This is a genomic window from Billgrantia lactosivorans (genome assembly GCF_003254665.1).
Taxonomy (GTDB): Bacteria; Pseudomonadota; Gammaproteobacteria; order Pseudomonadales; family Halomonadaceae; genus Halomonas; species Halomonas lactosivorans.
Genome location: NZ_QHGY01000008.1, coordinates 57299 through 113054, shown reverse-complemented (window position 1 = coordinate 113054; position 55756 = coordinate 57299). Strand labels below are relative to the sequence as shown.

General features: G+C 67.4%; 54 protein-coding genes, 1 tRNA gene and 1 riboswitch (1 of these 56 only partly in view). Of the genes, 42 read left to right on the top strand and 13 right to left on the bottom strand.

Translation table 11 applies throughout. The annotated features are described in order from the left end of the window. Positions 1–232 precede the first annotated feature (232 nt). The 7 genes from DIS04_RS15550 (at position 233) to DIS04_RS15520 (ending at position 7148) form a co-directional block, all read left to right on the top strand. Positions 233–697 carry an SUF system Fe-S cluster assembly regulator gene (locus DIS04_RS15550; RefSeq protein ID WP_111414695.1) on the top strand — a complete coding sequence of 155 codons (465 nt, stop codon included), beginning with the start codon at positions 233–235 and terminating at the stop codon, positions 695–697. Between the two features lie 70 nt (positions 698–767). Further along, on the top strand, positions 768–2210 hold the full coding sequence (gene sufB / locus DIS04_RS15545) for a Fe-S cluster assembly protein SufB (protein WP_111414694.1): 1443 nt from the start codon (positions 768–770) through the stop codon (positions 2208–2210). A 199-nt stretch (positions 2211–2409) separates the two neighbouring features. Then, on the top strand, positions 2410–3162 hold the full coding sequence (gene sufC / locus DIS04_RS15540; protein WP_111414693.1) for a Fe-S cluster assembly ATPase SufC: 753 nt from the start codon (positions 2410–2412) through the stop codon (positions 3160–3162). Beyond that, positions 3159–4517, top strand: coding sequence for a Fe-S cluster assembly protein SufD (gene sufD / locus DIS04_RS15535; RefSeq protein ID WP_245904581.1), 1359 nt, complete (start codon positions 3159–3161; stop codon positions 4515–4517). Before sufC ends, sufD begins: the two co-directional genes overlap by 4 nt. A gap of 14 nt (positions 4518–4531) precedes the next feature. Then, positions 4532–5791 (top strand): SufS family cysteine desulfurase, encoded by a 1260-nt coding sequence (locus tag DIS04_RS15530; RefSeq protein ID WP_111414692.1) that lies wholly within the window; start codon positions 4532–4534, stop codon positions 5789–5791. Between the two features lies 1 nt (position 5792). After that, complete coding sequence (sufT, locus tag DIS04_RS15525; RefSeq protein WP_111414691.1) at positions 5793–6365, top strand: putative Fe-S cluster assembly protein SufT; 573 nt, start codon at positions 5793–5795, stop codon at positions 6363–6365. Positions 6366–6437: 72 nt separating this feature from the next. Next, on the top strand, positions 6438–7148 hold the full coding sequence (locus tag DIS04_RS15520) for a SanA/YdcF family protein (RefSeq protein WP_111414690.1): 711 nt from the start codon (positions 6438–6440) through the stop codon (positions 7146–7148). A gap of 12 nt (positions 7149–7160) precedes the next feature. On the opposite strand, the gene DIS04_RS15515 is transcribed toward DIS04_RS15520, so the two are convergent. The 4 genes from DIS04_RS15515 to DIS04_RS15500 all read right to left on the bottom strand — a co-directional run bounded on the left by DIS04_RS15515 (position 7161) and on the right by DIS04_RS15500 (position 10161). Beyond that, positions 7161–7604, bottom strand: a complete 444-nt coding sequence (locus tag DIS04_RS15515; protein WP_111414689.1) for a hypothetical protein — start codon at positions 7602–7604, stop codon at positions 7161–7163. Positions 7605–7714: 110 nt separating this feature from the next. Beyond that, positions 7715–8623 (bottom strand): 30S ribosomal protein S6--L-glutamate ligase, encoded by a 909-nt coding sequence (gene rimK, locus DIS04_RS15510; protein ID WP_111414688.1) that lies wholly within the window; start codon positions 8621–8623, stop codon positions 7715–7717. A 31-nt stretch (positions 8624–8654) separates the two neighbouring features. Next, a complete protein-coding gene (locus tag DIS04_RS15505) occupies positions 8655–9092 on the bottom strand; it encodes an ATP-dependent zinc protease family protein (protein ID WP_111414687.1) in 438 nt (145 codons plus the stop codon). Positions 9093–9129: 37 nt separating this feature from the next. Further along, positions 9130–10161: a DUF3549 family protein gene (locus DIS04_RS15500; protein WP_111414686.1), complete on the bottom strand. Its 1032-nt coding sequence runs from the start codon at positions 10159–10161 to the stop codon at positions 9130–9132. A gap of 315 nt (positions 10162–10476) precedes the next feature. On the opposite strand from DIS04_RS15500, the gene DIS04_RS15495 reads away from it, so the two are divergent. The 5 genes from DIS04_RS15495 (at position 10477) to DIS04_RS15475 (ending at position 13601) form a co-directional block, all read left to right on the top strand. Beyond that, entirely contained in the window at positions 10477–11232 is a 756-nt protein-coding gene (locus DIS04_RS15495; protein ID WP_111414685.1) for an amino acid ABC transporter substrate-binding protein, read from the top strand. Positions 11233–11249: 17 nt separating this feature from the next. Continuing rightward, positions 11250–11924: an amino acid ABC transporter permease gene (locus DIS04_RS15490; RefSeq protein ID WP_111414684.1), complete on the top strand. Its 675-nt coding sequence runs from the start codon at positions 11250–11252 to the stop codon at positions 11922–11924. Then, on the top strand, positions 11921–12667 hold the full coding sequence (locus DIS04_RS15485; protein WP_111414683.1) for an amino acid ABC transporter ATP-binding protein: 747 nt from the start codon (positions 11921–11923) through the stop codon (positions 12665–12667). Before DIS04_RS15490 ends, DIS04_RS15485 begins: the two co-directional genes overlap by 4 nt. 69 nt (positions 12668–12736) lie before the next feature. Beyond that, positions 12737–13069: a YqcC family protein gene (locus DIS04_RS15480; RefSeq protein WP_111414682.1), complete on the top strand. Its 333-nt coding sequence runs from the start codon at positions 12737–12739 to the stop codon at positions 13067–13069. A 31-nt stretch (positions 13070–13100) separates the two neighbouring features. Beyond that, positions 13101–13601, top strand: coding sequence for a gamma-glutamylcyclotransferase family protein (locus DIS04_RS15475; RefSeq protein ID WP_111414681.1), 501 nt, complete (start codon positions 13101–13103; stop codon positions 13599–13601). A 75-nt stretch (positions 13602–13676) separates the two neighbouring features. Here the strand turns inward: DIS04_RS15475 and DIS04_RS15470 are convergent, their stop codons facing one another. Next, positions 13677–14309 carry an OmpW/AlkL family protein gene (locus DIS04_RS15470; RefSeq protein WP_111414680.1) on the bottom strand — a complete coding sequence of 211 codons (633 nt, stop codon included), beginning with the start codon at positions 14307–14309 and terminating at the stop codon, positions 13677–13679. Positions 14310–14521: 212 nt separating this feature from the next. Further along, positions 14522–15124 (bottom strand): OmpW/AlkL family protein, encoded by a 603-nt coding sequence (locus DIS04_RS15465; RefSeq protein WP_111414679.1) that lies wholly within the window; start codon positions 15122–15124, stop codon positions 14522–14524. A gap of 270 nt (positions 15125–15394) precedes the next feature. On the opposite strand from DIS04_RS15465, the gene DIS04_RS15460 reads away from it, so the two are divergent. Further along, positions 15395–15691, top strand: coding sequence for a hypothetical protein (locus tag DIS04_RS15460; RefSeq protein ID WP_111414678.1), 297 nt, complete (start codon positions 15395–15397; stop codon positions 15689–15691). A gap of 70 nt (positions 15692–15761) precedes the next feature. Here the strand turns inward: DIS04_RS15460 and putP are convergent, their stop codons facing one another. The 6 genes from putP to DIS04_RS15430 all read right to left on the bottom strand — a co-directional run bounded on the left by putP (position 15762) and on the right by DIS04_RS15430 (position 22819). Beyond that, positions 15762–17240, bottom strand: coding sequence for a sodium/proline symporter PutP (gene putP / locus DIS04_RS15455; protein ID WP_111414677.1), 1479 nt, complete (start codon positions 17238–17240; stop codon positions 15762–15764). A 42-nt stretch (positions 17241–17282) separates the two neighbouring features. Then, positions 17283–20474, bottom strand: coding sequence for a bifunctional proline dehydrogenase/L-glutamate gamma-semialdehyde dehydrogenase PutA (putA, locus tag DIS04_RS15450; RefSeq protein WP_111414676.1), 3192 nt, complete (start codon positions 20472–20474; stop codon positions 17283–17285). 177 nt (positions 20475–20651) lie between these two features. After that, positions 20652–21461: an AraC family transcriptional regulator gene (locus DIS04_RS15445; RefSeq protein ID WP_111414675.1), complete on the bottom strand. Its 810-nt coding sequence runs from the start codon at positions 21459–21461 to the stop codon at positions 20652–20654. Positions 21462–21521: 60 nt separating this feature from the next. Then, entirely contained in the window at positions 21522–21896 is a 375-nt protein-coding gene (locus tag DIS04_RS15440; protein ID WP_111414674.1) for a hypothetical protein, read from the bottom strand. A gap of 73 nt (positions 21897–21969) precedes the next feature. Then, a tRNA-Gly gene (locus DIS04_RS15435) sits at positions 21970–22043 on the bottom strand. Between the two features lie 368 nt (positions 22044–22411). Then, positions 22412–22819: a CBS domain-containing protein gene (locus tag DIS04_RS15430; RefSeq protein ID WP_111414673.1), complete on the bottom strand. Its 408-nt coding sequence runs from the start codon at positions 22817–22819 to the stop codon at positions 22412–22414. 230 nt (positions 22820–23049) lie between these two features. Here DIS04_RS15430 and DIS04_RS15425 point away from each other — a divergent pair, with 230 nt between their 5' ends. The 16 genes from DIS04_RS15425 to DIS04_RS15350 all read left to right on the top strand — a co-directional run bounded on the left by DIS04_RS15425 (position 23050) and on the right by DIS04_RS15350 (position 38940). Continuing rightward, positions 23050–23553: a YqaE/Pmp3 family membrane protein gene (locus tag DIS04_RS15425; RefSeq protein WP_111414672.1), complete on the top strand. Its 504-nt coding sequence runs from the start codon at positions 23050–23052 to the stop codon at positions 23551–23553. A 531-nt stretch (positions 23554–24084) separates the two neighbouring features. Then, positions 24085–25173, top strand: coding sequence for an ABC transporter ATP-binding protein (locus tag DIS04_RS15420; protein ID WP_111414671.1), 1089 nt, complete (start codon positions 24085–24087; stop codon positions 25171–25173). Then, positions 25173–26270, top strand: a complete 1098-nt coding sequence (locus tag DIS04_RS15415) for an ABC transporter ATP-binding protein (RefSeq protein WP_111414670.1) — start codon at positions 25173–25175, stop codon at positions 26268–26270. The genes DIS04_RS15420 and DIS04_RS15415 overlap by 1 nt, the downstream gene beginning before the upstream one ends. Beyond that, positions 26267–27151 (top strand): carbohydrate ABC transporter permease, encoded by an 885-nt coding sequence (locus DIS04_RS15410; protein WP_111414669.1) that lies wholly within the window; start codon positions 26267–26269, stop codon positions 27149–27151. The genes DIS04_RS15415 and DIS04_RS15410 overlap by 4 nt, the downstream gene beginning before the upstream one ends. Position 27152: 1 nt before the next feature. After that, positions 27153–28046, top strand: coding sequence for a carbohydrate ABC transporter permease (locus DIS04_RS15405; RefSeq protein ID WP_179951284.1), 894 nt, complete (start codon positions 27153–27155; stop codon positions 28044–28046). 16 nt (positions 28047–28062) lie between these two features. Beyond that, a complete protein-coding gene (locus DIS04_RS15400) occupies positions 28063–28335 on the top strand; it encodes a DUF2160 domain-containing protein (protein ID WP_111414668.1) in 273 nt (90 codons plus the stop codon). A gap of 62 nt (positions 28336–28397) precedes the next feature. Then, positions 28398–30140 (top strand): ABC transporter substrate-binding protein, encoded by a 1743-nt coding sequence (locus tag DIS04_RS15395; RefSeq protein ID WP_111414667.1) that lies wholly within the window; start codon positions 28398–28400, stop codon positions 30138–30140. A 155-nt stretch (positions 30141–30295) separates the two neighbouring features. Continuing rightward, positions 30296–31996, top strand: a complete 1701-nt coding sequence (locus tag DIS04_RS15390) for a glycerol-3-phosphate dehydrogenase/oxidase (protein WP_111414666.1) — start codon at positions 30296–30298, stop codon at positions 31994–31996. A 58-nt stretch (positions 31997–32054) separates the two neighbouring features. Beyond that, positions 32055–32924 carry a carboxylate/amino acid/amine transporter gene (locus DIS04_RS15385; RefSeq protein WP_111414665.1) on the top strand — a complete coding sequence of 290 codons (870 nt, stop codon included), beginning with the start codon at positions 32055–32057 and terminating at the stop codon, positions 32922–32924. Positions 32925–32988: 64 nt separating this feature from the next. Next, the gene (locus tag DIS04_RS15380; protein ID WP_111414664.1) at positions 32989–33882 is read left to right on the top strand and encodes an NAD(+) kinase; all 894 of its coding nucleotides are present in this window, start codon (positions 32989–32991) and stop codon (positions 33880–33882) included. A 16-nt stretch (positions 33883–33898) separates the two neighbouring features. Beyond that, entirely contained in the window at positions 33899–34885 is a 987-nt protein-coding gene (locus DIS04_RS15375) for a metallophosphoesterase (protein WP_111414733.1), read from the top strand. 209 nt (positions 34886–35094) lie between these two features. Continuing rightward, positions 35095–35943, top strand: coding sequence for a rhomboid family intramembrane serine protease (locus DIS04_RS15370; RefSeq protein ID WP_111414663.1), 849 nt, complete (start codon positions 35095–35097; stop codon positions 35941–35943). 23 nt (positions 35944–35966) lie between these two features. Continuing rightward, positions 35967–36251 carry a YeaC family protein gene (locus tag DIS04_RS15365; protein WP_111414662.1) on the top strand — a complete coding sequence of 95 codons (285 nt, stop codon included), beginning with the start codon at positions 35967–35969 and terminating at the stop codon, positions 36249–36251. Continuing rightward, positions 36244–37098 (top strand): DUF2797 domain-containing protein, encoded by an 855-nt coding sequence (locus DIS04_RS15360; RefSeq protein ID WP_111414661.1) that lies wholly within the window; start codon positions 36244–36246, stop codon positions 37096–37098. The genes DIS04_RS15365 and DIS04_RS15360 overlap by 8 nt, the downstream gene beginning before the upstream one ends. 56 nt (positions 37099–37154) lie before the next feature. Next, positions 37155–38150: a zinc-dependent alcohol dehydrogenase family protein gene (locus tag DIS04_RS15355; RefSeq protein WP_218938174.1), complete on the top strand. Its 996-nt coding sequence runs from the start codon at positions 37155–37157 to the stop codon at positions 38148–38150. Between the two features lie 106 nt (positions 38151–38256). Then, positions 38257–38940, top strand: coding sequence for a glutathione S-transferase family protein (locus DIS04_RS15350; RefSeq protein ID WP_111414660.1), 684 nt, complete (start codon positions 38257–38259; stop codon positions 38938–38940). 37 nt (positions 38941–38977) lie between these two features. On the opposite strand, the gene DIS04_RS15345 is transcribed toward DIS04_RS15350, so the two are convergent. After that, positions 38978–40060 carry a PA0069 family radical SAM protein gene (locus tag DIS04_RS15345; protein WP_111414659.1) on the bottom strand — a complete coding sequence of 361 codons (1083 nt, stop codon included), beginning with the start codon at positions 40058–40060 and terminating at the stop codon, positions 38978–38980. A 100-nt stretch (positions 40061–40160) separates the two neighbouring features. On the opposite strand from DIS04_RS15345, the gene DIS04_RS15340 reads away from it, so the two are divergent. The 13 genes from DIS04_RS15340 to DIS04_RS15280 all read left to right on the top strand — a co-directional run. Next, positions 40161–42437, top strand: a complete 2277-nt coding sequence (locus tag DIS04_RS15340) for a heavy metal translocating P-type ATPase (RefSeq protein WP_111414658.1) — start codon at positions 40161–40163, stop codon at positions 42435–42437. Positions 42438–42491: 54 nt separating this feature from the next. Beyond that, positions 42492–43547: a nicotinate-nucleotide--dimethylbenzimidazole phosphoribosyltransferase gene (gene cobT, locus DIS04_RS15335; protein WP_111414657.1), complete on the top strand. Its 1056-nt coding sequence runs from the start codon at positions 42492–42494 to the stop codon at positions 43545–43547. Beyond that, on the top strand, positions 43544–44524 hold the full coding sequence (gene cbiB / locus DIS04_RS15330) for an adenosylcobinamide-phosphate synthase CbiB (protein WP_111414656.1): 981 nt from the start codon (positions 43544–43546) through the stop codon (positions 44522–44524). Before cobT ends, cbiB begins: the two co-directional genes overlap by 4 nt. A gap of 19 nt (positions 44525–44543) precedes the next feature. Next, a complete protein-coding gene (gene cobD / locus DIS04_RS15325) occupies positions 44544–45665 on the top strand; it encodes a threonine-phosphate decarboxylase CobD (RefSeq protein ID WP_245904580.1) in 1122 nt (373 codons plus the stop codon). Continuing rightward, positions 45662–46222: a bifunctional adenosylcobinamide kinase/adenosylcobinamide-phosphate guanylyltransferase gene (locus DIS04_RS15320; protein WP_111414655.1), complete on the top strand. Its 561-nt coding sequence runs from the start codon at positions 45662–45664 to the stop codon at positions 46220–46222. Before cobD ends, DIS04_RS15320 begins: the two co-directional genes overlap by 4 nt. After that, positions 46219–46977: an adenosylcobinamide-GDP ribazoletransferase gene (cobS, locus tag DIS04_RS15315; RefSeq protein ID WP_111414654.1), complete on the top strand. Its 759-nt coding sequence runs from the start codon at positions 46219–46221 to the stop codon at positions 46975–46977. Before DIS04_RS15320 ends, cobS begins: the two co-directional genes overlap by 4 nt. Then, positions 46929–47570, top strand: a complete 642-nt coding sequence (locus DIS04_RS15310) for a histidine phosphatase family protein (RefSeq protein ID WP_111414653.1) — start codon at positions 46929–46931, stop codon at positions 47568–47570. Before cobS ends, DIS04_RS15310 begins: the two co-directional genes overlap by 49 nt. Next, positions 47522–47953, top strand: a complete 432-nt coding sequence (locus DIS04_RS15305) for a bifunctional adenosylcobinamide kinase/adenosylcobinamide-phosphate guanylyltransferase (protein WP_111414652.1) — start codon at positions 47522–47524, stop codon at positions 47951–47953. Before DIS04_RS15310 ends, DIS04_RS15305 begins: the two co-directional genes overlap by 49 nt. 52 nt (positions 47954–48005) lie before the next feature. Beyond that, positions 48006–48235, top strand: a riboswitch (cobalamin riboswitch). A gap of 152 nt (positions 48236–48387) precedes the next feature. Continuing rightward, a complete protein-coding gene (locus DIS04_RS15300; RefSeq protein ID WP_111414651.1) occupies positions 48388–50214 on the top strand; it encodes a TonB-dependent receptor domain-containing protein in 1827 nt (608 codons plus the stop codon). Between the two features lie 14 nt (positions 50215–50228). Beyond that, positions 50229–54623, top strand: a complete 4395-nt coding sequence (locus DIS04_RS15295) for a cobaltochelatase subunit CobN (protein ID WP_111414650.1) — start codon at positions 50229–50231, stop codon at positions 54621–54623. Next, positions 54620–55072 carry a MotA/TolQ/ExbB proton channel family protein gene (locus DIS04_RS15290; RefSeq protein WP_111414649.1) on the top strand — a complete coding sequence of 151 codons (453 nt, stop codon included), beginning with the start codon at positions 54620–54622 and terminating at the stop codon, positions 55070–55072. Before DIS04_RS15295 ends, DIS04_RS15290 begins: the two co-directional genes overlap by 4 nt. Further along, complete coding sequence (locus tag DIS04_RS15285; protein ID WP_111414648.1) at positions 55069–55353, top strand: DUF2149 domain-containing protein; 285 nt, start codon at positions 55069–55071, stop codon at positions 55351–55353. The genes DIS04_RS15290 and DIS04_RS15285 overlap by 4 nt, the downstream gene beginning before the upstream one ends. An 18-nt stretch (positions 55354–55371) precedes the next feature. Next, positions 55372–55756: the start of a cobalamin-binding protein gene (locus DIS04_RS15280; RefSeq protein ID WP_422668077.1), read on the top strand. The gene runs 527 nt beyond the window's last position; the window shows 385 of its 912 coding nt (coding positions 1–385); it begins with the start codon at positions 55372–55374; its stop codon lies beyond the right edge, outside the window.

The following is a 55756-nucleotide window of genomic DNA, read 5'->3' as shown; positions in this document are numbered from 1 at the left end:
GAGACTCCCTTGTCCTGCTCGTCCCACGAGCCCGTCGCGGGGTCGTCTCGATAGTGCCTGTAAATGAGAATGATTGAGTTTGTTATGTGATCGGCGGCGAACGTGCCGCCATCTTGGCGCTTTGGCGCTTCCCTGCCGCGGGGGGACTTCACATCGAATCCATACAGGACTAAAATGGTCCCAAATGGAGCGCGGGCCTTCGCCACGTGTCCGTGACACTCAGGAGTCAGGCATGCTGAAGCTTTCACGGCTGACAGACTACGCCGCCGTTATCCTGGCGCAGATCGCCAGGCATCCCGAGCAGCCCCATGCGGCGGCGGAGCTGGCCGAGACCGTGCAACTGCCGCATCCCACGGTCAGCAAGACCTTGAAGATGCTGGTCAAGGCCGGGCTTCTGGAGTCGCGTCGCGGCGCCCAGGGTGGCTACTCCCTGGCACGGCCGGCCTCGCGGATCACGGCCATCGACATCATCACCGCGATCGAGGGACCGGTGGCGATGACGGAGTGCAGCCACGCTGAGGGCGACTGCGACCTGCTGGCAACCTGCGGCGTCTCCGACAACTGGCAGCGTGTGTCGCTGGCCGTGCGCACCCTGCTCGACAGCGTGACCCTGGCCCACCTGGCCGACACCGCGCCGATCAAGCTGCCGGTGCAGCTACCCATACAGAGCGTGAGCCTGGCCGCCGACACGGCCTGAGCCAGCGAACCGGATTCATTACCCGAGGCGAGTACGCTCGCCGGCCTAACCGCCCGGGAGGGGAGAGACCATGGCAAGTCAGGAAATGGAACAGCTTGTCCGCCGCGAATACAAAGAGGGGTTCGTGACGGATATCGAGAGCGATACGGTACCGCCGGGGCTCGACGAGAGCGTGATCGCCTTCATTTCCAACAAGAAGGGCGAGCCGGAGTGGATGCTCGAATGGCGTCTCAAGGCCTACCACCAGTGGCTCAAGATGACGCCGCCCTCCTGGGCGCACCTGGAGTATCCGCCGATCGACTACCAGGCGATCTCCTACTACAGCGCGCCCAAGCGCCCCGAGGATCGCCCGCAGAGCCTCGACGAGGTCGACCCCAAGCTGCTCGAGACCTACGAGAAGCTGGGCATCCCGCTGCACGAACGCGCCGCCCTGGCCGGCGTGGCGGTGGATGCGGTGTTCGACTCCGTGTCGGTGACCACCACCTTCAAGGAGAAGCTGCACGAGGCGGGGGTGATCTTCTGCTCGATCTCCGAGGCGATCCGCGACTACCCGGAGCTGATCAAGCAGTACCTGGGCACCGTGGTGCCCCAGGCTGACAACTATTTCGCCGCGCTCAACTCGGCGGTGTTCACCGACGGCTCCTTCGTCTTCGTGCCCAAGGGCGTGACCTGCCCGATGGAACTCTCCACCTATTTCCGCATCAACGCCGCCAACACCGGGCAGTTCGAGCGCACCCTGATCATCTGCGAGGAGGGCGCCCAGGTCTCCTACCTGGAGGGCTGCACCGCGCCGATGCGCGACGAGAACCAGCTCCACGCCGCGGTGGTCGAGCTGGTGGCGCTGGACGACGCCTACATCAAGTACTCCACAGTGCAGAACTGGTATCCCGGTGACGAGGACGGCAAGGGCGGCATCTACAATTTCGTCACCAAGCGTGGCGACTGCCGCGGCGATCGCTCGCGCATCAGCTGGACCCAGGTCGAGACCGGCTCCGCCATCACCTGGAAGTATCCCTCCTGCGTGCTGCGCGGGAAGGACAGCATCGGCGAGTTCTATTCCGTGGCGGTGACCAATGGCCGTCAGCAGGCCGACACCGGCACCAAGATGATCCACATCGGCGAGGGCACCCGCTCCTACATCGTCTCCAAGGGCATCTCCGCCGGTCGCAGCAACCAGTCCTACCGTGGGCTGGTCAAGATCGGGCCGCGGGCCAAGGGGGCGCGCAACTTCACCCAGTGCGACTCGCTGCTGATCGGCGACCAGTGCGGCGCCCACACCTTCCCCTATCAGGAGATCGGCAACAGCACCGCGACCATCGAGCACGAGGCGACCACCTCGAAGATCGGCGAGGACCAGCTGTTCTACTGCCAGAGCCGGGGGATCTCCGAGGAGGATGCGGTGAGCATGATCGTCAACGGCTTCTGCAAGGACGTGTTCCAGGAGCTGCCGATGGAGTTTGCCGTGGAGGCCGAGGCGCTCCTGAACGTCACCCTGGAAGGTGCCGTGGGTTAAAGCGCTTTGGCGAAGGAAACGGCTACGCGACGCCTGTACGGCGTTGAGCGCGGATTCGAGAATGCTCATTTACAGTCGTAAACTCCGCTACTCTCTTCCGCGCTCGCCTTGTCCAGACGCCGCTCGCTCGTTTCGCTGGGCTGGATGAATTATTTTTCGGGTCGCTTTACGGCTCGCCAGAATCGAAAAGGTACTCAAGATGCTCGAAGTCAAGGATCTGCACGTCAAGGTGGAAGGCAAGAACATCCTCAAGGGTCTGAGCCTGACCATCAACGCCGGCGAAGTCCACGCCATCATGGGCCCCAACGGCGCCGGCAAGTCGACCCTGTCGGCCGTGATCGCCGGCAAGGAGGGCTACGAGGTGACCGCCGGTTCGATCACCTTCGAGGGCCAGGACGTGCTGGAGATGGAGGTCGAGGAGCGCGCCCAGGCGGGCCTGCTGCTGGGCTTCCAGTACCCGGTGGAGATCCCCGGCGTGAAGAACATCTACCTGCTCAAGGCGGCGCTCAATGCCCAGCGCGAGGCGCGCGGCGAGGGCGAGATCCCGGCACCGGAGTTCATGAAGCTGGTCAAGGAGAAGCTGGCACAGATGAAGATGGACGCCAGCTTCCTCCAGCGCGCCGTCAACGAGGGCTTCTCGGGCGGCGAGAAGAAGCGCAACGAGATCCTGCAGATGCTGGTGCTGCAGCCGAAGCTCGCCATGCTCGACGAGATCGACTCCGGTCTCGACATCGATGCCATGCGCGTGGTGGCCGACGGCGTCAACTCGCTGCGTGACGAGAAGCGCGCCATCCTGCTGGTGACTCACTATCAACGCCTGCTCGACTATATCGTGCCCGATCGCGTGCACGTGCTGGTTGACGGTCGCATCGCCAAGAGCGGCGACGCCGAGCTGGCCAAGGAGCTGGAATCCCGCGGTTACGACTGGGTGGTGGAGGAAACGGCGGCATGACTGACGTCCAGAGCGAAGTGACGGCCTTTCTCGCGCGCCTCGACGAGCGCAATGCCACGCGCGGCGCCGAGCCAACCTGGATCGCCGCCCGCCGCCAGGCCGGCGCGGCGCGCTTCGAGGCGCTCGGTTTTCCCACTCGCCGCGACGAGGCGTGGAAATACACCGACGTACGCGCCATTGCCAGGGGCGATTTCGCGCTCACCGACAGCGCCGACTTCTCGCCGCCCTCGGCCGCCGCGCTGACCCTTCCGCTGGAGGCTCATCGGCTGACCTTCGTCGACGGCGTCTTCTCCGCGGCGCTCTCCGATTTGGGCGAGCTGCCGCGCGGCGTGGCGGTGCTGCCGCTGTCCCAGGCGCTGGCCGAGAATCACGAGGCCGTGGGCGGCCCGCTGGGGCGGTTGACGGGTGTCGAGTTCTCGCCGTTCTCGGCACTCAACACCGCCTTCATGGAGGAGGGCGCCGTGGTGCGCCTGGCGCCGGGCAGCGTGGTGGAGAAGCCGATCCTGCTGCAGTTCCTGTCGCGGGCCAACGGCAAGCCGGTGATGAGCCACCCGCGCATCCTGGTCGAGGCCGGCTCGCGCAGCCAGGCGACGCTGATCGAGCATCACGTGGGCGAGAGCGAGGCGGCCAACTTCACCAACCTGGTGGCCGAACTGATGCTCGATCGTGGCGCGATCCTGACCCACTACAAGCTGCAGGAAGCCGCGCTCGGCGATCTGCACGTGGCCAGCATCCACGTCGAGCAGGGCCGCGACAGCCGCTACACCTCGTTCAACCTGAACCTGGGTGGCAGCCTGGTGCGCAACGACCTGATCGGCGAACTCAACGGCGAAGGCGCCGAGGCCAATTTCTATGGGCTGTTCTACGGCCAGGGCCGTCAGCATATCGACAACCATACCCTGGCCAACCACAACGCCCCGCGTACCTTCTCCAACGAGAACTACAAGGGCATCCTCGACGACCGCGCCCGCGGCGTGTTCAACGGCAAGGTGGTGGTCAAGCGCGACAGCCAGAAGATCGAGGGCTTCCAGAGCAACGCCAACCTGCTGCTCTCCGACCGTGCCGAGATCGACGCCAAGCCGGAACTCGAGATCTACGCCGACGACGTCAAGTGCTCCCACGGCACCACCACCGGCCAGCTCGACGAGGAGGCGGTCTACGCCCTGCGCACCCGCGGCATCGACGAGCAGACCGCCCGCGGCCTGCTGACCCTGGCCTTCGCCGGCGAGGTGATGGAGCTGGTCGACCTGGACGCCATCTCCGAGCGGGTGGAGCTGGCGGTGGCCGGCAAGCTGCCGGAGCGCTTTAACCTGGCCGGGCTGGTGGAAGCCTCCATGGCCCTGCACGACGAGTGAGCGAGGAGAGAGCGATGAACCACCTGGCCACCGAGCAACCGTTCGACGCACCGGCCCTGGACGTGGCCGGGATTCGCGCTCAGTTCCCGATCCTCGAGCGGCAGGTGCATGGCCGGCCGCTGATCTACTTCGACAACGCGGCGACCAGCCAGACGCCGTTGGCGGTGATCGACTGCTTTCGCGACTACTACAGCCGCTACAACGCCAACATTCATCGCGGCCTGCATACCCTGGCCGACGAGGCGACGGCGGCCTACGAGGCGACCCGCGAGACGGTGCGCGGCTTTCTGAACGCGGCGGATCGGCGCGAGATCGTCTTCACCCGCGGCACCACCGAGGCGATCAACCTGGTGGCCAACAGCTGGGGCCGTGCCAACCTGAAGGCGGGTGACGAGGTGCTGGTCTCGCTGCTGGAGCACCACTCCAACATCGTGCCCTGGCAGCTCCTGGCCAGCCAGCTCGGCATCACGGTCAAGGTGATCCCGGTGGACGAGCGCGGCGTGCTCGACCTCGAGGCCTATCGCGGGCTGTTCACCGAACGTACCCGGCTGGTGGCGGTGAACCACGTCTCCAACGCCTTCGGCACCGTCAATCCGGTGCGCGAGCTGGCGGCCATTGCCCACGAGCGAGGCGCCCTGATCCTGGTCGACGGCGCCCAGGCCACGCCACACCAGCGTGTCGACGTGCGCGCCCTCGACGCCGATTTCTACGCCTTCTCCGGCCACAAGGTCTACGGACCGACGGGGGCCGGGGTGCTCTACGCCAAGGCCGCGCTGCTCGAGGCCATGCCGCCTTGGCAGGGCGGGGGGGAGATGATCAAGAGCGTCTCCTTCGAGGTGCCGACCACCTTCGCCGACTTCCCGCACAAGTTCGAGGCAGGCACGCCGGCCATCGCCGAGGTGATCGCGCTGGGCGTGGCGCTCGACTGGGTCGACGGCGTGGGCATCGAGCGTATCGGCGCCTGGGAGGCAGGTCTGCTGCAGCGGGCCACCGCGGCGGTGTCGCGCATCGACGGCCTGCGAATCCTCGGCACCGCGCCGGACAAGGCCGGCGTGCTCTCCTTCGTCGTCGACGGGGCCCACTCCCAGGACATCGCGCTGCTGATCGACCAGCTCGGGGTGGCGATCCGTACCGGCAACCACTGTGCCCAGCCCCTGCTGGCGCACTTCGGCGTGACGGCCACCTGCCGCGCCTCGTTCGCCGCCTACAACACCCTCGAGGAGGTCGACGCCTTCGCCGACGCCCTCGAGCGGGTCATCGGAATGGTGCGCTGAGATGTCGAGCATCGAGCAGATCGCCGGCCTGCAACGGGGCCAGACGCTGCCGCTGCAGCGCGACGTCGAAGTCATCTCGATTCCCTTCGGCAAGACCGTGACCCTGGCCGAGGACAGCGAGGTCAGCGTGATGCAGGCCAAGGGCAGCTCGGTGAGCGTCGGCTACGAGGGGCGGCTCTATCTCATCGAAGGCAGCAACCTCGATGCCCTGGGGCTCGAGCCGCTGCCGCGACCGACGCTGCCCGAGGATGCCGGCGACGAGGAGATCGAGCAGTTCGTCTGGGATCAGCTGCGCACCTGCTTCGACCCGGAGATCCCGGTCAACATCGTCGACCTGGGCCTGGTCTACGGCTGCCGCATCGAGCGACTGATCAGCGGCGAGCGCATCGTCACCATCCGCATGACCCTCACCGCGCCGGGCTGTGGCATGGGCGACGTGATTGCCGCCGACGCGCGCAACAAGATCCTCGGTGCCCCGCAGATCAGTCGCGTGCACACCGAAATCGTCTTCGATCCGCCCTGGAGCCGTGAGATGATGAGCGACGAGGCGAAGCTGGAGCTCGGCATGTTCTAGCCGCCGGCCCCGGGCCGCTCGCTTGGTGGCGGCGGGAACGGGGCTTCGTTCTACCTTGTCCGGTGACGGTGAATGCAGGCGCTGTTGTGGAAAACCTTCAAGCTTCTTCTGATGACGCTCGGCGCCCTGCTGCTGCTGGCGCTGCTGCTGTTCGTCGGCGCCAACCTGTGGGTACTGGGCCAGACCCACTCGCGTATCGAGCGCGAACTGCCGCTGTGCGGCCCGGACCAGGTCGGCATCGTCTTCGGCACGTCGCACTGGACCCGCAGCGGCGTGCGCAACCCCCACTACGAGGCGCGCATCAACGCCGCTTCCCGCCTGATTCGGTTGGGGCGGGTCGAGCATCTGCTGCTCTCCGGTGACAACCGCACCCGCCAGTACAACGAACCCATTACCATGTGGCGCGACCTGCGCGGCCAGTACGTTCGCGACGAGGACATGACGCTGGACTACGCCGGGTTCAGTACCTTCGATACCCTGGCCCGGGCACGCGACGTGTTCGGCGTCGACCGGGTGCTGCTGGTCACGCAGTCCTGGCACCTGCCGCGGGCGCTGTTCATCGCCGATGCGCTGGGCCTGGAGGCGCGGGGCTGCAGCGCACCGTCACGACCGGTGGCGGGCCTGTGGCGGCTGCAGGCGCGGGAGTGGGTGGCGCGGGCGGCCACCGTGGGGGATCTCTATCTGTGGGGCCGCGAACCCTACTTCCTGGGGCCACTGGAGCCGCTGCAGATCACGCCGCCGGCCTGGCGCCAGCTGCTCGAGGTCGAACGGGATCAGCGCTGACTCGCGCGGCGGTCAGCGGCGGCGTGGCTTCTGCTGACGGTAGAGTTCGCGAATCAGGGCGCGGCAGTCCTTCCAGCACTGCTCGACGATCGGCTCGAGGGGGTTGGGCAGCGGGTGGGTATAAAGCGTGGCCAGGGCCTGCATCAGGACGCGCTCCTGCTCCAGCAGTTCGCCAATCACCACCTGACTCTCGTTGCCGACGAAACTCTTCAGTCGGCTCCACAGCCACATGTAGTCGTCACGCTCGACGTCGGCGTCGCGCGGCAGCAGCTTGAGGTGACGCCGGGCCAGTTCCTGCAGCTTCTGCATCGTCTGGGCGCGGGCCTCGTAGTGAGGCTTGAGCGTCTCGCGCAGGGAAGGGCGCAGGCGCTCGAGATTGTCCTGAAAATAATCGATGCTGTCTGCCAGCGCTTCCAGAACGCTGTCCATCGCCACTTGGCGATTGTCGAGAAACATGAGCGGTCACCTCCTCCGGTGACGCAGATTGTGGCGGGGGAAACACTGTTTTGCTACCCCCGCGGGCAAAATATGTAGCCTTTCTACAAATAGAGGCGCTTTTCTCGCAATTACCCCTTGGGTTTAGGCGGTGCCTTGCGCGGGGCGACGGCATTCTTCTCGATGTGCTCGATGATCAGGCCGGCGATGTCCTTGCCGGTGGCGGTCTCGATGCCCTGCAGCCCCGGCGAGGAGTTGACCTCCATGATCACCGGACCATGGTTGGATCGTAGCAGGTCGACGCCGGCCACCCGCAGCCCCATCGCCTTGGCCGCGCGGATCGCCGTGGAGCGCTCCTCCGGCGTGATGCGGATCAGGCTCGCCGTGCCGCCGCGGTGGAGGTTGGAGCGAAACTCGCCCTCGGCGGCCTGCCGCTTCATCGAGGCGACCACCTTGTCGCCGATCACGAAGCAGCGAATGTCGGCACCGCGGGCCTCCTTGATGTACTCCTGCACCATGATGTTGGCCTTCATGCCCATGAAGGCCTGGATCACCGACTCGGCGGCCTGGTTGGTCTCGGCCAGCACCACGCCGATGCCCTGGGTGCCTTCCAGCAACTTGATCACCAGCGGGGCGCCCTTGACCATGGTGATCAGATCGGGAATGTCGTCCGGCGAGTGGGCGAACCCGGTGATCGGCAGGCCCAGCCCCTTGCGCGACAGCAGCTGCAGGGAGCGCAGCTTGTCGCGCGAGCGGGTGATGGCGACCGAGTCGTTGAGCACGTAGGTGCCCATCATCTCGAACTGGCGCAGCACGGCGCAGCCGTAGAAGGTCACGGAGGCACCGATGCGCGGTATCACCGCATCGAAGCGTTCGATCTCCTCGCCCTTGTAGTGAATCGAGGGGTGGTGGGCGGCGATGCTCATGTAGCAGCGCAGGGTATCGATCACCCGCGCCTTGTGGCCGCGCTGTTCGGCGGCCTCCACCAGGCGTCGCGTGGAGTAGAGATTGCGATTGCGGGACAGCAGCGCGATATGCATCGGGGGCTCCGGGGCGGCAGGGCCGGGTGGTTCAGGGTTCGCCATGCAGGAAGCTGGCACCGGGCGCCACCAGCAGGCGACGCAGGGCACGGCGCCCCAGCAGCATGGGATAGCGCATGTCGCTGCGGTCGGTCAGGGTCAGCTCCACCATGACCTCGAGCTCGCCCAGTTGCATCGGGGTGCGAATCACGTAGCGCCACTCCTTGTGGCCGTTGGAACTCGTCACCCTGCGGCGGTCATGCAGGTGGGTGCGGTAGACGTGCGGCGGCGATTCCAGGCCGCCGCTACGGGTAGTGAAACTGACCCACAGGTGGCCTTCCTCTTCGAAGATCTCGATGTCCTCGGCGTGCAGCGCCGAGGTACGTGCTCCCGTGTCGATCTTGGCGCAGACGGTCATCCCGATGGTCGGCAGGGTGACCATCTCCAGGCGACCGATGACGGCCTTGGGAATATAGGGCAGTTCCTTCATTGCGTCACTTCCCGCTGTCCTTGTTCATGAGCCCCGTTCACTGGCCCAGGCCGGCCAGGCGCCGGCCGATGGCGGAATCCCGCCGGGCTTCACGCAGCGTCATCAGCACCGGCAGGCGCAGCCGCGGTACCAGCGCCAGATCGCGGGCCAGGCTGGCGAAATCCGCCGACGGCTGCTCGGCCAGGCGCTCGAGGAAGCGAGGCAGGCGCTCGCTGTCCTCCAGGAGTTCCCAGCCACGCCCGGCAATCGCAGCCAGCAGATCGGGACCGCAGGCCGCCGGGTCGGACAGCAGCGCATCGTACCAGGCTCCGGCGATGGATTCGTCAGCTCCCGCCACGGCACGTACGCAGGCGCACAGCGTCTCCACTTGCCCCGCGGCCGCTGCCTGCTCGCCCCGGTCACGCAGCGCCAGGCCGAGCGCTGTGGGCACGGCGACATGCTCTAGACAGTAGCACAGCGAATTCAACACTTCGTCGGGCAGGGTGGGGAGTGTCGCGGCCAGCAGGCGGGCGGCCTCGTCGTCCATTCGCACGGTGAAGTCGGCCAGGCCCTGCAGCCCCAGGAACTGCCAGTCCACCTGCTGCTGGCCGCTGAGATAGGCTTCCACCGGTTCCAGGTGCGCGCTTGCCGGCCTGCCGGTGTCGCGCGTGGCCTGGGCGTGCAGCATGGCCTGGAAGGGCAGCGAAGGCGTGAAGGCGAGCGGGTTGTCCTGCATCAGGTTCTCGATCTCGCTGCTCTCGCGAGCCTGGCGGTCCGCACGCTGTGCGTTGTGCCCCAGGATGACCAGCAGCCGCTGCAGGAAGGCGTCGCGCGGCGCGGGAACCAGCTGGCCCTGCTCGTCCAGCGGCAGGGCCAGGAACCAGATCAGCGGATCGACGATATCGCCCAGGCGAAAGACGATGCCCAGCCGCGCCTGCCCCTGCCAGGGGGAGGGCCAGGCGGCGGCGTCCTGCTCGAAGTGAGCAAGGGCGTCCAGCGGGCAGGGTTCGACCCGACGCCCCATGTGGTAGAGATGGACGTCTGCGCCGGTGCGCACGAAGAAGTCGTGAAGTGTGTGAATCGGCTGCATAAGGGCTCCCTTTCGTGCGTGCACTCTACCGTGATGGCCGGGGAGTTGTCAGCCATGTCGCGCGTGGAAGCGCTCACGAGTGGTCAAGAAATGAGCATGCCTGGCGGAGCCCCGGCGTGTCTGCCACCGCGGCGGCTTTCCAGAGCTTATCCACAGCCTCTTTCAGTGAAACTGTGCATGACCCGACGGCACGCGACTACGCTATGGCTGGCATAGCGAAATGCCATGGGCCGACGGTGGTGATTGGGTGCCTGTCTGCTAAAATCGCATAATAAGCGTAAAATTTATTCCAAATTAATATTGAGGAGGTCGATCATGTCATTACGCTCTCTGGTTGCAGCGATCCTTGCGGGTGCCCTCTCCCTGGGTGGCGTGCAGGCCCAGGACGATGTGCTCCGGGTGGGCATGTCGGGGGGCTACTTCCCCTTCACCTTCGTCGAACAGGACACGCTGAAGGGCTTCGAGGTGGATCTCATGCGTGCCGTAGGCGAGGAGCTGGGGGTGGAGGTGGAGTTCGAGACCGCCAACTTTTCCGGTCTGTTCGGCATGCTCGAGTCGGGGCGCATCGACACCATCGCCAACCAGATCACCATCACCGAGGAGCGCGAGGCGAAGTACCTCTTCACCGAGCCGTACGTCTACGATGGCGCGCAAGTGGTCGTCAGGGCCGGCAACGAGGAGATCGAAGGCGTGGAAGATCTCAAGGGCAAGCGGGTTGCGGTCAACCTCGGCTCGAACTACGAACAGCTGCTGCGCGAGCTGCCTTATGCCGACGAGATCGATATCCGGACCTACGACAGCAACATCGAGCAGGACACCGCACTGGGCCGTGTCGATGCCTTCGTCATGGACCGGGTCAGTGCCACCCAGGTGATCCAGGAGCGTTCGCTGCCCCTTCAGCTCGCCGGCGAGCCGTTCTCCACGATCCGCAACGCGCTGCCGTTCCGCGACACCGAGGCCGACCGTGACCTGCGTGACCGGGTCGACCAAGCCCTCGCCGCCCTGCGCGACGACGGCACCCTGGCCGACATCGCCGAGCGCTGGTTCGGCACCGACATCACGCGTCCGTGACCCGCTGAGCGCTCTCCATGCGTGTCCTCGACTTCGACTACATGCTGGGGTTGGTGCCCGTCCTGCTGCGCTATCTGCCGCTCACGCTGCAGATGGCCGCGGCGGGCATGGCCCTGGCCCTGATCCTCTCCTGCGGCCTGGCGGTGATCCGCGTGCTGAAGATCCCGGGGCTGAACGCGGCGACCCTGCTGTTCATCTCCTTCTTCCGCGGCACCCCGCTGCTGGTCCAGCTGTTCCTGTTCTACTACGGCCTGCCGCAGCTGCTGGCCTTCCTGACCCAGATCAACGGCATCACCGCCACGATCATGGGCCTCACGCTGCACTTCTCCGCCTACATGGCGGAGTCGATACGCGCCGCCATCGTGGGGGTCGACCGCAGCCAGACCGAGGCGGCCCTGTCGATCGGCATGACCAATGGTCAGCTGATGCGCCGCATCGTGCTGCCCCAGGCCACCCGCGTGGCCGTGCCCACGCTGATGAACTACTTCATCGACATGATCAAGGCGACCTCGCTGGCCTTCACCCTCGGTGTCACGGAGCTGATGGGGGCGACCCAGAAGGAGGCGGCCGGCAGCTTCCTCTATTTCGAGGCCTTCATCACGGTGGCGATCCTGTACTGGATCATCGTCGAGCTGCTGGCCTGGTTCCAGCGATGGCTGGAGCTGCGACTCAACAGGGCCTACCGCAGATGATCAAGATCGCCAATCTCGTCAAGCGCTTCGGCGACGCAACCGTGCTCGATGGCATCGACCTCGACATCGCGCAGGGGGAAATCATCGTCGTGATCGGCCCCTCGGGGACCGGCAAGTCGACGCTGCTGCGCTGCCTCAACTTTCTCGAGCGCCCCGATGCCGGCCATCTGGTCATCGGCGACCTGAGCGTCGACGTCACCCGGGCCAGTCGGGCCGATATCCTGGCGGCGAGGCGGCGCACGGCGTTCGTGTTCCAGAACTACGCGCTGTTCGCCAACAAGACCGCACTCGAGAACATCGCCGAAGGCTTGATCGTGGTGAACCGCTGGCCCAAGGCCAGGGCGCACGCCCGGGCCCGCGAGATCCTCGAGCGCATCGGACTGGCCGACAAGGCGGACGCCTACCCGGCCTCGCTCTCCGGCGGTCAGCAGCAGCGGGTCGGCATCGGCCGGGCCATGGCCGCTCAGGCCGAAGTGATCCTGTTCGACGAGCCGACCTCCTCGCTCGACCCCGAGTGGGTCGAGGAGGTGCTCGGGTTGATGAAGCAGCTGGCCCGTGAGCGGCAGACCATGCTGGTGGTCACGCACGAGATGGGCTTCGCCCGGGACGTGGCGGATCGCGTGGTATTCATGGAGGGTGGACGCATCGTCGAGCAGGGGCCGCCTTCGCAGCTCTTCAATGCGCCTCGCGATCCGCGTACGCGTGACTTCCTGCGCAAGATCCTGGCCGGCCAGCCCGCCTGAGCGGCCCTCGCGCGGTTGGAGGCCGGCTCAGTTGTGCGATAATGAAGGCACAGTTGCACAGGAGTCTCCATGACCGTACACGACGAGCTCGACGTGGCACTGCGCCGTCTCGAGGCCACCATGAGGGCCACCAACATGTGGCGCATGAGCGCGCCGGCGCCCGACGCCTACCAGAGCGAGCAGCCGTTCTGCATCGATACCATGGCGCTGCCCCAGTGGCTGCGCTTCGTGTTCATCGCCCGGCTCGACGCGCTGGTCGAGGCCAGGGCGCCGATGCCGGCGAAATGCGACGTGGCGCCCGTGGTCGATACCTATCTGGCGCAGCAGGGTGCCCGCGCCAGCGATCGCCTGCTGCTGTGCAAGGCCGTCGAGGAGATCGACCGCCTGGTCACCGAGAACTGACGCTGCGCATCGCCCAAGCCACGGAGACGCCATGCCGTACTACTTCGCCTATGGCAGCAACATGAACGTGGCACGCGTCGAGGCCCGCATCGGCGCGACGCGACGCGCCCTGGCGGGCACGCTGCACCACCATGCCTTGCGCTTCGACAAGGCCTCGCGGGTCGCGGGCGTCGCCCATGCCAACGTGGCGCCAGCAGCGGGCGAGAGCGTCGAGGGCGCGCTGTTCGAGCTGCTCGAGCCGGCCCAGATCGAGCTCATGGATCCCTTCGAGGGTCATCCGCATGAGTACCAGCGCCACCGCCACCCCATCGTCACCGACGAAGGTCCGATCGAGGCCTGGGTCTATGTCGCTGCGCCCGGCACCACCGCCCAGGCCCTCAAGCCGGCGCGGGAGTACCTCGAGCATCTGCTGGCCGGGCGGCCCTTTCTCAGCCACGACTACTATCGCCGGCTGGCCCGGGTCGAGGCGATCCACGGCCTCGAGGATCGCGTGCTATCCCAGCTTGGCCTGTCGCGCCACTCCCCGCGCTGAGCACGCCGACTCGTCGCTCGACCCCGCAACGCACGAGGCCCGCCATGCGGCGGGCCTCGCGACGATAGGGCGGGGTCAGAAGCGGTAGCTGACGCCGGCCATGAAGACCCAGGGGTCGATATTGACCGTGCCCACATCCGTGCCGTTCAGGCTGGCATCGGTATCGATATCGACGTACCAGGCGGCGGCATTGACCCCCCAGCCATCGTCCAGGCGCACGTCGACACCGAGCTGGCCGGCCAGGCCCCAGGAGCTGTCGAGTTCGAGCTCGACGCCAGGGACATCGATCTCTTCGCTGAAAAAGTGGGTGTAGTTGAGGCCGACGCCGGCATAGGGCTGGAGCTGGTTGCCGGTGCCACCCAGCGGGTAGTACTGCAGGGTCAGGGTCGGCGGCAGGTGCTTTGTCGAAGCGGCCTCGACTCCATTGAGTTCGATATCGTGCTTGAACGGCAGGGCCGCCAGCAGCTCGACGCCCAGCTTGTCGTGGAACAGGTACCCCAGGGTAAAGCCCAGGTTGGTGTCGCTATCCACCTCCACATCGAAGGCGCCATCGGCGAGGCTGCCGTTGTCGCCCTTGGGGTCGACATGGGCGACGCCCACGCGAGTGATGAAATCGCCCTGGTTGTAGGCCAGTGCCTGGCCGCTGGCGATGAGGGCGGTGGCTGCCAGGCCGGCGCCGAAGAGCATGGGAAGGGCGGGTTTGCGCATGGTCGACTCCTGTCGTTGGCGAAGGGGGCAGCCCGAGGCTGCTGGCAAACGAAGCCAGTCTACTCAGTGCCTGACGGCAGAATATTGACCCACGGCAATAGTTGCTGCCGGCAACCAAACAGGCACTTCACATGCTTTTTTGGGCGCAAGCGAAAAGCGCCGGGCCAAGGGCCCGGCGCTTGCGCACTGCGGTACTGCCAGCCTGGCGTGGATCAGAAGCGGAAGGTCACGCCGCCGCCGACGGTCAGGGGATCCACCTTGACTTCCGATTCGCTGCCAGCCGCGGAGACGTCCGAGTGAACTTCGGCATAGTTGGCAAAGCCATTCAGCATCAGGTTATCCGTGATGGCGAGATCAATCCCGACCTGACCGGCAGCGCCGTAGCTATTGTCAGCGTTGATGCCATCCGGCTCGCCGGAGAAGCGGGTGTAGTTCACGCCGGCACCCAGGTAGGGCTGCACCTTGGAATCCAGCCCACCCAGCGGGTAGTAGTTGACCAGCAGGTTGACCGGCATGCGGTCGATTGAGCCGGCATCCCCCCCGCCCAGCGCGAGATCGTGCTCGATCTTCTCGGAGCTGTTCAGCTCGACGCCGATCTTGTCGTGGAACAGGTAGCCCGCGCCGAAGGTGAAGCCGTTGGAATCCTCGATGGAAAGGTCTTGGCCGGCCACCTCCCCGTTATCGGAGCTTGGTTCTGACTTGGCGAAGCCGCCACGCACGAAGACATCCCCGGCGCCGTAGGCCAGTGCCGCCTGGCTGACGAAGAGGGTGCTGGCTGCAACGGCAACCACAGGAATCAGACGGATCGGTTTCATAACAGCGTCCTCCTGGTTTCTAACGCCGGAGGTTCCCGGCAGCATTGGACGCTGTCTACTATACGAACACTGTTTCTAAAAGTCCTGTTTAATTTTGTTATCGCCGTTATTGGCCTGATTGATTGCTATAATTGCATGATTGCCTAATTTCAAAGCCTTGAATATGACAAGCCGGGCGCAACGAGCTGTACAATTATTGCTGTCTTGCAGCATGGCGCCGGGATGCGGCAGGGGCTAAGCCTTGAGTAAGCGTACACGGGAGAACGCAAGATGATGAGCGAGGTTCAGGATCGCCCGATGTGGCTGACGCTGGCAGCCATGCTGATCGCCGCCGCCCTGGCGCTGTGGCTGCTGATTCAACCCGAGCTGATCAGCGGGTTGCCGATGTCCCTGCGCATGCCGGCCATCGGGCTGGGTGTCTGGGCGCTGGGCGCGGCCTTCATGCAGCCCCTGGGGCTCGAGTTTCGCCGTCACTGGCTGCGGCGAGCCACTCGCCCGCCGGTGAGCCTGGTGGCGCTGTGCGCCTTTTGCCTGCTGGTGATCGCGCGTGCCCTCTGGCTGGCGTGAGGCCACGAAAAAGCCGCCACGAGGGCGGCTTTTCGTCATCCGGCGGGCCAGTTCCCGCCCCGCCGGGTAATCATGCCTCCTCGAAGGTATCGAAGTCGGCGGTCACGCGCAGGTCCGGCTCTTCCGTGGCGAGGCTTGCCGCCACGATGGCGAGGTAGGCCAGGACCACGCCCGGCACGATCTCGTAGAGATCGAAGATGCCGCCGGACAGCTCGGCCCAGATCACCACGGTGACGCCCCCTACCACGATGCCGGCCAGGGCGCCCCACTTGTTCATGCGCCGCCAGTAGAGCGACATGATCAGCGCCGGGCCGAAGGCGGCACCGAAGCCGGCCCAGGCGTAGGCGACCAGATCGAGCACGGTGGCATCGGGGTTGAGCGCCAGCAGGTAGGCGAGTACGGCGATGGCGATGACCGCCAGGCGGCCGATCCACACCAGCTCGGTCTGGCTGGCGTCCTTGCGGAAGATCGCCTTGTAGAAATCGTCGGTCAGCGCCGAGGAGGAGACCAGCAGCTGGGAGTCGGCGGTGGACATGATCGCGGCGAGGATGGCGGCGAGCAGGATGCCGGCGATGACCGGATGGAAGATCAGGTTGACCATCACCATGAACACGGTCTCGCCGTCGGCCAGGTCCCGCTGCACGAAGCCCACCCCGAGCAGGCCCACGGCGATCGAGCTGATCAGGGCGATGGCGGTCCAGGTCACGGCAATGCGGCGCGCGGCGGGAATGTCGCGATCACTGCGAATGGCGGCGAAGCGCGCCAGGATGTGTGGCTGGCCGAAGTAGCCCAGGCCCCAGGCCAGCGAGCTGACGATGCCGATGACGGTCAGCGCCTCGCCGCTGGAGGCGTCGCGGAACCAGGAAAGCATGTACTCGCTTTCGGCGGCGAGAGCGGCGCCGGCGCCGCTGGTGCCGCCCAGGTCGCCGAAGGCGATGATCGGCACGATGGCGAGCGCCGCGGCCATCATCAGGCCCTGGATCAGGTCGGTCCAGGAGACCGCCAGGAAGCCGCCGATGAAGGTGTAGGAGATGATCGTCAGGGTGCCGATGGTCACGGCGACGGTGTAATCGAGCCCGAACACCGTCTCGAACAGCCGGCCGCCGGCGACCAGCCCGGAGCTGGTGTAGAAGAGGAAGAACATCAGGATGAACACCGCCGATATCACGCGCAGCAGCTGTGACTTGTCACGGAAGCGGTTGGCGAAATACTCGGGCAGGGTCAGGGCATCGCTGACCTTGAAGCTGTAGAGGCGCAGGCGGCGCGCCACGATCAGCCAGTTGAGCCAGGTGCCGATCAGCAGGCCGATGGCGATCCAGCTGGCCGAGATGCCGCTGACATAGGCGGCACCGGGCAGGCCCAGCAGCAGCCAGCCCGACATGTCCGACGCCCCGGCGGAGATCGCCGAGGTCCAGGGGCCGAGCGAGCGGCCGCCGAGGATGTAGTCGGAAAGGTTGGTGGTACGCATGTAGGCCACGATACCGATGCCTAGCATCACGATGAGATACACCGCGAAGGTGAAGCCGATAGCCATGTTGTTCTCTACCATTGGGGGTTCCTTCAATCTTCTTGTGGTCATAGACGAGTCTGGTCACTCGTCTCCCAGCGCAAGCAGCGACGCATTGCCGCCCAGGGCGGCGGTATTGACGGTCACCGTTTTCTCCGTGGCGAAACGCAGCAGGTAGTGCGGTCCGCCCGCCTTGGGGCCGGTGCCGGATAGGCCCTGGCCGCCGAACGGCTGTACGCCCACGACGGCGCCGATGATATTCCGGTTTATATAGACATTGCCAACGCGAATCCTCTGGGCGACGAGCTGTGCAAAGGATTCGTTGCGGCTATGTACCCCGAACGTTAGCCCGTAACCCTTGGCGTTGATCGACTCCAGTACCTCTTCGATCTCGCTGGCCTTGTAGCGCACCACGTGCAGCACCGGGCCGAACTGCTCCCGCTCCAGGGCGTCGATGGCGTCGATGCGGAAGGCCACCGGCGGCACGAAGGTGCCGTGTGCGGTGTGGGCCGGATCCAGGCGGGTCTCCGCCAGCAGGCGCCCCTCGCCCTTGAGCCGTTCGATGTGGGCCAGCAGGTTCCTGCGCGCATCCTCGTCGATCACCGGCCCCACGTCGGTGCCCAGATCGCGCGGGTCGCCGACGTGAAGCTCCTCCATGGCGCCGCGCAGGATCTCGAGGACGCGATCGGCCACGTCGTCCTGCAGGTAGAGTACGCGCAGCGCGCTGCAGCGCTGGCCGGCACTCTGGTAGGCGGACTGGACCACATCGGCCACGACCTGCTCCGGCAGGGCGGTGGAATCGACGATCAGGGCGTTCATGCCGCCGGTCTCGGCGACCAGCGCCGGCAGCGGGGCGTTCTCGCGCGCCGCCAGGGCACGGTTGATGATCTGTGCGGTGTCGGTGCCGCCGGTGAAGACGACCCCGGTGATGCGCGGGTCGGAGGTGAGCACGCTGCCCACGGTGGGGCCGTCGCCCGGCAGCAGCTGAACCACGTCGCGCGGCATGCCGGCTTCGTAGAGCAGCTCCACGACCCGGTGGGCGACGATGGAGGTCTGCTCGGCGGGCTTGGCCAGTACGCTGTTGCCGGCCACGGCGGCGGCGACCATCTGGCCGCAGAAGATTGCCACCGGGAAGTTCCATGGACTGATCGCGGCGAATACGCCCTTGCCGTTCAGCATCAGTTGGTTCGACTCGCCGGTGGGGCCGGGCAGCTCGATCGGCTCACCGAACTGCTCCTCGGCGCGCATGGCATAGTAGCGGCAGAAATCCACCGCTTCGCGGATCTCGTCGACGCCGTCGGTGAGCAGCTTGCCGCCCTCGCGGGAGCACAGCGCCATCAGTTCGGCCATGTTCTCCTCCATCAGGTCGCCCAGGCGGCGAACGATGGCGGCGCGCTCGGCCACCGGCGTGGCTTCCCAGCGCGGGAAGGCGGCCCAGGCGGCGTCCACGGCACGGGCGGCCTGGTCACGGCGGGTCCACTGCACGCTGCCGACCCGCTGGCGACGATCGTAGGGACTGAACACCTCGTGAACGCTGGCGGGATCCCGTTCCACGGCAAAGGCGAGCAGCGGGCCGACCTCGTAGCTGCGCTCCATGAATCCCGCCATGGCCTTCATCAGCGGCTCGTAGTGGCTGCGCACGTTGAGGTTGACGCCCCGCGAGTTCCTGCGCTTGGCCCCGTAGATGTCCCGGGGCAGGGGGATTCTCGGATTGGCCAAGGTCTTGTACTGGGCCAGCGCCTCCACCGGATGCTCGCAGAGCGACTCCACCGGCACCTTGGGGTCGACCAGCTGGTGCACGAACGAGGAGTTGGCGCCGTTCTCGAGCAGGCGGCGCACCAGGTAGGGCAGCAGGTCCTTGTGCGCGCCCACCGGGGCATAGATGCGGCAGTAGGTGCCCCGGGGGGCGCGCTTCAGCGCCGCATCGTAGAGCGCTTCGCCCATGCCGTGAAGGCGCTGGAACTCGAACGGGCGTGTGGCCTCGTTGCCCATCTCGAGGATGGTGCTGATGGTGTGGGCGTTATGGGTGGCGAACTGCGGAAAGATGCGGGCGCGGGTCTGATCGGAAAGCAGGAAGCGTGCGCACACCAGGTAGGCGACGTCGGTGCACGCCTTGCGCGTGTAGACCGGGTAGCCGTCGACGCCGAGCTGCTGGGACTCCTTGATCTCGCTGTCCCAGTAGGCGCCCTTGACCAGGCGCACGGGGATCTCGTCGCCCTGGCGCTCGGCCAGGCGGTTGAGGTAGTGCAGCACCGGCAGGGCGCGCTTGGAGTAGGCCTGCACCACCAGGCCGAAATGGCCCCAGCCCCGGCAGTCGTCGCTCTCGTAGACGGCGCGGAACACCTCCAGCGACAGCTCCAGGCGGTCGACCTCCTCGGCGTCGATGGTCAGCGCCACGCTGCGCTGGCGTGCCATGGCGACCAGTTCCCGGACGCTGCCGACCAGTTCGCGCAGGACCTGTTCGCGGCGACCGAACTCGTAGCGCGGATGCAGCGCCGACAGCTTGATCGACACCGAGGGCGCTGGCGTATGCTCGGCGAGCTTGGCGCCGGTCAGGCCGACCCGCTCGATGGCAAGCGCGTAGTCGTCGAAATAGCGCTTGGCATCGGCTCGGGTGCGCGCTGCCTCGCCCAGCATGTCGTAGGAGTAGGTGTAGCCCTTGTCGAACAGCGGCCGCGAGCGCTTCAGCGCCTCGTCGATGTCACGGCCGAGCACGAACTGCTTGCCCATGATCTTCATCGCCTCGTACATCGCGCGGCGGATCACGGGCTCGCCCATGCGATTGACCATGCGGTTGATGAAGCCCGAGGGCTTGCCGTCGCGCGGCTTGTCGAGGGTGACCACGCGGCCGGTCATCAGCAGGCCCCAGGTGGAGGCGTTGACCAGCCAGGAGTCGCTCTTCCCGACGTGTGCCTTCCAGTCGGCGGGGCCCAGCTTGTCCTCGATCAGCGCGTCGGCCGTGGCCGTGTCGGGGATGCGCAGCATGGCCTCGGCCAGGCACATCAGCATCAGCCCCTCGTGGGTATCGAGGCTGTACTGCTGGAGCAGCTCGTCGATGGTGTCCACCGCGGTGTCCATCTCGCGCACTTCACGGACCAGCTCGGCGGTCTTGCTCGCGATGCGTCGGAAGTCCTCGGGATCGGCACTCAGCACGTCGACCAGCTCCTGGACGAAGGCTTCCTCGTCCACGATGTAATGGTCACTGATGCGCGAGAACAGGGTATCGAGATCCTGCTGCCAGGAGGCAGCCTCCAGCATTGTGTTGGCGTTGAGCATAGGTATTCCCCGGATGTCACCCGTCCTGTAACGGCAAGGACCATGCGCCGGACGTAGCGCCGGAGCATGGGTGTTCTTCCTTGACTGTAGGGGGCGAACGGCGTGCCTGCTTGTCAAAACCCCGGAAGGATTTGCCGATTTCGCGGGACTCGCGGGAAGGGGGATTGAAATTGCGACTTAAGTCGTATGTGGTAGTCGGTTTGCGGTGACGCCCGGGGAGCGCTCCAGCCGGGCGCGTCGAAGCTGGCTGGGAGGATGGCCGTAGGCGCTGCGAAACGCGTGCGACAGGGCGCTCTGGTGGGCAAAGCCGGTGTTGAGGGCGATCTGGGACAGCGGCATGCGGCTCTCCTCGAGCAGGCGGCGAGCCGCTTCCAGGCGGCGGCGGCGTACGTACTGCCACGGGGAGAGGCCGGTCTGCTCACGGAAGCGGCTGCGGAAATGCGCTTCGCTGAGGCACGCCTGGGCGGCCAGGTCGGCCACCGAGATCGACGAGGCCAGGTGGCGGTCGATGAAGCGGTCGAGCTTGACCAGGTCGAGGCGTCGCATCGGCGGGGTTGGCGTAGTGGCGCCAAGCCTGGCGTGCAGGCAGCCGAGGAAGGTGGCGGCCAGGCGATCGCTCTGGGCGGTGTTCAGGTGCCGGCTGGCGGCCTGCTCGAGCAGCAGGAAGTCCAGGAAGTGCTTGAGCGGCGTGTCCAGGGCGAAGAAGCGCGGGGCGTCGAACAGCCGTGACAGCTCGTGGTGATAGCCGGTGAGGGAGGGCGCGTCGGCGGGCAGGTCGAGGATGAGCTGGCGGTTCTCACCCTGGCCCATGTAGTGGTGCACGTGGTTGGCAGGCACGATGCAGCCGGAGAGGGCGGAAATGGCGCCGCCCAGACCCTCGATCTCGAATTCCGCGCGGCCGTGCAGGCCGATGACGATCTGATGGAAGTCGTGGGCGTGATGCTGGGTAGCGGTGTCGAGCGGTATCTGGCGTATGACGCTGGACATGAGGGCCTCCCGCCTGTGGCTATCGCATCGAAGCATACCACAGGCAGTGACCGGCCGGTGCTATGAGCCGTCGCGCTGACGCGTGCGCAGGCGATGGTGGGCGGCGAGGTGGTTGCGCAGCGCGGTCAGCTCCGCGTGGCCGGTCTTGTCGAGCAGGGGCTTGCCCTGGGCGACCTGCCAGTGGCGGCCATGCTCCTGCATCAGGAGGCGGGCGCGGCGGCGCACGCCGTCGAGGTAATCGTCGTGACGGATCGGGTAGTTGATAACGAGGTTCCACTCGTTTTCGCCGACCTGGCTGGCCAGCGCCTTGTCGAACAGCTCGAGGAGTTGCTCCGGCTCGGTGCGATAGCGCGGCGTGCGCGAGAACAGCAGGATCAGTACCACACCACCGATGACGAACAGGCAGACGGCGAAGATGAGCAGGAAGAGTGCCATGGAAGTGCCACGCTGGGGAAAGGACGGCCAGGCCTACGCTCTGCCGCCTGGTGCAGCGACCTGCTGCCGGTTCTGGAGCGGGTGAAGGGAATCGAACCCTCGTCTTAAGCTTGGGAAGCTTCTGCTCTACCATTGAGCTACACCCGCGAGGCGTTTCGATAGTAAAACCAAGGGCTTGGGCATTGCAAGCGGGGGCGTGAAATTCACCTTTGCCGGACGCTAAGTGCTTGTTTTTCGTTGGGCCGCAAAAAAATTACCGAACACTGGCGAACTTTTTTGCTTGCTGCTGTCATATCTGGTACAGGCAACAGCGCGATGGCAGTCGCTAACACTGTTGCTCTGGCTCGCAGTTTCGATCTTGCCGCCCATGACTACCGTCATGGGCGGTTTTTTATGGGTGGCGTGCTGATGGTGGCGTGCAGCAAGTGGCCGTGACGAGGTGCGGGCCCCGCCACAGTGTCGTTCGTCTCGCCCGGGGAGGTTGCCGTGCCCCGGCCTGCCGCCGGGGCCAAGGTCTAGCTGTATCGCATGCGCAGGATGGCGGTCAGCACGTCACGACGGGTCACGATGCCGCACAGGCGGCCCTGCTCGGTTACCGGGTAGACCTTGGGCTTCTGGCCAAGCATCTCCTGGGCCAGGTCGGTGATGCTCTTGGTGGGCGAGACGGACAGGACCTCATTGCGCATCAGCTCCTTCACCAGGGGGGCTTCGTCATTGAGGTAGGCGCTCTGGAGCAGCTTGCCCATCACGTCCTGCTCGGAGATGAAGCCGATCAGCTGGTCGTGATCGTCGACGACCGGTACGCCAGGCAGGCGGTGCAGGGCGAGGCCTTCGGCCAGGGTCGTGATCGAGGTGTTGCCGGTGACCCGGTAGCAATCCCGGGACATGATCTCGCGAACGATGGTGGGGGCCCTGTTGGGCATGGCGCATCTCCTTGTTCCGAACGCTCTCGGCGGGACACCTTCAGCATAGCCGAGACGACCCGGGCATAAGGAAGCTCTTCAACATCTGGCCAACGCTCGTGCCCTTGACGACAGGGGCACGGGGGGCCGCGGAACATGGCCGGGACGGAATGGCTCCAAGAGGTGAAACCTGGGCTAGCTTGTCAGGAGGCCCAGCGGAACTGGCGCCACGATCACAGCGGGAGGCGGTTATGGACGCGCGCGAATACCTGGCCAGAAAAGGGCTCGATGGCCGCCGGGACGAGGAGCGCCCCAACACCCTGGAAGAGAAGGCGTGGGAGCGGGCCCGTGAAGCGGGAGGGCATCGGCCACGGGCCGGCACGCCCTATGACTGGGAGGACTGGGAGCGCTACCACGAGGAACTGGCCGAGGGGGCGGAGGGCATCGACCCGAAGATCGACCACGAGGCGCATCGGCCGGGGCGCGAGGTGGACGATGCGGTTCAGGAGTATGTGCCTTCCTCGTCTACCGGGCCGGGCAGGGCCGAGGCGGTGGCGCCTTCGTCGCCAGCCTGGCAGGCGTCGCCCGCTTTGCGCTTTGCCTACCAGGCGCTCGCCGTGCTGCTGCCTCCCTTGGCCGTCGGCCTGGCCCAGGGAGGAGGCCGACGGGTGGTCATCTGCCTGCTTCTCACGCTGTTGGGGTGGGTGCCAGGTTGCCTCTACGCCTGGGCCTGGCTGCGGCGCCGGCAGGACTGAGCCAGGTGGCACACGGCGTCGCCAGGTGTGCAGCCTGGGGCGGGTCCGCTTCCGCCAACCGACATCTTCGTAACCGAACAATGCTGGCGCCAGCGGAAGGCGGGCGAAGCCGGTGGAAAGCGCCAGGCCCTGACGGAGCCTGGCTAGATTAGACCATGGTATAAGTGTTGATTCGAACATGGGCGTTGCCGCCCATCGCTCTCTGGGCTAGTCTCGCTATCGTAATTCGAACATTTGAGGTTCGTTTTCGATCACAATCGAATGCGTGACGCCGATAGCTGTTCGTTTGTCACGGCCTCAATGACGACGACTCGACAAGAACAACAGGCGAGCCCATGTCCTATCCACTCCCCTGCAACCGAGGCAAGAGCGGGCGATCCGGTGCCCCCTCTGCGCTGCCCGTGAGGCGAGCGTCTCCAGCGAAACTTGCCGTGTCTGGCCATCGCCCTGGCGGGCTGCGGCAAGCGATGCCGTGCGCGCGAGGTGCCCCGCTTCATACAACGACTCGATAACGACGACAAAGAGTTCAGCATGTCTCTGATACTGGAAAACATCGACCATGTGGTGAATGGCGCCACGCACATCGAGGGGATGCATCTCGAGCTGGCTCCCGGTTCCTTCAACGTCCTGCTGGGGCGAACCCTGGCCGGCAAGACGACGCTGATGCGGATCATGGCCGGCCTCGAGACCCCGACACGCGGCCGTGTGCTGATGCATGGCGAGGACGTGACGCGCCGTTCGGTGCGCAAGCGCAACGTCTCGATGGTCTACCAGCAGTTCATCAACTATCCGGGTCTCACCGTCTTCGACAATATTGCCTCGCCGCTCAAGCTGGCGCGGGTGCCGGCCGAGGAGATTCGCCGTCGGGTTCATGAAACTGCCGCCATGCTGCACATCGAGCACCTGCTCGAGCGTTACCCGGCGGAGCTCTCCGGCGGTCAGCAGCAGCGCACCGCCATGGGCCGCGCGCTGGTCAAGGACGCCGACCTGATCCTGTTCGACGAGCCGCTGGTCAACCTCGACTACAAGCTGCGCGAGGAGTTTCGCGAGGAGCTGCGCGAGCTGTTCAAGGCGCGCAACTGCATCGCCGTCTACGCCACCACCGAGCCCAACGAGGCGCTGGCGCTGGGCGGCCACACCGCGGTACTGCACGAGGGGCGGCTGCTGCAGTACGGCCCCACCGAGGATGTCTACCATCGGCCGCGCGACGTACTGACCGCCGAGATGTTCTCCGAGCCGCCCATCAACGTGGTGCCGGCGATGGTGTCGGGGGCGGAGGTCACCTTCGATCGCGACGTGCACTTCCCGCTCAACCGGGAGCTGGCGAAGCTGGCTCCGGGCCAGTACCAGTTCGGCGTGCGTGCCTCGCACATCGGCCTCGCGCCCCAGGCGGAAGACGACCTTGAGCTGAAGATGAAGGTCGACATTGCCGAGATCAGCGGCTCGGAGACCTTCCTGCACGTGCACAACGACCTGTTCCATCTGGTACTGCACCTGACCGGCATCCATCCGTTCGCCGTCGACCAGGAGATCAAGGTCTATTTTCCGACCCACAAGATCTACGCCTTCGACCGACATGGCGACGTGGTGCACATTCCCGCCCGTCCAGGAGCGCACTGATGGCCCAGATCACACTCAAGTCGCTGGCGCACAGCTATGCGGCCCAGCCCGCCGGCCCCGAGGACTATGCCATCCGCCAGATGGAGCACGTCTGGCAGCAGGGTGGCGCCTATGCGCTGCTGGGGCCCTCCGGCTGCGGCAAGTCGACCCTGCTCAACATCATCTCGGGGCTGCTAACGCCTTCGGACGGCCAGGTGCTGTTCGACGACCAGGTGATGAACGAGCTGCCGCCCGAGGAGCGCAACATCGCCCAGGTGTTCCAGTTCCCGGTGGTCTACGACACCATGACGGTGTACGACAACCTGGCCTTCCCGCTGCGCAACGTGGGCACGCCCGAGGCCAAGGTGCGCGAGCGCGTGGCCGAGGTGGCCGATGTGCTCGACCTCACCTCGCTGCTGCGGCGCAAGGCGCGCAACCTCACCGCCGACGAGAAGCAGAAGGTCTCCATGGGCCGCGGCCTGGTACGCGACGACGTCTCGGCGATCCTCTTCGACGAGCCGCTCACGGTGATCGACCCGCAGCTCAAGTGGAAGCTCCGGCGCAAGCTCAAGGAGATCCACGAGCGCTTCAACATCACCATGATCTACGTGACCCACGATCAGCTCGAGGCCTCGACCTTCGCCGACAAGATTGCGGTGATGTACGAGGGGCAGGTGGTGCAGTTCGGCACCCCGCGCGAGCTGTTCGAAGCCCCCGCCCACACCTTCGTCGGCTACTTCATCGGCAGCCCCGGCATGAACTTCGTCGAGATCGTGCGCACCGAGTCCGGGGCGCGAGCCGGCACCGTCGATCTGAGCCTGCCACCGGCCATGCTCGAGGCGATCCGCCAGGCCCGCTCACGCAATCTCAAGCTCGGCATTCGCCCCGAGTTCGTCGAGATCTCGGACGTGCCCGCCGACGATACCCATGAGGTCGAGATCGTCATGCTGCAGGACCTCGGCACCTATCGAATCGTGTCGTTCACCTTTGCCGGCGAGACCTTTCGCGCCCGCCTCGCGGAGGACCGGCCGCTGCCGGGGCGCACCGCCCACGTTCGCTTTCCCGCGGCGTGGCTGAACCTGTACATCGACGAGTTCCGCGTGGAGGTGGGGCAATGAACAAGGTGCAGAACAACCGGGCCTGGTTCCTGATCCTGCCCATGCTGCTGCTGGTGGCCTTCTCGGCCATCGTGCCGCTGATGACGGTGGTCAACTACTCCGTGCAGGACGTGTTCGACGCCAATACCCGCTTCTTCACCGGCACCGAGTGGTTCGAGGCCATCCTCAACGATCGCTCCCTGCAGGCGGCGCTGCTGCGCCAGTTCGCCTTCTCGTTCACCATCCTGGCGATCGAGGTGCCGCTGGGGATCGGCATCGCCCTGCTGATGCCCAAGCGCGGCTGGCAGGCCTCCGCGGTGCTGATCCTGATCACGCTGCCGCTGCTGATCCCGTGGAACGTGGTGGGCAGCATCTGGCAGCTCTTCACCCGCGGCGACATCGGCCTGATGGGCGTGGGCATTCGTGAACTGGGCTATGCCTACAACATCACCCGCAACCCCACCGATGCCTGGGCCACGATCATCCTGATGGACGTATGGCACTGGACGCCGCTGATCGCGCTGCTGTGCTACAGCGGCCTGCGCTCGATCCCGGACGCCTACTACCAGGCGGCGCGCATCGATCGCGCCTCGCGGTGGGCGGTGTTCCGCTACATCCAGCTGCCCAAGCTGACCAACGTGCTGGTGATCGGCGTGCTGCTGCGCTTCATGCACTCCTTCATGATCTACGCCGAGCCGTTCGTCCTGACCGGAGGCGGGCCGGGCAGTTCCACCACCTTCCTCAGCCAGTCGCTGACGACCATGGCCATCGCCCAGCAGGACCTGGGCCCCTCGGCGGCCTTTTCGCTGATCTACTTCCTCATCATCCTGCTGGTCTGCTGGGTCTTCTACACCGCGATCATGAACAGCCAGAAGGACAACACTGCACAGGGAGGCGCCTGACATGACCAGCACCGTGCCGACCACACCCGAAAGCGTCCGCCGCCAGGCCGCCGAGACTGCCGCCAAGCGCCGCAGGCAGGCGCGCCCCGCCACCACCCGCTGGCGTCGCCGCACGCTGCTCGGGGTCTATCTCGTCTTCGTGCTGCTGCCCATCTACTGGCTGCTCAACCTGTCGTTCCAGACCAACAGCGAGATCCTCGGCAGCTTCTCGTTCTGGCCGCAGCAGTTCACCCTGGGCAACTACATCGGCATCTTCACCGACTCGAACTGGTACATGGGCTACGTCAACTCGCTGGCCTACGTGCTGATGAACATGCTGATCAGCATCTCCGTGGCACTGCCCGCCGCCTATGCCTTCAGCCGCTTCCAGTTCATCGGCGACAAGCACCTGTTCTTCTGGCTGCTGACCAACCTGATGGCACCGCCGGCGGTGTTCCTGCTGCCCTATTTCCAGCTCTACTACTCGGTGGGGCTGTTCGACACCCACATCGCCGTGGCGCTGGCTCACTGCCTGTTCAACATCCCGCTGGCGGTGTGGATCCTCGAGGGGTTCATGAGCAGCGTGCCCAAGGAGGTCGACGAGACCGCCTATATCGACGGCTACAGCTTCCCGGCGTTCTTCGTGAAGATCTTCCTGCCCATGATCCGCTCGGGCATCGGGGTGACCCTGTTCTTCCTGTTCATGTTCTCCTGGGTCGAGCTGCTGCTCTCCCGCACCCTCACCGCGACCAACGCCCAGCCGATCGCCTCGATCATGACACGCACCTCGACCGCGTCGGGGATCGACTGGGGCACCCTGGCCGCCGCCGGCGTGCTGACCATCGTGCCGGGCATCGTGGTGGTCTACTTCGTGCGCAACCACATCGCCAAGGGCTTTGCCCTGGGCCGGACCTGAAGGGGAGGAAGGCGACATGGAATGGATGGTCTGGACCCTGCCCACGGCAATCTTCTTCTCCGTCATCGCCGTCATTCTGCTCGGCATGACGGCCTGGGAGCTGGTCTCCCCGACGGTGGAGCGGCGCGGCTTCCTGCCGATCGCCACGACCCGCGGCGACCGCCTCTTCATCGGACTGCTCTCCGCCGCCTACATCCACCTGGCGACGGTCGGCTTCACCGATCTCTCGATTTGGTTGGCCCTGGGGATTTCTGTCCTCTGGTTGCTGGTGCTGATGCGCTGGGGCTGAACCAAGGCTGTACGGACGATAACCGCGTCAAGGATGACGACCACACGCAGAACGAGGTCAACATGAAGAACAACAGATTCAAACTCACGGCGCTGGCGGGCAGTCTGCTGCTCGCCTCCGGCGCCCTGCATGCCGACTCCCACGATGCGCGCGCGATCGCCGAACGGCTGGTCGACGAGCACTTCCAGAATTCGACGCTCTCCCGCGAGGAGCAGATCGAGGAGTTGCTGTGGTTCGCCGAGGCCGCCGAGCCGTTCCGCGACATGGAGATCAATACCGTCGCCGAGGGCCTCACCACCCACGTGTGGGAGCGCGACGTGCTGGTTCCCGCCTTCGAGGAACTGACCGGCATTCGGGTCACCCACAACATCATCGGCGAGGGCGATGTGGTGGACAACATGCAGACCCAGATGCAGACCGGGCGCAACATCTACGACGCCTACGTCAACGACTCCGACGCCATCGGCACCCACATCCGCTACGGGGTCACCGTCAACCTGACCGAGGCGATGGAGAACGAGTGGAAGGACTTCACCCTGCCGACGCTGGACCTCGACGACTTCATCGGCCTGCAGTACGGCACCGGCCCCGACGGCAATCTCTACCAGCTGCCTGACCAGCAGTTCGCCAACCTCTACTGGTTCCGCTATGACTGGTTCCAGCGCGAGGACCTGCAGGAGCAGTTCCGCGAGATCTACGGCTACGACCTCGGCGTGCCCACCAACTGGACCGCCTACGAGGACATCGCCGAGTTCTTCACCGAGCATGTCGGCGAGATCGACGGCGAGCAGGTCTACGGGCACATGGACTACGGCCGCCGCGACCCGTCGCTGGGCTGGCGCTTCCACGACTCCTGGCTCTCCATGGCCGGCATGGGCAGCCCCGGCGTGCCGTTCGGCAACCCGGTCGACGACTGGGGCATTCGCGTCGACGAGGAGAGCCGCCCGGTCGGTGCCAGCGTCAGCCGCGGCGGGGCGACCAACTCGCCGGCCTCGGTATTCGCCGTCACCAAGATGGTCGAGTGGCTCGACAAGTACGCGCCGGACGAGGCCCAGGGCATGACCTTCGGCGAGGCCGGGCCGGTGCCCGCCCAGGGCAACATCGCCCAGCAGATCTTCTGGTACACCGCCTTCACCGCCGACATGACCGACCCGGGGCTGCCGGTGACCGACGACGAGGGCAACCCCAAGTGGCGCATGGCGCCGTCGCCCACCGGGCCGTACTGGGAGGAGGGCATGAAGGTCGGCTACCAGGACGTGGGCTCCTGGACCTTCTTCGATTCCACCCCCGAGGATCGGCGCACCGCGGCCTGGCTGTTCGCCCAGTTCACCGTGTCCAAGAGCGTGTCGCTGGAGAAGCTGATGGCCGGCCTCACGCCGATTCGCGAGTCCGACATCTTCTCCGACCAGATGAGCGAGATGGCGCCGAAGCTGGGCGGGCTGGTGGAGTTCTACCGCAGCCCCAACGAGTCCAACTGGACGCCGTCCTCGACCAACGTGCCCGACTACCCGCGCATGGCGCCGCTGTGGTGGCAGAACCTGGCCCCTGCGGTCAGCGGCGAGATCGAGCCGCAAGAGGCCCTGGACAACCTGGCCGGCGCGCTCGACAACATCATGGCACGCCTGGCACGGGCCAACGTGTTCGAGGCCTATGCGCCGGTGCTGAACGAGGAGCGTGACCCCGAGGAGTGGCTGTCGCAGGAGGGCTCGCCCAAGGCCAAGCTGGACGACGAGATGCCGCAGGGCACCACCGTGCCCTACGACGAGATGATGGAGGAGTGGATGGCTGCCGGTACACGTCAATAGGGAGCCGGCGCCGGAGCTGGTGTCCGGCGCGGCAAGGCCCGGCACGCACGTGCCGGGCCGACAGCGAACCACGTGTTTCCGGTAGCCCGTCCGGGTCATCCCAGGCCCCGTTCGGGCTCGCCGAGCGGGGCCTTTGCTTGCAAAAAGGTCCGCACATGGAACTGCGTAGCAGCAACATCGAGAAACTCGGCGGCGAGGTGTTCGACGTCCTGATCGTGGGCGGCGGCATCAACGGTGCGGCCTCGGCCGCCGCCCTGGCCGGCAAGGGCGTGCGCGTCGCCCTGATCGACCGCGGCGACTTTGCCGGCAGTACCAGCATGCACTCATCCAACCTGGTATGGGGCGGCATCAAGTACATGGAGAGCCGCGACTTCGCGCTGGTGCGCAAGCTCTGCATGAGCCGCAACCACCTGATCAGGAGCTACCCCGCCACGGTCCAGGAAATTCGCTTCCTGACCACCATCACTCGCGGCTTCCGCTATCACCCGCGCTACCTCTGGGCGGGCGCCTGGCTCTACTGGCTGATCGGCAACGGCTTCACCCGCATACCGCGCTTCCTCTCGCCCCGGGCGATCCGCCAGAGCGAGCCGATCGTCGACGTTCGCGACGCCGTGGGTGGCTTCGAATACTCCGATGCCTACCTGCACGACAATGATGCACGCTTCGTCTTCAACTTCGTGCGTGGCGCGCTCAACTATGGCGCCGTGGCGGTGAACTACGTCGAATCGCTGGGAGCCCAGCGCCAGGGCGGCCTCTGGATCACCCGGGCGCGCGACGTGATCGGCGGTGGCGAGAGAGAGATCCGCGCCAGGGTACTGATCAACGCCGCCGGTCCCTGGGTCGACGAGCACAATGCACTCACCGGCCAGGCCACGAGCCATCGCCACCTCTATTCGAAGGGCATCCACCTGATCGTGCCGCGGCTCACCGACAACCGCCGGGTGCTGGCGTTCTTCGCCGACGACGGCCGCCTGTTCTTCGTCATCCCGATGGGACCGAGAACCTGCATCGGGACCACCGATACCCGGGTCGAACGGCCCGACGTGGTGGCGAGCGAGGACGACATCCGCTTCGTCCTCGACAACATCAACAAGCGCCTCGAACTCGACCGGCCGCTGGGCAAGGAGGACATCATCTCCATCCGCTGCGGCGTGCGGCCCCTGGCCATCCGCGCCGAGGGCGGCGGCGAGCGCGACTTCCTGCAGCTGTCGCGCAAGCACGCCATCGACGTCAACCCACAAGATGCCCACCTGAGCATCTTCGGCGGCAAGCTGACCGACTGCCTCAACGTGGGCGAGGAGATCGTCGCCGAGGTCGGCCGGATGGGGGTCGGCGTGCCCTACCCGAAGTACCGCTGGTACGGCGAACCGCCGGATCAGGTACGCCGCCAGTTCCTGCACCAGGCCAGCCTGATGCGTCTCGACGACCTGACTGCCGGCGACGCCTCCGAGCCGCTGTCGAGCCGACTGTGGCGGCGCTACGGCACCCACGCGCTGGAGATGCTCGAGGAGATTCGCGAGGACCCGCGCCAGGCCGAGGTGCTGATCGAGGGCACCGAGTACCTGCGCTGCGAACTGCACTATGCCAAGCGGCGCGAGATGATCGCGCGGCTGGAGGACTTCCTGCGGCGTCGCTCCAAGATCGCGCTGGTGGTGCACGAAGAGGCGATGCGCCAGTCGCCCGGCCTGCGCGAGGCGTGTGCCATCCTGTTCGGCGATGCGGCCGAGGCGCGACTGGAGGAATATTTCGCCACCACCCGGCGCGAGCGGGACGAGGCAACGGCCGGCGAGCGGTCCGCGGCGGGCGGCCCCCGGCACCCGCCTGCCGCCGCGTCGGGGCAACGAGCGTCGCATTGAGGCGGCGTGGGATGGCGGTATAATCGCCCGTCAACCCAACCGAAAGAAGAGGTTAACCGTGGGCTATCTCATTGGCGTCACCGCGCTCTGGGCCTTCTCGTTCTCGCTGATCGGCGTCTATCTGGCCGGCCAGGTGGACAGCTACTTCGCGGTGCTGATGCGCGTCGGCCTGGCCGCCCTGGTGTTCCTGCCGTTCCTGCGGCCGAAGCGGCTGGTGGGGCGTCAGCGACTGGCGCTGATGGGCCTGGGCGCCGTGCAGCTCGGCGTGATGTACATCTTCTTCTATCAGTCCTTCCTGCTGCTCTCGGTGCCGGAGGTGCTGCTGTTCACCATCTTCACGCCGCTCTACGTGACGCTGCTCGACGATGCCCTGTTCGGGCGCTTCACGCCATTCTACCTGCTCACTGCCGCCCTGGCGGTGCTGGGCGCCGCGGTGATCCGCTACGACGGCGTCGACAGCGGCTTCTGGCTGGGCTTCCTGGTGGTGCAGGGGGCCAACCTCTGCTTCGCGCTGGGCCAGGTGGGCTATCGTCGGCTATCGGCGTCGCTGCCCGCCGAGCTGCCGCGCCACAGCGTCTTTGCCTGGTTCTATCTCGGCGCCCTGGTGGTGGCGCTGCCGGGCTTCGCGCTGCTCGGCAATCCCGGGCAGCTGCCCAGCACCGCGGTGCACTGGGGGGTGCTGGCCTGGCTCGGCCTGGTGGCCTCGGGCCTCGGCTATTTCTTCTGGAACCTCGGCGCCACCCGCGTCGACGCCGGCGCGCTGGCGATCATGAACAACGCCTTGATCCCCGCCGGGCTGCTGGTCAACCTGCTGATCTGGAACCGTGACGCCGACCTGGGGCGGTTGGCCATCGGCGGGGCGATCATCGTCGGCTCGCTGCTGCTCAACGAATGGTGGCTGCGGCGCCGCTCGGCGGCGGCCGCCTGAGCCGGGTTTGCCCGCCCTGCACCCAGCCTCCATAATGAGCGGCCATGAGCCGAGAGACCAGGGCATGCAGAAAGAGCACGAGGGGTTCAAGAACATCGGTCTGATCGGCCGCCTGGGCAGCACCAAGGTGGTCGAGACCCTGAAGCGCCTGCTGCGCTTTCTCGACGCGCGTGGCCTCCACGTCATCGTCGAGGACCGCACCGCCACCGTGCTGCTCGACCATGGCCACCCCGAGGCCAGCCGGCGCACCCTCGGCGAACTCTGCGACCTGGTCATCGTGGTGGGTGGCGACGGCAGCCTGCTGGGCGCCGCGCGCACGCTGTGCCACAGCGGCACCCTGGTGCTGGGCGTCAATCGTGGGCGGCTGGGCTTTCTCACCGACATCTCGCCCGACGAGCTGGAGGAGCGCGTCGGCCAGGTGCTGGACGGCCGGTACGAGGTCGAGGAGCGCTTCCTGCTCGACGCCGAGCTGTATCGCGACGGCACCCTGGTCGGCAGCGGTGATGCCCTCAACGAGGTCGTGCTGCATCCGGGCAAGGCGGTGCGCATGATCGAGTTCGAGCTGTTCATCGACAAGCAGTTCGTCTGCAGCCAGCGCAGCGATGGCCTGATCATGGCCACGCCCACCGGCTCCACCGCCTATGCGCTGTCGGGGGGCGGCTCGATCATGCACCCCAAGCTCGACGTGATCGAGCTGGTGCCGATGTTCCCGCATACCCTCTCGAGCCGGCCCATCGTCATCGACGCCGCCAGCGAGATCCATGTGCACATCGGCGAGACCAACCAGACCTACCCGCACATCAGCTGTGACGGCCAGACCCGGGCCGTGGCCAAGCCGGACGATGTGCTGGTGGTGAAGCGCAAGCCCCAGCGGGTGCAACTGGTGCATCCCCTCGGTCACAACTTCTACGAGGTCCTGCGCAGCAAGCTGGGCTGGAGCAACCGGCTGGGGGATTGACGTGAGGCAGGCGGCGTTGGAAGGCTACGATCTGATCGGCGACGTGCACGGCTGCGGGGCGACCCTCGGGGCACTGCTCGAGAGGCTCGGCTACCACCAGCGGGGCGGCGTCTACCGCCATCCCCGGCGCAAGGTGATCTTCCTCGGCGACCTGATCGATCGCGGCCCGCGGATCCGCCTCGCCGTGTCCATCGCCCGGCGCATGGTGGAGGAGGGCGAGGCGCACATCGTCATGGGCAACCACGAGTACAATGCCCTGGCCTACTGCCATCGCGCCCCGCGTCGGCAGGGGCGCGAATGGCTGCGCCCCCACTCCCCGCGCCACAATCGCATCATCAAGGAGACCCTCGACCAGTACCACGACCACCCGGCGGAGTGGGACGAGACCCTGGCCTGGTTCATGGACATCCCGCTCTACCTGGACTTCGCGGACTTCCGCGTGGTCCACGCCTGCTGGGATCAATCGCTGGTCGACGCGCTGGAGCGCGAGTGCCCGGGTGGGGTCATCGACGAGCCGTTCCTGCAGCAGTCGGTGGCCCCGGGCACGCTGGCCTACCGCGTACTCGACCGGCTGACCCGCGGCGTGCACATTCCCCTGCCGGAGGGCGTGGAGATCCACTCCGGCGACGGCTTCACCCGGCGCAGCTTTCGCGCCCACTTCTGGGCCCGCGAGCCGCGCACCTGGGGCGACGTGATCTTTCAGCCCGACAACCTGCCCGACGACCTCGAGGAGCGCGAGCTGAGCGCGAGCGAGCGCGCGCGCCTGCCCCACTACGGGCTCGACCAGCCCCCGCTGTTCATCGGCCACTACTGGTGCGAGGGCATACCGGCGCTGCCCACCGCCAATATCGCCTGCCTGGACTACAGCGCGGTGAAGTTCGGGCGCCTCGTCGCCTACCGCTGGAGCGGCGAACGGCGGCTCGACGCCAACCATTTCGTCTGGGTCCGGGTACCCCAGGAGGAGGCGGCGAGGCCACGGCCCTGGGAAATCGACTTCGACTGAAAGGGGATACAAAGTTTTACAACTTTTTTTGTCGCCAGCCTGAACTTCCTTTCGGCTCGCCCGTCTGAGTAGGTGTTCCCTTGAATGATCCCTTGCTCTTGTCCGGCGGCCCCCCTTCCGCCGGATTTTTTCTGTGCCCTTCTGGTGGATTTGAGAAAAGCCCCGCCGCAGCGCAAGATGCTCATAACACGTTGGTTCAGGAAGAGTTCATGTACCGCATCATGCTGTTTCCCCACGAAACGGACACCAGCGAACTGCGCCGAGCGCTGTGGGCGCACCGGATCGGACACCGCTTCACCGAGGAGGCGGAAGGGCAGGTGCTGTGGCTCGCCGATCCCGCTCAGCATGATGCGCTGGTACGGCTGCTGAGGCGCTGGCAGCGCGGCGAACGGATCATGCCGGAGCGTCGCCAGCGCTCGACGGGCGGCGCCTCCCTGGCCCTCACCCTGCGCCAGGCGCCGGTCACGGCCACGGCCCTGGGGATTTCGCTGGCGGTGTTTGCGCTGATGGCCGTGCTCGGCGATATCGTGGTGGCCATGCTGACCATCGTGCCGGTCGCCGTCGTCGGCGGCGGGCTGGCCTTCGGCAGCCTGCCCGAGGCGCTGGCCTCGGGGCAGGTGTGGCGGCTGCTGTCGCCGGCCTTCATTCACTTCGGCTGGATGCACCTCATCTTCAACATGATGTGGCTATGGTACTTCGGGCGCCAGGTCGAGGCGCTGCAGGGCAGTGGGCGCATGCTGACGATTCTGCTGCTGGCCGGCGTCGGCGCCAACCTGGCGCAGTACGCCACCGGTACCGTACTGTTCGGCGGCATGTCCGGCGTCGATTTCGCCCTGCTCGGCTACGTCTGGCTGATGTCCCGGCGTGCCCCGGGCAGCGGCTTCTTCGTGCCGCAGATGCTGGTGGTGTTCATGCTCGGCTGGATGGTCTTCACCATGACCGACATGGCCGCGGTGGTGGGCTTCGGCAACGTGGCCAACGAGGCTCACCTGGGCGGGCTGGTCGTGGGGCTTCTGCTGGGGTGGTATTATTCGGGCCGAGCCAGGCGTCTTCACTGAGCCGTCACTTCGAGAGACTTCCCATGAGTGATATGACCTTCGAACGGATGATCCGGCAGATGACGCCGGCCATCTACGAGAGCCTCAAGCAGGCGGTGGCCCTGCGCAAGTGGCCCGATGGGCGCAGGCTGACCGCGGAGCAGACCGAGCTCTGCCTCGAGGCGGTGATTCGCTACGAGCACGAGAACCACGTGCCCGAGGGGCAGCGCGTCGGCTACCTCGAGCAGCGTACCTGCGGCAGTGCCAGCAGCGGCGCCGACGTGCCGCCCGAGCTGGCGGGGCTGGCCCGGGACGCCTCGCATGATTGACGGCGGGCTGATCGACGTCGCGCCGAGCCAGCAGGGCTGCCTGAGCAAGATGGCCATCGCCCCCGGCGATGCGGGAGGACCGGTCCGCTACACGCTGCGTGCCGGCGAGCATCGGCTCGACCTGAATGCGCGCCTCGGCAAGCCGCTGCGCCTGCGCTGGACCGGCGCTATCGCCTGCACCCACTGCGGCCGGGCGACGAGGAAGAGCTTCGCCCAGGGCTACTGCTACCCCTGTTTCAAGACCCTGGCCCAGTGCGACACCTGCATCGTCAAGCCCGAGACCTGCCACTTCGATGCCGGCACCTGCCGCGAGCCGGAGTGGGCCGAAAGGCACTGCTTCCAGCCCCATGTGGTCTACCTGGCCAACTCCTCGGGGCTGAAGGTGGGGATCACGCGAGGCACCCAGGTGCCGACTCGCTGGCTCGACCAGGGCGCGATCCAGGCCCTGCCCATCCTGCGGGTGGAGACCCGCCAGCAGTCCGGCCTGGTCGAGATGCTGTTCAAGGAGCAGGTGGCGGACCGCACCAACTGGCGCGCCATGCTCAAGGGCGAGATCGAGCCGCTCGATCTCCTGGCCGAGCGCGACCGGCTGCTGTCACGTCTCGAGGGTGGGCTCGGCCAGCTGCGCCAGCGCTTCGGCGCCGATACCCTGCGCATGCTCGACGAGGTGCTGGTCAGCTTCGACTACCCGGTGCTGGAGTTCCCGCGCAAGATCGTGTCGCACAACTTCGACAAGCAGCCCGAGGTGGCCGGTACGCTGCTGGGCCTCAAGGGGCAGTACCTGATCCTCGATACGGGCGTGATCAACCTGCGCAAGTTCACCGGCTACGAGGTGAGGGTGAGCTGAGCCGCGCAGCTGCGCTATGCTGCCGATGAAGAATCATGGCAGCACAGGAGCCTGACATGAGCCAGATGCGTGCCATGCGCCTGCATGCCCCCGGCCAGCCGCTGCAGCTGGAGCGCGTTCCCAGGCCGCTGCCCGGGGAAGACCAGGTGCAGTATCGCGTGCTGGCCTGTGGCGTATGTCGCACCGACCTGCATGTCGTGGATGGTGAGCTCCCTTCGCCGCGTCTGCCGCTGGTGCCAGGGCACGAGATCGTCGGCGAGATCACGGCGGTGGGAGAGGGCGTCGGGCACCTGTCGCCCGGCATGCGTATCGGCGTGCCCTGGCTGGGCTGGACCTGTGGTGAATGCGAGGCCTGTGTGGCCGGTCGCGAGAATCTCTGCACGCAAGCGCGATTCACCGGCTATACCCTCGATGGCGGCTACGCCGAGTACGGCGTGGCCGATGCCCGCTACTGTTTCCCCCTGGTCGCCGAGGACGCCCAGGCCGCGGCACCGCTGCTCTGCGCGGGGCTGATCGGTTATCGCACCTGGCGGCTGGCCGGGGGCGAGCAGAATCGACGCCTGGGAATCTACGGCTTCGGCGCCGCGGCGCATATCCTCGTGCAGCTCGCCGTGGCACGGGGCCAGCGGGTCTACGCCTTTACCCGGCCGGGCGACGACGCGGCCCAGGCCTTCGCCCTGCGGCTCGGCGCGGTGTGGGCCGGTGACGCCGACCAGGCGCCGCCCGAGCCGCTCGATGCCGCGCTGCTGTTCGCGCCGGTGGGCGAACTGGTACCGCTGGCCCTGGCTCAGGTGCGCCCGGGCGGGGCGGTCGTTTCCGGTGGCATCCACATGACCGATATCCCCGCCTTTCCCTACCGCCTGCTGTGGCAGGAGCGCAGCGTCCGGTCGGTGGCCAACCTCACCCGCCAGGACGGTGAGGAGTTTCTCGCCCTGGCCCCTACCGTGCCGATACGCACCGAGACCCGCGCCTACCCCCTGGAGCAGGCCAACCAGGCGCTGGCCGACCTGCGCGAGGGCAGGCTGACCGGGGCGGCGGTGGTGATTCCCTGACGTTGCCTCACGGCGGCGAGGGGGCGCGTTGTGGGGGGATTCCTGTGGCAGGAGCGGGCCGTGGCCGGCTATGCTCCCGTTTTGACCCGCTGCGATGAGTATCGCCATGTATCGTCTGCATATTGCCAACAAGAACTACTCTTCCTGGTCGCTGCGCCCCTGGGTGCTGATGCATCAGAAGGAGATTCGCTTCGAAGAGGTACTCACTCCCTTCGAAGCCGACTCGAACTGGAGCACCTTTCGTGCCTTCTCGCCCTCCGGGCTGGTGCCCTGTCTGGAGGATGGCGAACGCACCGTCTGGGAGTCACTGGCGATCGTCGAATACCTGGCCGAGCGCCACGTCGGCGTATGGCCCGCCGACGAGGAGGCGCGCACCTGGGCGCGCTGTGCCAGCAGCGAGATGCACGCCGGCTTTTCCCCACTGCGCAGCCTGTGTCCGATGAATTGCGGCGTCAGGGTGAAGCTGCACCATATGCCGGATGCCTTGGCACGCAACCTGGCCCGCCTCGATGAGCTCTGGCAGCAGGGGCTCACCCGTTTCGGAGGGCCTTTCCTGGCAGGTGAGGCCTTCACCGCGGTGGATGCCTTCTTCGCCCCGGTGGCCTTCCGCGTGCAGAGTTTCGGGCTCACGCTCGGTGAGCCTTCGATGGATTACGTCGCCCGGCTGCTGTCGCTGCCCGCCATGCAGCAATGGTACGAGGAGGCGCTGGCCGAGCCGTGGCGAGAGGCGGCGCACGAAGCCGAAGTCCAGCAGCACGGCGCCATCATCGAGGATCGTCGGCCTGGCTGAGCCTCCGCCTGGCCCGTTTCCCCCCGCGTTGCTCGGCTCATTCGAACAGGTCGCCCTGGGCGCGGGGCGGCCGGAAGGCTGTGGTATCGAGTAGGCGTGCGTCCCGCATCCCGGGGTCGTTGAGCCCCAGGCGTCGACACGCCTTGTCGAAGCGCTGGGCGATGAGCTGGGCGAAGATCCCCTCGCCGCGCATGCGCTTGCCGAAGCGACTGTCGTAATCGGCGCCGCCCCGGCACTGGCGCATCAGGCTCATCACCTTGCCGGCGCGCTGCGGATAATGCGCCTGCAACCACTCATCGAACAGCGGGGCCACCTCTCGCGGCAGGCGCAGCAGCGTCCAGCCGGCCGTTTCCGCTCCGGCATCGCGCGCCGCCTCGAGCAGGCGCTCCAGCTCGTGGTCGGTCAAGCCCGGAATGATCGGCGCGACCATGACACCTACCGGGATGCCGGCATCCTTCAAGCGCCCGATCGTCCGTAGACGGGCAGCGGGAGAGGCGGTGCGCGGCTCCAGGCTGCGCTTGAGCTCGGTATCCAGGCTGGTGAGGCTGATCGCCACCCTGACCAGGTGCAGCCGCGCCAGCTCGGCCAGTAAATCCAGATCGCGCAGGATCAGGGCGCTCTTGGTGATGATCGAGACCGGATGGCGGCATTCGAGCAGGAAGGCCAGTATCTCGCGGGTGGAGCCACGCTCCGCTTCCAGCGGCTGGTAGCAGTCGGTATTGCCGGACAGGGCGATGGGTCGGCACACGTAGCTGCGCTTGGACACCTCCTCCTTCAGCCGTTCGACCAAGCCGACGCGGGCGATCAGGCGGGTCTCGAAATCGATCCCGGGGGAGAGATCCCAGTAGGCGTGGCTCGGCCGCGCGTAGCAGTAGATGCAGCCGTGCTCGCAGCCGCGGTAGGGATTGAGCGAACGGTCGAAGCCGAGATCCGGCGAGTTGTTCCAGGCTAGGGCACTGCGCGCCCGCTCGCCATTGACGACCGTGGCCAGGCGCGTCGGCGTCGCCTCCTGCCACCAGCCGTCGTCTTCCGTTTCACTGTGCGTGGGTGCGAAGCGGTTGTCGGGGTTGTAGGTGGCGCCGCGACCCTTGCGCGGCTGTTGCTGATCGAACGGCGGCACGAGGCGACTCCCTGTTATGCTGTATTTATATACAGTATATCGCCTCCTTCATCACGCGCCAATGCTGGATAAATGGTCGCGGACCGTTACGCTGGTGAGCATGACGCCATCTTGCGATACCCCTTCCCCCACGCGTGCCGAATCGCTGCATTCGGTGCAGGGCCTCTGGTGTACCAGCTGCGCACTGGCCGTCGAGGCACGGCTGTTGAGACTGCCCGGCATCACCGCCGCCAGCGTCCATTACCCCAGCGCCACCCTGCTGGTGGAAGGTGAGCCGGAGGCCCTCGACGAGCCACGGCTGGCGGCTGCGGTGCGCCGTCTCGGCTACCGCCTCGGTCCGCCCGAGGCGGTAGCCGATGCCGAAGCCCGACTCGACGCCGAGAGTCGCTATCTCACCCTGCGGCTGCTGATGGCCGTGGCCTTCGGCATGTGGAGCATGCTCGCTTCGCTGTTGATCTATGTCGGCGCCATGCCCAGCCCGCGACTGGAACTGGTCATGGCCTGGGTGTCCGGCGCCTTTGCGTTGCCGGTGGTCAGCTACGTGGCCTTTCCGTTCTACCGCGCCGGCTGGCGCACGGCCCGCGCACGGCGCCCCGGCATGGATGCACTGGTGTCGCTGGGCGCGCTGACGGCGGTCGGCGTCTCGCTGTGGCTGCTGTCGCGCGGCTCGGCGGAGGTCTACTTCGATACCGCGGTGATGCTGGTCACCCTGCTGCTGGTCGGGCGGCTGGTGGAAACGCTATGTCGCCACCGCGGGTTGCGTGCCTTGCAGGCGCTGCATCAACCTCCCGCCGAAGTGCAGCGCTGGGAGCGCAATGGCTGGCAGCCTTGCCCATTGAAAGCGGTGGTGCCGGGGGAGCGGCTGCGTATCGAACGCGGCGAGACGCTGCCCCTGGACGGCATCCTGCAAGACGACGAGGCCCTGCTCGACCTGGCGCCGCTGACCGGCGAGAGCGCGCCGCGCCGCTGCCTGCCGGGCGATGCCGTGGCGGCCGGCTGCCGCAACCTCGGCGCGGCGCTGGCATTCGAGGTTACTGCGCCCGCCGGCGAGTGTCGTCTGGACCGGCTGCGCGAACAGATGTGGTGGCAGCAGGCCCGCAAGGGCGAGCTGCAGCGCCTGGCCGACCGTTTCGCCGGCTGGCTCAGCCCCCTGGCCGTGGTGCTGGCGCTGTTGACGCTCGCCGTGGCCTGGCTGGCCGGCGTGCCCGTCGAGGAGGCCTGGGTGAGGGCGCTCTCGGTGCTGGTGGTGGCCTGCCCCTGTGCCGTGGGGCTGGCGATTCCCCTGGCCGGCCTGGCGGGTAGCGGCCAGGCGTTGGAGCGCGGCGTGGTGATGCGCGACCCGGGGGCCTTCGAGACGCTGGCGCGAATCCGCAGCGCCGCCTTCGACAAGACCGGCACCCTCACCGCCGGTGAGCCGCAGGTGCAGGCCATGCACACGGTGGCCGGCCTGCCTGACGCGGAGCTGGTGGCGCTGGCTTCGGTAGCCGCACGCGGCAGCGAGCACCCGTTGGCGCGCGCCGTGCGTCGCTATGTTCTAGATGTGCAAGATATTCAAGATGCCCGAGGGGCCCGGGATGCCGGGGCGGGCGGGGAACTCGAGGTCGTGCAGGCCGAGGAGGTCGGCGGACGGGGGCGCCGGGTCTCACTTGGCGACGGGCGAAAGCTGCTGCTGGGCAGCCGTGCCTGGCTCGCCGAGCAGGGCGTTGCCACCGAGCAGGCCGCCGACTCGGGAGAGAGCGAAGTGCTGCTGGCCTGCGACGGTGCCCTGTCGGCTCGCTTCACCCTGGGCGAGACGGCCCTGCCTGGTACCGCCGAGACGCTGGCCGAGTTGCGCCGTCACGGCCTTGCCCTGGCGCTGATCAGCGGCGACCGGGCGACGGCGGTGAGGCGGCTGGCGGATGCCGTGGGCATGAAAGCGGAGGAGTGCTATGCCGGGCGCAGCCCAGAGGCCAAGGCCAAGCTGCTGGCGGCCATGCCGCAGCCGTCGCTCTATGTCGGCGATGGGCTCAACGACGTGGTGGGGCTGGCCACCGCCAGCGTCGGCGTGGCGCCGCTGGGTGCCAACAGCACGGTGCAGGAGGGAGCCAGCGTGGCGCTGCTGAAGCCCGGCGTCGGCGGTGTCGAGGTGGCCTGGCGCCTGGCGCGCCGCACCCGCCGGGTGATGCGCCAGAATCTGGTGCTCTCGGGTATCTACAACCTGTTGGCCCTGGGGCTGGCTGCCTCCATGCCGATACCGCCCCTGGTGGCGGTGCTGGCCATGGTGGCCAGCTCGCTCAGCGTGGTGGCGAATTCGGCGCGCCTGGCGTGGGTCGGGGACGAGACGCGTGGGGCGCAAGAGGATGGCCAACTGACGGAGAGGTTCGCAGCGGCGCCGTGACAGGCTGGACCAGGCTGCTAAGATGGCGGCTGCCAACCCCATCAGGACCCGCTCATGCTTGCCGAAACCCTGGTCGCCATCGTCCCGGTCGATGACGCTCTCGCCCCCGCCGTGCAGACACGCCTCGACAACCTCACCAAGCCGCCCGGCAGCCTGGGTCGTCTCGAATCGCTGGTCCTCCAGCTTGCCTGCCTGAGCGGCAGCGCTGCGCCTGAGGTGAGCCCGCCCGGGGTGATCGTCTTCGCCGCCGACCATGGCGTGGCCGAGGAGGGTGTGTCGGCCTTTCCCCAGGAGGTCACCGCACAGATGGTGGCCAATTTCGCCGCTGGCGGTGCTGCCATCAACGTCTTTGCCCGGCAGGTCGCGGCTCGGCTCGAGGTCGTCGACGTGGGCGTGAAGGGGGCGGTCGAGGGCGACGGTGTGATCATCGACAAGGTGCGCCCGGGTACCGCCAACTTCGCCCGAGAGGACGCCATGAGTCTTACCGAGGCCGAGCGCGCCATCGAGGTGGGAATCCGCGCCGCCGGGCGCAGCATCGCCGCCGGCTGTCGCTGCCTGATCGTGGGCGAGATGGGCATTGCCAACACCACCGCCAGCAGCGCCTTGCTGGCGGCGCTGAGCGGCCGGCCGGCGAGTCGCCTGGTCGGCCAGGGCACGGGTATCGCGACTGCGCGGCTGGCCCACAAGGCCGAGGTGATCGAAGGCGCGTTGGCGGCCCGCGGCGTGGATCCCTCTCGGCCGCTCGAACTGTTGGCCAAGCTCGGCGGGTTGGAGATCGCCGCCATGGCCGGCGCCTACCTGGGGGCGGCGGCCCGGCGCATGCCGATCCTGGTCGACGGCTTCATCGCCACGGTGGCCGCGCTGGTGGCCTGCCGGCTGGCGCCTGCACTACGCGGCTACCTGATCTTCGGCCATCGCTCCTGCGAGCCGGGCCACGACGTGGCGCTGGAACTGCTCGACGCCGAGCCGCTGCTCGACCTGCAACTGCGACTGGGCGAGGGGACCGGGGCCGCTCTGGCGTTTCCGCTATTGGAGGCCGCCTGCCGCATGCTGAGCGAGATGGCCACCTTCGATTCGGCCGGTGTGGCCTCCGGTGACAAGGCTAAATGAGCGTCGAGCCCCTGAGCCTGGCCCTGCTGGCGCTGCTGCTGGGGGCCATTGCGCTGGATCTGCTGATCGGCGACCCGCGCTGGCTTCCGCACCCGGTGGTCGCCATGGGGCGGCTGATCGAGGTGCTCGAGCGCCGCTGGAACCGCGGCGCTCACCGGAATCGTCGGCTCAAGGGCTTTCTGCTCACCGGCTGCGTGGTGGGGCTGGTCCATGTGCTGGCCTGGAGCGTGCTGACGCTGCTCGCCTGGCTGCATCCCTGGCTGGGGCTCATCGGCGAACTGCTGCTGCTGGCCAGTGCGCTGGCGATCAAGGGCCTGCGCGATGCCGCCTGCGCGGTGGCCGGCCCGTTGGCCCAAGGCGACCTTGACGCCGCGCGCGGTGCGGTGTCGATGATCGTCGGCCGCGATAGCGAGGCCCTCGACGAGGCGGGGATCACCCGGGCCACGGTGGAAACCGTGGCCGAGAACACGGTCGACGGCATCACCGCGCCGCTGTTCTGGGCGCTGCTCGGCGGGGCGCCCCTGGCGCTGGCCTACAAGGCAGTGAACACGCTGGACTCCATGGTCGGCCATCGCAGCGAGCGCTACGCCGACTTCGGCTACGCCTCGGCCAGGCTCGACGACCTGGCCAACTGGGTGCCGGCGCGACTGACCGCGCTGGCCATGTGGCTGGCCGCCCTGGTGCTGCCAGGGACACGCGGGCGAGGGGCGCTGGCCGGCACCCGGCGCGATGCGCCGCGCCACCCCAGCCCCAACGCCGGCTGGCCCGAGGCGATGATGGCGTACCTGCTCGGCGTGCAGCTCGGCGGCGTCAATCATTACGCGGGGCAGGTGTCGGAGCGGGCCCTAATGGGCGAGCCCCACGAGCCGCTGCGAGTCGCCCATATCGAGCGTGCCATATGCCATATGCACGGTGCCTGGAGCGCCTTCTTTCTGCTGATGGCGATATTCGTGCTGGCGGGAAGGGGCCTCATGTGAAGAGGCAATGAGCGATGACATGAGCAATGCGAACGAGAACATGAACGACTGGCCAAGCCACGGCGGGCGTCCGGAGCAGCTATTGCCGCGCTTCGGCCTCGCCGGCGACAGTGAGGTCATCGACTTCAGTGCCAACCTCAATCCGCTGGGGCCGCCCTCGTGGCTACCGGAGCGGCTCGCCGCCAGCGTGGCGGAACTCGCCCGCTATCCCGACCCCGACTATCGCGAGGCGCGAGACGCCATCGCGCACGCCGAAGGGCTCGGGCCCGAGCAGGTAAGGCTCACCAACGGCGGCGCCGAGGCGATCTTCCTCGCCGTGGCGCTGCTGGCCAGGCAGGGTGTGGCTCGGGCCACGATCGTGCAGCCCACCTTCGGCGAGTATGAGCGGGCCTGCCGTCACTACGGCATCGCCGTGGAGCCTCTCGCCCTGACGGGGGAGCGTTTCATGCTGGACGAGGCGCGTGCCGCTGGGGCCATGCGCGATGCCGGCGCGCTGTTCCTGTGTCGCCCCAACAACCCCACCGGCACGCTGATCGAGCGCGAGATCATCGAGCGCCTGCTGGTGGCAGGCCGGCGCCACGGCGCCATGCTGGTGGTAGACGAGGCGTTCGTCGATTTCGTCACGCCGGACGAGCGGCTCACGCCGCTGCTGGCTCGCTTCGACAACCTGCTGCTGCTGCGCTCGATGACCAAGCTGTATGCCATTCCCGGCCTGCGGCTGGGCTACCTGCTGGGCTCGGCCGCAGCGGTAAACGCGATTGTCGAGTTGCAGCCGCCGTGGAGCGTCAACGCCCTGGCGGCGGGGCTGGTCGCGCCGCTGTTGGCGGACCGGGACTATCTGGCACGGACCCGCGCCTGGCTCGACGCCGAGCGGCCCTGGCTGCAGGGCGAGCTCGAGACGCTGAGGCTCAACGTCGTGCCTTCCCGCGCCAACTTCCTGTTGTTCCAGAATGCTCGGCGCCGGGAGGCTCGCGGCGGGTCGATGCCGGCGCTGCTGGAACACCTGGCGCGCGGCGGCATTCTCGTGCGTCATACCCACCATTTCTTCGGCCTCGAGGGTGCCTGGCTGCGGGTGGCGGTGCGCTCGCGGCCGGAGAACCGGGCGCTGGTCGAGGCCATCGCGCGCTGGAGACATCCATGATCGCCTTCATCAGCGGCGGGGCGCGCTCCGGCAAGAGCACCCATGCCGAAGCCCTGGCGCGGCGCTGGCAGGCCGAGCGGGGCGGGGCCCGCTACTACCTGGCGACCGCCAGGAGCGGCAGCGACGGCGAGTGGCAGGCCCGCATCGGTCGCCATCGGCAAGCCCGGGGCGAGGGCTGGATCACCCTGGAGGAGCCGGTGGATCTGGTCGCCGCCCTCGGGCGGGTGGCGCCCGGCAGCACGCTGCTGCTCGACTGCCTGACCCTGTGGGCCAGCCAGCTGCTCTATGCAAGCGAGTATGCCGGCGAACTCGACGAGGCGCGGGGCATCGCCATGCTCGAGCGCCTGCTGGCCGAGGCCCGGCGACGCGACGTGGCGCTGGTGATCGTCTCCAACGACGTCAACGAAGGCATGCCCCCCGAGGACGCCGAGGTGTGGCGCTACCTGGCCTTCCTGCAGCGGGCTCACCGCCTGGTGGCGCAGGAGGCGGACGAGGTGATCCAGGTGATGGCCGGGCTGCCGCAGGTGTGGAAACGCCGTGGTGAGGAGCGTTCATGAAAGATGCCGCCTTTGGCCTGGTGTTGGCGCTGCAGTTCCTCACCCGCCTGCCGCTGCCGTTTGCCTGCCCCTGGAGGCCTACCACCCGGCGCTGGGCGGTACGCTGCTATCCGCTGGTGGGCGTGCTGCTCGGCGGCCTGCTGGCGGCGGCGGCCGCGCTGCTCGAGAACCTGCTACCCGCAGCGCTGCTGGCGCTGGCCCTGCTCACGCTGTGGGTGGCGCTCTCCGGCGGGCTGCACCTGGACGGCCTGATGGACGTGGCCGACGCCCTGGGCAGCAACGCGCCGCTGGAGCGCAAGTGGGAGATCATGAAGGATCCCCATGTGGGCAGCTTCGGCATCCTGGCGCTGGTGTTCCTGCTGCTGTGGAAGGCCGCGCTGTTGTTCGTGCTGCTCGACGCCGGTGCCGGCCTGCTGCTGCTGGTGATGATCCTGGGGCTGGGCCGCCTGGCAGCCGTGGCGCTGCTGGTGCTGGCCCCGGCGGCACGGCCCGAGGGCATGGCCGCCAGCTGGAAGCGCGACCTTTCACCGCGCGATCTCTGGCTCGCGGCGCTGCCGCTGCTGCCGCTGGCCGTGCTGGTGTCGGGCGGGGCGTGGCTGTGCCTTGCACTGGCGCCGTTCCTGATGCTCTATGCCCGGGGCATGCTGCGCGCCTTCAAGGGCATCAACGGCGATATCGTCGGAACCGCAATCGAGGGAGGAGAGCTATGGCTGCTGCTGGTCGCCTGGAGCTGGTGGTCGTTCGTCACGGGGTGACGCAGTGGAACCGCGAGCATCGCTACCAGGGGCAGCGCGACATCCCGCTGCTGCTGCCCGACGCTCTGCCGGGCCTCGACCGGCTGCGCGAGGCGCTGACGGAGCAGAGCTTCGATGCCGTGCACTGCAGTGACCTGACCCGCTGTCGGCAGACCCTGGCGCACGTGATCGAAGGGCGCGAGCGGGCCTGGCCGACGCACTTCGATGCGCGCCTGCGCGAGCTCGACTTCGGCGACTACGAGGGGCGCACCTATGATGAGCTGAAGTCGCAGCCCTTCTATCGCGCCTGGATCGACAGCGAAGGCCAGCAGCCGCCGCCCGGCGGCGAGTCCACCGCCGAGCTGCGCCAGCGGCTCGACGACTGGTTCGCCGATCTCGTGAACGGTTGCTCGCCGCATGGCCACCATCGCGCGCTGGTGGTCTGCCATGGCGGCGTGATTCGCGAGCTGCGCCGCCGCTTCGAGGGCATCGGCTTCTGGGAGGGCGGCGTCGTTCAGTCCGAGGGGCGCCGATTCACCTTCACTCATGACGGGGAGCGCTGGCAATGCAGCTCTTCATCGGCGGTACCTGCGCCGGCAAGCGCGGCGTCGTAAGGCAGCGCTTTGCCTGCGCCGGGTGGCATTCGGCATACGCGGGCCAGGCGCTCGAAGCGTGGCCCTCGACTGCCGCCGGCTCTCGCTGCCTGGTGCTGGAGGGCTGGGAACGCTGGATCGGCGAGCGGCTCGCCGCCGAGCCCGACGACGACCGGCTGCGCCAGGCCATGGCGCGGGAGCTCGATGCGCTGCGGGCCTGGGAAGCCGAACAGGGCGGCCAGGCCGTGCTGATCGTGGTGGAAATGGGCCGAGCCGTCGTGCCCCTCGGCCGCGAGAACAGGCGCCTGCGCGACCTCAACGGCTGGCTGGCCCTGGACGCCGCGGCTCGCTGCGAGCGGGTGTGGTACGTATGGAATGGCCTGGTGAAAGGGCTAAGTCGTTGATCCATATCAGCCAGAGCGCAACGATGCGTTGACGCCCGGCGCTACGGTTGCTAGCTTACGCCCACTCTCAGGTGCCTCATTGTCATTTCGAGGTTAAACGGGAAGTCGGTGATCCTCTTCAGATTTGAAGAAGGCGCATTCCGACGCTGCCCCCGCAACGGTGATCGAGTGTGGGTCCATCATCGCGCCACTGTGCTCAAGCATGGGAAGGCGATGGGCCCGAAGCGTGCCGTCGACGCTTCGCTCGTCAGCCCGGAGACCGGCCTGAGAGCGGGAAAGCTCGACAAATCGTTCGGCTCTCCCTTCATGCCGGGTTGCGGTGGGTAACCTCGAGGCAGGGCAGACGCCTCACTACTCTCCCTTTCTCGACTCCCAGGCCGCCCGGCTTCGCAAAGAAGACCGTGCGGGTAGGCACGGCGAGCAAGGGAATCAGAATGAAAACCAAGCATCATCTGGCTGCGCAGGGGCTGGCCGCCTTTGGCCTGGCCGCGCTTCCGCTGGCCGTTCAGGCTCAAGATCCGACCGGTGAGAGCGCCGATACCGTCGCCCTCAATCCACTGGTGGTCACCGCCACCCTGGCGCCGCGCACCGCCGACGAGAGTCTCTCCTCGGTGACCGTGCTCGACGAGGCCACCCTGCGCCGGCAGGATCCCACCAGCGTGACCGATCTGCTGCGAGGGCAGCCGGGGGTCGACGTCAACGACCGCGGATCGTTCGGCAAGGCGAGCAGTATCTACATGCGCGGTACCGGCAGTGAATCGACCGTGCTGATGATCGACGGCATCCGCCTGCGCTCCGCCACCGCCGGTGGCGCGGCCTGGCACTATCTCGACCCGCGCATGTTCCAGCGCGCCGAGATCGTGCGCGGCCCGCGCGGCAGCCTGTACGGCGCCGACGCCGTGGGTGGCGTGGTGCAGCTGTTCACTCATGAAGCGCAGGAGGGCGGTCCGCATCCTCGCGTCTCGGTGGGCGGCGGCTCCTTCGACACCCAGCGCTACAGCGCCGGGCTTTCCGGCAGCAGTGGCGGCACCCGCTACAGCTTCGCCGGCAGCCGTTTCACGACCGACGGCACCCCGCTGCGCCGCGACGGTGAGGACAAGGGCTACGACAACACCTCGGCGCTGGCACGCCTGGCGCATACCTTCGATGGGGGGGGGGAGGTGGGCATGCTGGCCCTGCGTGCGCGAGGTGGCAACGCTTTCGTCGACGGCGAGAGCGACTTCGTGCAGCAGGTGGCAGGCATCTATGGCGAACTGCCTGTGACCGAGCGGTGGACCAGCCGACTGACATTGAGTGAAGCTCGCGATGAGCTCGACACCTTCAATACCGACTTCCCTTCGCTCATCGAGACCCGGACCCAGACCGCCCGCTGGCAGAATACCCTGAGCTTCGGCATGCATGAGTTGATCGCCGGCGTGGAGCATAGCGAAGACAAGGTATCGGGCACCACGGATTTTGCCGTCTCCAGCCGTGACAACAGCGCCGTCTTCACCCAGGGTCTGCTCGATTTCTCGCCCTTCGCCGTACAGGCAGGACTGCGTTACGACGATAACGAAGCCTATGGCGACGAGGTCACCGGCAGCCTGGCACTGGGTTATGATCTGGATGCTGCTCATACCCTGCGAGCCAGCTACGGTACCGCCTTTCGCGCGCCGACGTTCAACGACCTGTACTGGCCGAACTCCGGCAACCCCGAGCTCAACCCGGAAACCTCCGCAACCATCGAAGTGGGGGTGCGTGGCCAATACCGGCAATGGTTCTGGGATTTGGCGGCCTACCGCACCGAACTCGACGACATGATCGCCTGGGCACCGACCGAGAGCGGGCTCTGGGCGCCGCAGAACATCGCCGAGGCCCGGATCCGCGGCGTCGAACTGTCGAGTGGCGTCGAACTCGGGGATTGGACGCTGGCTACGGCACTGACATGGACCGATCCAGAGAATCGCAGCGGGGCCGATGCGGGCAATCGTATCCAGCGTCGCGCCAGCCAGAGCGCTCGCTTCGACGTGGACCGCGAGCTGGGCGACTGGTCGCTGGGAGGCTCCTGGGTCCTGCAAGGCGATCGCTACGACGATGCGGCCAATCAGGATCGCATCGGCGGCTTCGGCCTGGTCAACCTGCGTGCCGGCTGGCAGTTTGCCCCGCTGTGGTCGGCTCGCCTGACAGTGGAGAACGCGCTGGACAAGGAGTACGAGACCGCACGTGACTATCTCAACGCCGGCCGCGCCGCCTTCCTCAGCGTCAGCTACGGTGCCCAGTGACGGGGCCCAATGCCATGGCCCGCCTGTTCGTCCTGCTCATGCTGCTTGTGCTGCCGACGCTGGCGTCGGCAGCCACGGTGGTGGGCGTCGTGTCGGAGCGCTCGGCGGCGGAGCTCGCCGCCGGGGCGCACCGTTTCCTCGACGCGCATCCTGACCACAGGGTGATCCTGCGCACGCCGGAGCAGCTGGCAGCGGCCAGTGACGCTGAACTTTCGACACTCTTCGCCGAGGCCGATGCCGTGCTGCTGGCGGCGGTCTTCGGCGACCAGGTAGGGCGCATCGCCCAGGTGATCGAGCGAACGCCGGCGGCCGATGTCCCGCTGCTGGCGATCAACGGCGACCGGCGCCTGACGCGGCTGTCCCGGCTCGAGGGCGAGCGGCTGCTGGCCGGGCTTAGCGAGGAAGCGCTGGGCGAGCTGTCGGCCGGACCCGAACCCGGCGAGACGGCGCAGGCGCACTACGACGCCCAGCGCGAGCGCTTCGCCGAACAGCGCGACTGGCTGGTCGGGCGCGCCTACTACCAGGGACGCAGCCCGGCGCATCTCGACGGCCTGCTGCGCTGGCTGCTGCTCCAGGCCGGGCATGAACTCGACGTCCCCGAGCCCTCTCCGCGCGAGGCAATCCGCTACCTGCGCCCCGCCCGGATGGACGAAGCCAGCGCCTCGCCGGCGGACCTGGAGCTGGCGAGCGGGCCGGCGGTGGCGCTGCTCGACCTCGACAGCGGCGATCGCCCCGGCGACCGGGCGCTGATCGACGCCACCTGCGAGGCGCTGGAACGGCGGGGCGTCCAGTGCGTGGCGGTGCTCTCGCGCTGGGGCGGGGCCACGCTGACCGCCGTCGAGGCGCTTCCCGACACCCTGGGCGACGCCGAGCTCACGGCCATTCTCTCCCTGCAGGACTTCATCCTCGGGGGCGGGGAGGGGCGGCGCGGCGTGACCGCGGCGCTCGAAGCGCTCGACGTGCCGGTGCTCAAGGGCATCCGTCTGGCCGATCGCAGCGAGGCCCAGTGGCAGCTCTCAAGCGACGGCCTTCCGCGCGACGCGGTGCACTATCAGCTGGCCATGCCCGAATTGCAGGGCGTGAGCCAGCCGCTGGTGCTGGCGGTGGCCTCGCCTGCCCGCATCGACGAGGCCACCGGCGTGGCGCTCCGACTGAGCGAGCCGGTGACCGAACGCGTCGACACCGTGGCGGCACGCCTGGCGCGCTGGCAGTACCTGCGCGAGGCGGACAACGCCGACAAGAAGGTCGCGCTGATCTACTACAATCACCCGCCGGGGCGGCAGAACGTCGGCGCCGACAACCTCGACGTGCCGGCCTCGCTGTTCGAGCTGCTCACTCGCCTGAAGGAGGCCGGCTACGATACCGGCGAGTTGCCAGAAAGTCCCGAGGCGCTGCACGACATGATACAGCAGCGCGGCGTCAACCTGCCCGAAGATCGCCAGGCCCTGGCCGAGATGACGGGTGAGGTCGCCTCGCTGAGCGACGACCAGTACCGTGCCTACTTTAATATGCTGCCGGCCGTGGTGCGTGCCGAACTCGAGCACGGCCCGCTCGGCTACATGCACGCCCGCCTGCGCGAGGCCGACGGCATGGGTGAGCCGGAACTGGTACGCGAACTGCTCGAGCGCAGCGCCGAGGACCTGCGCCACCTGCTCGAGCAGCACGAGCACCCGGCCCGAGCGCGCGCGCAGGACCTGCTCGACCAGTACGTGGAGGGCTGGCGTCGTCAGCTCGACCACGAGGGCGGGGCGGACGAGAGAGACCCAGGCGAACTCGAGGCCCTGCGCGACGCCCTGATCGCCACCGGCATTCCCGGGCTCTCCGGCTGGGGCGAGGCGCCGGGTCGCTCGATGGTGCACGAGGGGCGCATGCTCTTCCCCGGTCTGCGCTTCGGCAACGTCTTCGTCGGCCCGCAGCCGCCGCGCGGCTGGGAGATCGACGAGGAGCTGCTGCACGCCAACACCACCTTTCCGCCGACCCACCAGTACGTGGGCTTCTATCACTGGCTGCGCGATCACTTCGAGGCCGATGCCCTGGTCTACTTGGGTCGGCACTCGACGCGGGAGTTCCTGCCACGGCGTCGCGCCGGGCTGGCCGACGACGATTACCCCGACCTGCTCGGTGGCGACCTGCCACTGATCTATCCCTATATCGTCGACGGCGTGGGCGAGGGCATCCAGGCCAAGCGTCGTGCCCTGGGCGTGATGATCAGCCACCTGACACCGCCGCTTGCCGCCACCGAGCTCTACGATGAGCTGCTCGAACTGCGCCAGCTGGTGGAGACCTTCGAGTCGTCGGTCTCGCCCGATAGCCCCACGCGCCGACGAGCGGTGGAGATGCTGCGCGAGCGCATCGAGAGCCTGGCGCTGGTGGACGACTTCGAGCGCGAGATCGCCGGCGACCTGGGCCTCAGCGCCGACGAGGTGACGCTGGCCGAGGTATCCGAAGAGCTGCTGGTACACGAGGCAGGCCACTACGTGACCGACATGCAGGAGCGCTTCATGCCGCTCGGCCTGCATGTGTTCGGCCGCGACTGGAGTGACGAAGCCGTGGATACCCTGCTCGACTCGATGGGTGACGACGCGGACCAATGGCGCGACGGGCTGGCGGCATCGCCGGGGCACGAACGCGAGGCCCTGCTGGCCGCACTGGAAGGGCGCTTCGTCGCCCCCGGCCCGGGTAACGACCCGCTGCGCACCCCCGAGGTGCTTCCCACCGGGCGCAACTTTCATGCGCTCTCCAGCGACCTGATTCCCACCCGCGTGGCCTGGTCGCTGGGCAGCGACCTGGCGGCGACGGCGCGTTCTCGCGACCACACGAATCATGGCGACGACAATGAGGAGAGCGAGGCGGTGGTGTTGTGGGCCTCCGATACCGTGCGCGACGAAGGCGTGATGATCGCCTTCGGCCTCGACATGCTGGGCGTCAAGCCGCGCTGGAATTCGCGCGGCATCGTCCAGGGGCTGGAGCGGCTAGCGCTCGACGAGGCGCGCCCGCATCGCCGCGATGCGCTGTTTACCACCTCGGGCCTGTTCCGCGACCTCTACGAGGATCAGCTCGCCTGGCTCGACCTGGCCGTGCGCCTGGCCCTCGACGGGGCCAGCGAGACGATCCGCGTCGAGCATCCGCAGCTTGCCGCGGCGCTGGAAGCGGCGCTCGAACCGCTGCCCCACGACATGCGCGACCCGGGCGAGGAGAGGCTGGCAGATAATCGTGTCGCCGCACGCTGGGTGGCCGACACGCGCCGGCTGCTGGAGGACGGCATGACGGCGTCGAACGCCGGCGAGCAGGCGGCGCTGCGCGTGTTCGGCACCGCACCCGGCGCCTACGGGGCGGGGACCAATCGCCTGGCCTCGCGTTCCAGCGCCTGGGAGAGCCGCGATGAACTGGGCAGCGCCTACCGCCGCCGCATGGGCCATGCCTATGGCAGCCGCCAGGGTGGCGAGCCGGCACACGCCGCCTTCGATGCCAACCTGGCGCGGGTGGGCCGTACCTACCTGGGCCGGGCCAGCCATCTCTACGGTTTGCTCGACAACGACGATGGCTTCGACTTCCAGGGTGGGCTCTCCAACGCCGTCGAGCAGCTGCGCGGCGAGGCGCCGGACAACCGCGTGCTCAGCCATGCCGATCTCGACAACCCCCGGGTCGAGAGCCTGGAGCGGGCGCTGCTCGGCGAGCTGCGCGCCCGCAACCTCAATCCCCAATGGCTGCGCCCGCTAATGGATCACGGCTACGCCGGGGCGCGCACCATGGCCAGCGACTTCCTCGACAACCTGTGGGGCTGGCAGGTAACCAGCCCGGAGGTGGTGCGCTCCTGGGTATGGGACGAGGTCGACGCCGTCTACTTCCAGGATCGTCACGGTCTGGGACTCGACGACTTTCTCGCCGAGTCGCACAACGCCCACGTCAAGGCGCATATGCAGGCCATCGCCCTGCTGGCCGCCCAGCGCGGCTTCTGGGACGCCGATGCCGCCACCGAAGCGCGCCTCGCCGGCGAATTTGCCGAGCTGGTGATAGCGAACGGCCTGCCCGGCAGCGGACACGCCCATCCGGATCACCCGCTGTTGCCATGGATCGCCGAGCGCCTCGACGACGAGCGGCGCGAGTCGTTCGAGGAGGTGGTCGAGGCGGCGCGCACCGAGCGTGACCGACCCGCCCCCGCACCCTTGAGCATCCGCGATATCCAACTCGACAAGCGTGACGAAGAAGCGGTCAGCGAAAGCGAGAGCGCCGCCGCGGCAGCCGACGAACCGCGGGAGGCGCCTGCCGAAGGGCAGGGCGAAGACGAGGCCGGCGACGTGGGAGAGACGACCGCCGAGGGCGGACACCGGCTGCTACCCTGGCTGCTGACGGCGCTGACGCTCCTGCTGCTGCTGGGTGGCTACTTCCATGGGAGGCGCATGCGATGAATCTTGAACTGACCGCCGCCATGCTCGAGGTGATGGATATCGTGGTCGGCTGGCTGCTGGCGCCGGTCATGCTGGCCCTGATCGCGTTGACCCTGCTGTCGGTGTGGGAGCTGGGACTTGCCATCGGCGAGCGTGGCGGCGGTATCCGTCGCCTGGTCGAGGCGGGGCGCAGCGAGACCGTGGCGCGCCGCGCCCGGCGCGCCATCGACCGTGCCGACCTGCTGGCGCGCATCGGGCCCATGCTGGGGCTGATGGGCACACTGATCCCGCTCGGCCCCGGGCTCGCCGCACTGGCCAACGGCCAACTCGACGTGCTGGCCCAGGCGGTGACGGTAGCCTTCAATACCACGGTGCTGGGCCTGTTCATCGGCATACTCGGCTATCTGCTCGGCCGCCTGCGCCGGCGCTGGTACGACGCCGCCATGGTCCAGCTGGAGCGGGCCGCATGAGTATTCCCGAGTATCGCCGCAGCCGCTTCGACAGCGCCGACGAGGAGCCGATGGGACCGCTGGCCAACCTGGCGGACATCATGCTGGTGTTCGCCGTCGGCCTGATGGTCGCGCTGGCCGCCTCGCGCGGGGCGGAGGATCCTGGCGCCATGGACGTCGAGGCCGGCCGTGAGCTGCCGGAGCTGCCGGCCGGCCTGGGGGAGGCGGGCAGCGGCTTCGAGAGCGTGGGGCGGGTCTACCGCGACCCCGAAAGCGGGCGGCTGATCCTCATTGACGACTGAGCCTAGGGAGAACACCGCGTGACGAACCCCTGCCATACAGCCATCGGCTACGGCCTGCTCGGAACGGCGCTCGCGCTTGGCCTGGTGCTGTTGCCGCAAGCCGCCCGGGCCGAGGTCTGCGCCATCGACGACCGCGACCGCGAGGTGTGCCTTTCGGCCCCGGCAGAGCGCATCGCCGCGCTCTCGCCGGGCGCCACCGAGCTGGTCTATGCCGCGGGGGCGGGGGAGAAAGTGGTGGCGGTAGTGGCCTACAGCGACTATCCGCCCGAGGCTCAGGCGGTCACGTCGGTGGGCAGCCATACGCGCATGGACCTGGAAACCCTCGTTTCGCTGCGCCCCGACCTGGTGATCGGCTGGGTCACCGGCAACCCGCCGGAGCAGCTCGAGACCATTGAGGCGCTGG

Excerpts from the sequence above, each read along its gene's own strand:
- DIS04_RS15550 (WP_111414695.1), top strand. The coding sequence starts at position 233 with ATGCTGAAGCTTTCACGGCTGACAGACTACGCCGCCGTTATCCTGGCG.
- sufB (WP_111414694.1), top strand. The coding sequence starts at position 768 with ATGGCAAGTCAGGAAATGGAACAGCTTGTCCGCCGCGAATACAAAGAG.
- sufC (WP_111414693.1), top strand. The coding sequence starts at position 2,410 with ATGCTCGAAGTCAAGGATCTGCACGTCAAGGTGGAAGGCAAGAACATC.
- sufD (WP_245904581.1), top strand. The coding sequence starts at position 3,159 with ATGACTGACGTCCAGAGCGAAGTGACGGCCTTTCTCGCGCGCCTCGAC.
- DIS04_RS15530 (WP_111414692.1), top strand. The coding sequence starts at position 4,532 with ATGAACCACCTGGCCACCGAGCAACCGTTCGACGCACCGGCCCTGGAC.
- sufT (WP_111414691.1), top strand. The coding sequence starts at position 5,793 with ATGTCGAGCATCGAGCAGATCGCCGGCCTGCAACGGGGCCAGACGCTG.
- DIS04_RS15520 (WP_111414690.1), top strand. The coding sequence starts at position 6,438 with ATGCAGGCGCTGTTGTGGAAAACCTTCAAGCTTCTTCTGATGACGCTC.
- DIS04_RS15515 (WP_111414689.1), bottom strand. The coding sequence starts at position 7,604 with ATGTTTCTCGACAATCGCCAAGTGGCGATGGACAGCGTTCTGGAAGCG.
- rimK (WP_111414688.1), bottom strand. The coding sequence starts at position 8,623 with ATGCATATCGCGCTGCTGTCCCGCAATCGCAATCTCTACTCCACGCGA.
- DIS04_RS15505 (WP_111414687.1), bottom strand. The coding sequence starts at position 9,092 with ATGAAGGAACTGCCCTATATTCCCAAGGCCGTCATCGGTCGCCTGGAG.
- DIS04_RS15500 (WP_111414686.1), bottom strand. The coding sequence starts at position 10,161 with ATGCAGCCGATTCACACACTTCACGACTTCTTCGTGCGCACCGGCGCA.
- DIS04_RS15495 (WP_111414685.1), top strand. The coding sequence starts at position 10,477 with ATGTCATTACGCTCTCTGGTTGCAGCGATCCTTGCGGGTGCCCTCTCC.
- DIS04_RS15490 (WP_111414684.1), top strand. The coding sequence starts at position 11,250 with ATGCGTGTCCTCGACTTCGACTACATGCTGGGGTTGGTGCCCGTCCTG.
- DIS04_RS15485 (WP_111414683.1), top strand. The coding sequence starts at position 11,921 with ATGATCAAGATCGCCAATCTCGTCAAGCGCTTCGGCGACGCAACCGTG.
- DIS04_RS15480 (WP_111414682.1), top strand. The coding sequence starts at position 12,737 with ATGACCGTACACGACGAGCTCGACGTGGCACTGCGCCGTCTCGAGGCC.
- DIS04_RS15475 (WP_111414681.1), top strand. The coding sequence starts at position 13,101 with ATGCCGTACTACTTCGCCTATGGCAGCAACATGAACGTGGCACGCGTC.
- DIS04_RS15470 (WP_111414680.1), bottom strand. The coding sequence starts at position 14,309 with ATGCGCAAACCCGCCCTTCCCATGCTCTTCGGCGCCGGCCTGGCAGCC.
- DIS04_RS15465 (WP_111414679.1), bottom strand. The coding sequence starts at position 15,124 with ATGAAACCGATCCGTCTGATTCCTGTGGTTGCCGTTGCAGCCAGCACC.
- DIS04_RS15460 (WP_111414678.1), top strand. The coding sequence starts at position 15,395 with ATGATGAGCGAGGTTCAGGATCGCCCGATGTGGCTGACGCTGGCAGCC.
- putP (WP_111414677.1), bottom strand. The coding sequence starts at position 17,240 with ATGGTAGAGAACAACATGGCTATCGGCTTCACCTTCGCGGTGTATCTC.
- putA (WP_111414676.1), bottom strand. The coding sequence starts at position 20,474 with ATGCTCAACGCCAACACAATGCTGGAGGCTGCCTCCTGGCAGCAGGAT.
- DIS04_RS15445 (WP_111414675.1), bottom strand. The coding sequence starts at position 21,461 with ATGTCCAGCGTCATACGCCAGATACCGCTCGACACCGCTACCCAGCAT.
- DIS04_RS15440 (WP_111414674.1), bottom strand. The coding sequence starts at position 21,896 with ATGGCACTCTTCCTGCTCATCTTCGCCGTCTGCCTGTTCGTCATCGGT.
- DIS04_RS15430 (WP_111414673.1), bottom strand. The coding sequence starts at position 22,819 with ATGCCCAACAGGGCCCCCACCATCGTTCGCGAGATCATGTCCCGGGAT.
- DIS04_RS15425 (WP_111414672.1), top strand. The coding sequence starts at position 23,050 with ATGGACGCGCGCGAATACCTGGCCAGAAAAGGGCTCGATGGCCGCCGG.
- DIS04_RS15420 (WP_111414671.1), top strand. The coding sequence starts at position 24,085 with ATGTCTCTGATACTGGAAAACATCGACCATGTGGTGAATGGCGCCACG.
- DIS04_RS15415 (WP_111414670.1), top strand. The coding sequence starts at position 25,173 with ATGGCCCAGATCACACTCAAGTCGCTGGCGCACAGCTATGCGGCCCAG.
- DIS04_RS15410 (WP_111414669.1), top strand. The coding sequence starts at position 26,267 with ATGAACAAGGTGCAGAACAACCGGGCCTGGTTCCTGATCCTGCCCATG.
- DIS04_RS15405 (WP_179951284.1), top strand. The coding sequence starts at position 27,153 with ATGACCAGCACCGTGCCGACCACACCCGAAAGCGTCCGCCGCCAGGCC.
- DIS04_RS15400 (WP_111414668.1), top strand. The coding sequence starts at position 28,063 with ATGGAATGGATGGTCTGGACCCTGCCCACGGCAATCTTCTTCTCCGTC.
- DIS04_RS15395 (WP_111414667.1), top strand. The coding sequence starts at position 28,398 with ATGAAGAACAACAGATTCAAACTCACGGCGCTGGCGGGCAGTCTGCTG.
- DIS04_RS15390 (WP_111414666.1), top strand. The coding sequence starts at position 30,296 with ATGGAACTGCGTAGCAGCAACATCGAGAAACTCGGCGGCGAGGTGTTC.
- DIS04_RS15380 (WP_111414664.1), top strand. The coding sequence starts at position 32,989 with ATGCAGAAAGAGCACGAGGGGTTCAAGAACATCGGTCTGATCGGCCGC.
- DIS04_RS15370 (WP_111414663.1), top strand. The coding sequence starts at position 35,095 with ATGTACCGCATCATGCTGTTTCCCCACGAAACGGACACCAGCGAACTG.
- DIS04_RS15365 (WP_111414662.1), top strand. The coding sequence starts at position 35,967 with ATGAGTGATATGACCTTCGAACGGATGATCCGGCAGATGACGCCGGCC.
- DIS04_RS15360 (WP_111414661.1), top strand. The coding sequence starts at position 36,244 with ATGATTGACGGCGGGCTGATCGACGTCGCGCCGAGCCAGCAGGGCTGC.
- DIS04_RS15355 (WP_218938174.1), top strand. The coding sequence starts at position 37,155 with ATGAGCCAGATGCGTGCCATGCGCCTGCATGCCCCCGGCCAGCCGCTG.
- DIS04_RS15350 (WP_111414660.1), top strand. The coding sequence starts at position 38,257 with ATGTATCGTCTGCATATTGCCAACAAGAACTACTCTTCCTGGTCGCTG.
- DIS04_RS15340 (WP_111414658.1), top strand. The coding sequence starts at position 40,161 with ATGACGCCATCTTGCGATACCCCTTCCCCCACGCGTGCCGAATCGCTG.
- cobT (WP_111414657.1), top strand. The coding sequence starts at position 42,492 with ATGCTTGCCGAAACCCTGGTCGCCATCGTCCCGGTCGATGACGCTCTC.
- cbiB (WP_111414656.1), top strand. The coding sequence starts at position 43,544 with ATGAGCGTCGAGCCCCTGAGCCTGGCCCTGCTGGCGCTGCTGCTGGGG.
- cobD (WP_245904580.1), top strand. The coding sequence starts at position 44,544 with ATGAGCAATGCGAACGAGAACATGAACGACTGGCCAAGCCACGGCGGG.
- DIS04_RS15320 (WP_111414655.1), top strand. The coding sequence starts at position 45,662 with ATGATCGCCTTCATCAGCGGCGGGGCGCGCTCCGGCAAGAGCACCCAT.
- cobS (WP_111414654.1), top strand. The coding sequence starts at position 46,219 with ATGAAAGATGCCGCCTTTGGCCTGGTGTTGGCGCTGCAGTTCCTCACC.
- DIS04_RS15310 (WP_111414653.1), top strand. The coding sequence starts at position 46,929 with ATGGCTGCTGCTGGTCGCCTGGAGCTGGTGGTCGTTCGTCACGGGGTG.
- DIS04_RS15305 (WP_111414652.1), top strand. The coding sequence starts at position 47,522 with ATGCAGCTCTTCATCGGCGGTACCTGCGCCGGCAAGCGCGGCGTCGTA.
- DIS04_RS15300 (WP_111414651.1), top strand. The coding sequence starts at position 48,388 with ATGAAAACCAAGCATCATCTGGCTGCGCAGGGGCTGGCCGCCTTTGGC.
- DIS04_RS15295 (WP_111414650.1), top strand. The coding sequence starts at position 50,229 with ATGGCCCGCCTGTTCGTCCTGCTCATGCTGCTTGTGCTGCCGACGCTG.
- DIS04_RS15290 (WP_111414649.1), top strand. The coding sequence starts at position 54,620 with ATGAATCTTGAACTGACCGCCGCCATGCTCGAGGTGATGGATATCGTG.
- DIS04_RS15285 (WP_111414648.1), top strand. The coding sequence starts at position 55,069 with ATGAGTATTCCCGAGTATCGCCGCAGCCGCTTCGACAGCGCCGACGAG.